The organism is uncultured Thermanaerothrix sp. (genome assembly GCF_938028735.1).
GTDB lineage: Bacteria > Chloroflexota > Anaerolineae > Anaerolineales > Anaerolineaceae > Thermanaerothrix.
Genome location: NZ_CALIMF010000014.1, coordinates 115,344 through 171,146, shown reverse-complemented (window position 1 = coordinate 171,146; position 55,803 = coordinate 115,344). Strand labels below are relative to the sequence as shown.

Annotated in this window: 60 protein-coding genes (2 of these 60 running past the window's edge); 40 read left to right on the top strand and 20 right to left on the bottom strand. The window is 51.9% G+C overall.

Translation table 11 applies throughout. From position 1 onward, the window contains the following. The 3 genes from Q0721_RS08525 to sucD all read left to right on the top strand — a co-directional run. On the top strand, positions 1-989 hold the 3' portion of the coding sequence (locus Q0721_RS08525; protein WP_299028285.1) for an SPFH domain-containing protein. 49 nt of this gene lie to the left of the window's left edge; the window shows 989 of its 1,038 coding nt (coding positions 50-1,038); the start codon falls outside the window, past its left edge; its stop codon occupies positions 987-989. A gap of 127 nt (positions 990-1,116) precedes the next feature. Beyond that, entirely contained in the window at positions 1,117-2,274 is a 1,158-nt protein-coding gene (gene sucC, locus Q0721_RS08520) for an ADP-forming succinate--CoA ligase subunit beta (protein ID WP_299028283.1), read from the top strand. Beyond that, entirely contained in the window at positions 2,258-3,136 is an 879-nt protein-coding gene (gene sucD, locus Q0721_RS08515; RefSeq protein ID WP_299028278.1) for a succinate--CoA ligase subunit alpha, read from the top strand. The genes sucC and sucD overlap by 17 nt, the downstream gene beginning before the upstream one ends. A 65-nt stretch (positions 3,137-3,201) precedes the next feature. Here sucD and acpP read toward each other — a convergent pair whose 3' ends face one another. After that, positions 3,202-3,441 carry an acyl carrier protein gene (gene acpP / locus Q0721_RS08510; RefSeq protein WP_299028275.1) on the bottom strand — a complete coding sequence of 80 codons (240 nt, stop codon included), beginning with the start codon at positions 3,439-3,441 and terminating at the stop codon, positions 3,202-3,204. A gap of 204 nt (positions 3,442-3,645) precedes the next feature. Between acpP and fni the strand changes: the two genes are divergently transcribed. Genes fni through folE form a run of 3 tightly spaced genes read left to right on the top strand, consistent with a single transcriptional unit; the run spans position 3,646 to position 6,372 of the window. Then, positions 3,646-4,686 carry a type 2 isopentenyl-diphosphate Delta-isomerase gene (fni, locus tag Q0721_RS08505; protein WP_299028273.1) on the top strand — a complete coding sequence of 347 codons (1,041 nt, stop codon included), beginning with the start codon at positions 3,646-3,648 and terminating at the stop codon, positions 4,684-4,686. Further along, on the top strand, positions 4,683-5,699 hold the full coding sequence (locus Q0721_RS08500) for a polyprenyl synthetase family protein (protein WP_299028270.1): 1,017 nt from the start codon (positions 4,683-4,685) through the stop codon (positions 5,697-5,699). Before fni ends, Q0721_RS08500 begins: the two co-directional genes overlap by 4 nt. A 34-nt stretch (positions 5,700-5,733) precedes the next feature. Further along, a complete protein-coding gene (gene folE / locus Q0721_RS08495) occupies positions 5,734-6,372 on the top strand; it encodes a GTP cyclohydrolase I FolE (protein WP_299028267.1) in 639 nt (212 codons plus the stop codon). Here folE and folK read toward each other — a convergent pair. Genes folK through Q0721_RS08475 form a run of 4 tightly spaced genes read right to left on the bottom strand, consistent with a single transcriptional unit; the run spans position 6,369 to position 9,270 of the window. After that, a complete protein-coding gene (gene folK, locus Q0721_RS08490; protein ID WP_299028264.1) occupies positions 6,369-7,220 on the bottom strand; it encodes a 2-amino-4-hydroxy-6-hydroxymethyldihydropteridine diphosphokinase in 852 nt (283 codons plus the stop codon). The genes folE and folK overlap by 4 nt on opposite strands. A gap of 24 nt (positions 7,221-7,244) precedes the next feature. After that, the gene (locus Q0721_RS08485) at positions 7,245-7,970 is read right to left on the bottom strand and encodes an SDR family oxidoreductase (protein WP_299028261.1); all 726 of its coding nucleotides are present in this window, start codon (positions 7,968-7,970) and stop codon (positions 7,245-7,247) included. Further along, positions 7,954-8,706, bottom strand: coding sequence for a prolipoprotein diacylglyceryl transferase family protein (locus tag Q0721_RS08480; protein WP_299028258.1), 753 nt, complete (start codon positions 8,704-8,706; stop codon positions 7,954-7,956). Before Q0721_RS08480 ends, Q0721_RS08485 begins: the two co-directional genes overlap by 17 nt. 6 nt (positions 8,707-8,712) lie before the next feature. Continuing rightward, entirely contained in the window at positions 8,713-9,270 is a 558-nt protein-coding gene (locus Q0721_RS08475; protein WP_299028255.1) for a TlpA disulfide reductase family protein, read from the bottom strand. 177 nt (positions 9,271-9,447) lie between these two features. On the opposite strand from Q0721_RS08475, the gene Q0721_RS08470 reads away from it, so the two are divergent. The 6 genes from Q0721_RS08470 to Q0721_RS08445 all read left to right on the top strand — a co-directional run bounded on the left by Q0721_RS08470 (position 9,448) and on the right by Q0721_RS08445 (position 17,887). Continuing rightward, positions 9,448-9,726, top strand: a complete 279-nt coding sequence (locus tag Q0721_RS08470) for a metal-sensitive transcriptional regulator (protein ID WP_299028252.1) — start codon at positions 9,448-9,450, stop codon at positions 9,724-9,726. A gap of 5 nt (positions 9,727-9,731) precedes the next feature. After that, positions 9,732-9,941 carry a heavy-metal-associated domain-containing protein gene (locus Q0721_RS08465; protein ID WP_299028248.1) on the top strand — a complete coding sequence of 70 codons (210 nt, stop codon included), beginning with the start codon at positions 9,732-9,734 and terminating at the stop codon, positions 9,939-9,941. A 59-nt stretch (positions 9,942-10,000) separates the two neighbouring features. After that, positions 10,001-12,433, top strand: a complete 2,433-nt coding sequence (locus tag Q0721_RS08460) for a heavy metal translocating P-type ATPase (protein ID WP_299028245.1) — start codon at positions 10,001-10,003, stop codon at positions 12,431-12,433. 142 nt (positions 12,434-12,575) lie between these two features. Further along, positions 12,576-14,591 carry a transketolase gene (gene tkt, locus Q0721_RS08455; protein ID WP_299028242.1) on the top strand — a complete coding sequence of 672 codons (2,016 nt, stop codon included), beginning with the start codon at positions 12,576-12,578 and terminating at the stop codon, positions 14,589-14,591. 13 nt (positions 14,592-14,604) lie between these two features. Further along, on the top strand, positions 14,605-15,060 hold the full coding sequence (rpiB, locus tag Q0721_RS08450) for a ribose 5-phosphate isomerase B (protein WP_299028237.1): 456 nt from the start codon (positions 14,605-14,607) through the stop codon (positions 15,058-15,060). Positions 15,061-15,097: 37 nt separating this feature from the next. Continuing rightward, on the top strand, positions 15,098-17,887 hold the full coding sequence (locus Q0721_RS08445; RefSeq protein WP_299028233.1) for a bifunctional transaldolase/phosoglucose isomerase: 2,790 nt from the start codon (positions 15,098-15,100) through the stop codon (positions 17,885-17,887). Positions 17,888-17,939: 52 nt separating this feature from the next. On the opposite strand, the gene Q0721_RS08440 is transcribed toward Q0721_RS08445, so the two are convergent. Both Q0721_RS08440 and Q0721_RS08435 read right to left on the bottom strand, forming a co-directional pair. Further along, positions 17,940-18,941, bottom strand: coding sequence for a hypothetical protein (locus tag Q0721_RS08440; protein WP_299028229.1), 1,002 nt, complete (start codon positions 18,939-18,941; stop codon positions 17,940-17,942). Positions 18,942-18,991: 50 nt separating this feature from the next. Then, on the bottom strand, positions 18,992-19,891 hold the full coding sequence (locus Q0721_RS08435; protein WP_299028226.1) for an ROK family protein: 900 nt from the start codon (positions 19,889-19,891) through the stop codon (positions 18,992-18,994). Positions 19,892-20,086: 195 nt separating this feature from the next. On the opposite strand from Q0721_RS08435, the gene Q0721_RS08430 reads away from it, so the two are divergent. Then, complete coding sequence (locus Q0721_RS08430; protein WP_299028223.1) at positions 20,087-21,265, top strand: aminotransferase class I/II-fold pyridoxal phosphate-dependent enzyme; 1,179 nt, start codon at positions 20,087-20,089, stop codon at positions 21,263-21,265. A gap of 49 nt (positions 21,266-21,314) precedes the next feature. Here the strand turns inward: Q0721_RS08430 and Q0721_RS08425 are convergent, their stop codons facing one another. Continuing rightward, a complete protein-coding gene (locus tag Q0721_RS08425) occupies positions 21,315-22,166 on the bottom strand; it encodes a DegV family protein (RefSeq protein WP_299028220.1) in 852 nt (283 codons plus the stop codon). A gap of 71 nt (positions 22,167-22,237) precedes the next feature. On the opposite strand from Q0721_RS08425, the gene Q0721_RS08420 reads away from it, so the two are divergent. Beyond that, on the top strand, positions 22,238-23,527 hold the full coding sequence (locus Q0721_RS08420; protein WP_299028217.1) for a hypothetical protein: 1,290 nt from the start codon (positions 22,238-22,240) through the stop codon (positions 23,525-23,527). Here Q0721_RS08420 and Q0721_RS08415 read toward each other — a convergent pair. Beyond that, the gene (locus Q0721_RS08415) at positions 23,467-24,195 is read right to left on the bottom strand and encodes a hypothetical protein (protein WP_299028214.1); all 729 of its coding nucleotides are present in this window, start codon (positions 24,193-24,195) and stop codon (positions 23,467-23,469) included. The two genes, Q0721_RS08420 and Q0721_RS08415, sit on opposite strands and share 61 nt — an antisense overlap. Positions 24,196-24,320: 125 nt before the next feature. Between Q0721_RS08415 and Q0721_RS08410 the strand changes: the two genes are divergently transcribed. Further along, complete coding sequence (locus Q0721_RS08410) at positions 24,321-24,893, top strand: class I SAM-dependent methyltransferase (protein ID WP_299028211.1); 573 nt, start codon at positions 24,321-24,323, stop codon at positions 24,891-24,893. A gap of 13 nt (positions 24,894-24,906) precedes the next feature. Beyond that, positions 24,907-25,269, top strand: a complete 363-nt coding sequence (locus tag Q0721_RS08405) for an SCP2 sterol-binding domain-containing protein (RefSeq protein WP_299028208.1) — start codon at positions 24,907-24,909, stop codon at positions 25,267-25,269. Here the strand turns inward: Q0721_RS08405 and Q0721_RS08400 are convergent. Together Q0721_RS08400 and Q0721_RS08395 are read right to left on the bottom strand one after the other, a co-directional pair. After that, entirely contained in the window at positions 25,266-25,619 is a 354-nt protein-coding gene (locus Q0721_RS08400; protein ID WP_299028205.1) for an iron-sulfur cluster assembly protein, read from the bottom strand. The genes Q0721_RS08405 and Q0721_RS08400 overlap by 4 nt on opposite strands. Continuing rightward, entirely contained in the window at positions 25,570-26,241 is a 672-nt protein-coding gene (locus tag Q0721_RS08395; protein ID WP_299028203.1) for an ArsR family transcriptional regulator, read from the bottom strand. Before Q0721_RS08395 ends, Q0721_RS08400 begins: the two co-directional genes overlap by 50 nt. A gap of 185 nt (positions 26,242-26,426) precedes the next feature. Here Q0721_RS08395 and sufC point away from each other — a divergent pair, with 185 nt between their 5' ends. From sufC to Q0721_RS08360, 7 genes are all read left to right on the top strand, one after another. Next, the gene (sufC, locus tag Q0721_RS08390) at positions 26,427-27,209 is read left to right on the top strand and encodes a Fe-S cluster assembly ATPase SufC (RefSeq protein WP_299028200.1); all 783 of its coding nucleotides are present in this window, start codon (positions 26,427-26,429) and stop codon (positions 27,207-27,209) included. Between the two features lie 31 nt (positions 27,210-27,240). Continuing rightward, positions 27,241-28,656, top strand: a complete 1,416-nt coding sequence (sufB, locus tag Q0721_RS08385) for a Fe-S cluster assembly protein SufB (protein ID WP_299028197.1) — start codon at positions 27,241-27,243, stop codon at positions 28,654-28,656. A 38-nt stretch (positions 28,657-28,694) separates the two neighbouring features. Then, positions 28,695-30,059 carry a Fe-S cluster assembly protein SufD gene (sufD, locus tag Q0721_RS08380; protein WP_299028194.1) on the top strand — a complete coding sequence of 455 codons (1,365 nt, stop codon included), beginning with the start codon at positions 28,695-28,697 and terminating at the stop codon, positions 30,057-30,059. Positions 30,060-30,238: 179 nt separating this feature from the next. Continuing rightward, on the top strand, positions 30,239-30,544 hold the full coding sequence (locus Q0721_RS08375; RefSeq protein ID WP_299028191.1) for a hypothetical protein: 306 nt from the start codon (positions 30,239-30,241) through the stop codon (positions 30,542-30,544). Positions 30,545-30,571: 27 nt separating this feature from the next. Then, positions 30,572-31,813 carry a cysteine desulfurase gene (locus Q0721_RS08370; protein WP_299028188.1) on the top strand — a complete coding sequence of 414 codons (1,242 nt, stop codon included), beginning with the start codon at positions 30,572-30,574 and terminating at the stop codon, positions 31,811-31,813. 30 nt (positions 31,814-31,843) lie between these two features. Beyond that, complete coding sequence (locus Q0721_RS08365) at positions 31,844-32,251, top strand: iron-sulfur cluster assembly scaffold protein (protein ID WP_299028185.1); 408 nt, start codon at positions 31,844-31,846, stop codon at positions 32,249-32,251. A gap of 8 nt (positions 32,252-32,259) precedes the next feature. After that, a complete protein-coding gene (locus Q0721_RS08360) occupies positions 32,260-32,586 on the top strand; it encodes a non-heme iron oxygenase ferredoxin subunit (RefSeq protein ID WP_299028182.1) in 327 nt (108 codons plus the stop codon). A gap of 286 nt (positions 32,587-32,872) precedes the next feature. Here Q0721_RS08360 and Q0721_RS08355 read toward each other — a convergent pair whose 3' ends face one another. Next, the gene (locus Q0721_RS08355) at positions 32,873-33,526 is read right to left on the bottom strand and encodes a PIG-L deacetylase family protein (RefSeq protein WP_299028179.1); all 654 of its coding nucleotides are present in this window, start codon (positions 33,524-33,526) and stop codon (positions 32,873-32,875) included. Positions 33,527-33,531: 5 nt separating this feature from the next. Continuing rightward, positions 33,532-34,332 (bottom strand): class I SAM-dependent methyltransferase, encoded by an 801-nt coding sequence (locus Q0721_RS08350; protein WP_299028176.1) that lies wholly within the window; start codon positions 34,330-34,332, stop codon positions 33,532-33,534. A 163-nt stretch (positions 34,333-34,495) separates the two neighbouring features. Between Q0721_RS08350 and Q0721_RS08345 the strand changes: the two genes are divergently transcribed. The 3 genes from Q0721_RS08345 to Q0721_RS08335 are packed head-to-tail and all read left to right on the top strand — an operon-like array spanning position 34,496 to position 38,126. After that, positions 34,496-35,200, top strand: coding sequence for an FCD domain-containing protein (locus Q0721_RS08345; protein WP_299028173.1), 705 nt, complete (start codon positions 34,496-34,498; stop codon positions 35,198-35,200). A 23-nt stretch (positions 35,201-35,223) separates the two neighbouring features. Further along, entirely contained in the window at positions 35,224-37,074 is a 1,851-nt protein-coding gene (locus tag Q0721_RS08340; RefSeq protein WP_299028170.1) for a 2-oxoacid:acceptor oxidoreductase subunit alpha, read from the top strand. Further along, a complete protein-coding gene (locus Q0721_RS08335; protein WP_299028167.1) occupies positions 37,071-38,126 on the top strand; it encodes a 2-oxoacid:ferredoxin oxidoreductase subunit beta in 1,056 nt (351 codons plus the stop codon). The genes Q0721_RS08340 and Q0721_RS08335 overlap by 4 nt, the downstream gene beginning before the upstream one ends. A gap of 49 nt (positions 38,127-38,175) precedes the next feature. Here the strand turns inward: Q0721_RS08335 and Q0721_RS08330 are convergent, their stop codons facing one another. From Q0721_RS08330 to Q0721_RS08320, 3 genes are read right to left on the bottom strand one after another with little or no spacing between them, the layout of a single operon-like run. Next, a complete protein-coding gene (locus Q0721_RS08330) occupies positions 38,176-39,030 on the bottom strand; it encodes a sulfurtransferase (protein WP_299028164.1) in 855 nt (284 codons plus the stop codon). 10 nt (positions 39,031-39,040) lie between these two features. Beyond that, a complete protein-coding gene (locus tag Q0721_RS08325) occupies positions 39,041-39,688 on the bottom strand; it encodes a nitroreductase family protein (RefSeq protein WP_299028161.1) in 648 nt (215 codons plus the stop codon). 21 nt (positions 39,689-39,709) lie between these two features. Then, on the bottom strand, positions 39,710-40,711 hold the full coding sequence (locus Q0721_RS08320; protein WP_299028158.1) for a P1 family peptidase: 1,002 nt from the start codon (positions 40,709-40,711) through the stop codon (positions 39,710-39,712). Positions 40,712-40,812: 101 nt separating this feature from the next. Between Q0721_RS08320 and zwf the strand changes: the two genes are divergently transcribed. Beyond that, a complete protein-coding gene (gene zwf / locus Q0721_RS08315; RefSeq protein ID WP_299028155.1) occupies positions 40,813-42,312 on the top strand; it encodes a glucose-6-phosphate dehydrogenase in 1,500 nt (499 codons plus the stop codon). Positions 42,313-42,527: 215 nt separating this feature from the next. Next, complete coding sequence (locus tag Q0721_RS08310; protein ID WP_299028152.1) at positions 42,528-43,157, top strand: SH3 domain-containing protein; 630 nt, start codon at positions 42,528-42,530, stop codon at positions 43,155-43,157. Between the two features lie 24 nt (positions 43,158-43,181). Here Q0721_RS08310 and Q0721_RS08305 read toward each other — a convergent pair whose 3' ends face one another. Genes Q0721_RS08305 through Q0721_RS08295 form a run of 3 tightly spaced genes read right to left on the bottom strand, consistent with a single transcriptional unit; the run spans position 43,182 to position 44,979 of the window. Continuing rightward, positions 43,182-43,844 carry an alpha/beta fold hydrolase gene (locus tag Q0721_RS08305; protein WP_299028149.1) on the bottom strand — a complete coding sequence of 221 codons (663 nt, stop codon included), beginning with the start codon at positions 43,842-43,844 and terminating at the stop codon, positions 43,182-43,184. Next, entirely contained in the window at positions 43,831-44,052 is a 222-nt protein-coding gene (locus Q0721_RS08300; protein WP_299028146.1) for a hypothetical protein, read from the bottom strand. The genes Q0721_RS08305 and Q0721_RS08300 overlap by 14 nt, the downstream gene beginning before the upstream one ends. 9 nt (positions 44,053-44,061) lie before the next feature. Then, a complete protein-coding gene (locus tag Q0721_RS08295) occupies positions 44,062-44,979 on the bottom strand; it encodes a patatin-like phospholipase family protein (RefSeq protein WP_299028143.1) in 918 nt (305 codons plus the stop codon). Between the two features lie 158 nt (positions 44,980-45,137). Between Q0721_RS08295 and Q0721_RS08290 the strand changes: the two genes are divergently transcribed. From Q0721_RS08290 to Q0721_RS08235, 12 genes are all read left to right on the top strand, one after another. Next, the gene (locus Q0721_RS08290; protein WP_299028140.1) at positions 45,138-46,403 is read left to right on the top strand and encodes an MFS transporter; all 1,266 of its coding nucleotides are present in this window, start codon (positions 45,138-45,140) and stop codon (positions 46,401-46,403) included. An 18-nt stretch (positions 46,404-46,421) separates the two neighbouring features. Beyond that, positions 46,422-46,880: an SsrA-binding protein SmpB gene (smpB, locus tag Q0721_RS08285; RefSeq protein ID WP_299028137.1), complete on the top strand. Its 459-nt coding sequence runs from the start codon at positions 46,422-46,424 to the stop codon at positions 46,878-46,880. A 3-nt stretch (positions 46,881-46,883) separates the two neighbouring features. Next, complete coding sequence (locus Q0721_RS08280; protein ID WP_299028134.1) at positions 46,884-47,612, top strand: phosphatidate cytidylyltransferase; 729 nt, start codon at positions 46,884-46,886, stop codon at positions 47,610-47,612. 8 nt (positions 47,613-47,620) lie between these two features. After that, positions 47,621-49,153 carry a histidine ammonia-lyase gene (gene hutH / locus Q0721_RS08275; RefSeq protein ID WP_299028131.1) on the top strand — a complete coding sequence of 511 codons (1,533 nt, stop codon included), beginning with the start codon at positions 47,621-47,623 and terminating at the stop codon, positions 49,151-49,153. A gap of 74 nt (positions 49,154-49,227) precedes the next feature. After that, positions 49,228-50,343 (top strand): L,D-transpeptidase, encoded by a 1,116-nt coding sequence (locus tag Q0721_RS08270; RefSeq protein ID WP_299028129.1) that lies wholly within the window; start codon positions 49,228-49,230, stop codon positions 50,341-50,343. Positions 50,344-50,381: 38 nt separating this feature from the next. Beyond that, entirely contained in the window at positions 50,382-51,101 is a 720-nt protein-coding gene (locus Q0721_RS08265) for a cytochrome c biogenesis protein CcdA (protein WP_299028126.1), read from the top strand. Further along, on the top strand, positions 51,098-51,634 hold the full coding sequence (locus tag Q0721_RS08260; RefSeq protein ID WP_299028123.1) for a TlpA disulfide reductase family protein: 537 nt from the start codon (positions 51,098-51,100) through the stop codon (positions 51,632-51,634). The genes Q0721_RS08265 and Q0721_RS08260 overlap by 4 nt, the downstream gene beginning before the upstream one ends. Then, positions 51,631-52,644 carry a DUF2085 domain-containing protein gene (locus tag Q0721_RS08255; RefSeq protein WP_299028120.1) on the top strand — a complete coding sequence of 338 codons (1,014 nt, stop codon included), beginning with the start codon at positions 51,631-51,633 and terminating at the stop codon, positions 52,642-52,644. Before Q0721_RS08260 ends, Q0721_RS08255 begins: the two co-directional genes overlap by 4 nt. A 26-nt stretch (positions 52,645-52,670) precedes the next feature. Then, positions 52,671-53,456 carry a peptidoglycan editing factor PgeF gene (gene pgeF, locus Q0721_RS08250; RefSeq protein WP_299028117.1) on the top strand — a complete coding sequence of 262 codons (786 nt, stop codon included), beginning with the start codon at positions 52,671-52,673 and terminating at the stop codon, positions 53,454-53,456. A 16-nt stretch (positions 53,457-53,472) separates the two neighbouring features. After that, the gene (locus tag Q0721_RS08245) at positions 53,473-54,195 is read left to right on the top strand and encodes a YggS family pyridoxal phosphate-dependent enzyme (RefSeq protein WP_299028111.1); all 723 of its coding nucleotides are present in this window, start codon (positions 53,473-53,475) and stop codon (positions 54,193-54,195) included. A 25-nt stretch (positions 54,196-54,220) separates the two neighbouring features. Continuing rightward, entirely contained in the window at positions 54,221-54,484 is a 264-nt protein-coding gene (locus Q0721_RS08240; protein ID WP_299028109.1) for a YggT family protein, read from the top strand. A gap of 4 nt (positions 54,485-54,488) precedes the next feature. After that, positions 54,489-54,812 carry a DUF167 family protein gene (locus Q0721_RS08235; RefSeq protein WP_299028107.1) on the top strand — a complete coding sequence of 108 codons (324 nt, stop codon included), beginning with the start codon at positions 54,489-54,491 and terminating at the stop codon, positions 54,810-54,812. Here the strand turns inward: Q0721_RS08235 and Q0721_RS08230 are convergent. Then, a protein-coding gene (locus tag Q0721_RS08230) for a HEAT repeat domain-containing protein (RefSeq protein WP_299028106.1) crosses the window boundary here: on the bottom strand, positions 54,809-55,803 show its end. It continues 1,489 nt past the right edge of the window; 995 of the gene's 2,484 nt are visible here — the last part of the coding sequence; the start codon falls outside the window, past its right edge; it ends in the stop codon at positions 54,809-54,811. The genes Q0721_RS08235 and Q0721_RS08230 overlap by 4 nt on opposite strands.

Sequence of the window (55,803 nt, the reverse complement as noted above, 5' to 3'; positions counted from 1 at the left end):
AGATTGTACATCGCTTTCCTGAAGAGGGGGTGGCCGATTTACGCATAGGGTCGCAGGTAATTGTGCGCGAATCTCAGCGGGCTGTGTTTTTCCGGGATGGTCGTGCCCTGGATTCCTTTGGCCCGGGCCGCCATACTATTACCACCGCCAATATCCCGTTGCTAATTGATCTCCTAGGAAAAGCCTTTAATAATCGCACCCCCTTCACGGCAGAGGTGTATTTTGTGTCGATGCGTGAATTCGTGGATCGAAAATGGGGCACACCGCAGCCGATCCTGGTACGTAACCCGGGAATGGGCTTGGGGGTAGCGTTGTTGCAGGGCTTTGGCACTTACTCATTCCAGGTAAGAGATGCCCAGCAATTTGTGACTCAGGTCGTCGGGGCGCAAAAAATCTATCGCATGGCAGATATTGAAGACCGATTGCGCGCTGTTCTGCTTTCTAAATTGCAAGATCTGCTGGGAGAGACCGCGGCCAAGCGCTCCGTGACGGAGTTGATCGGGCTAACCGAAGAGATTGGAGCGGGTATCCGGGCGAAGGCCCAAGATGATTTTGCCGCCCTAGGGTTGACTCTCAAGTCGTTCTATATTGCGAATCTGAAACCTTCTGAGAAATCGGTTGAGGAGCTGCGGGCAATGGGGATGTTGGACTTGCCTACCTACACCCAATTGCAGGCGGCGGATGCATTGCGAGATGCGGCCCAGAACCCAAGTGGTGGTGCGGGGTTGACGGCTGGCATTGGCGCAGGAATTGGTCTGGGCAATGTGATTTCTCAGTCTCTGCAAGGAGGCGGGAAGGGTGGTGAAGAGACAGGCAAATCTGCCGCCGGTATTCCGGAGGTCATGACCCCCGCGGAAGCTGCAGCAATCTTGCGCGTTTCAGAAGAGGATGTCCTAGCTGCCATTCAATCGGGTGAGTTAAAAGCCAAGAAAATCGGAAACGCCTACCGTATCAGTCGGGGGGCGCTTGAGGATTTTCTCAAGGGTTGATACCCGAGATTGCTTGGAAAACCAGCCCGGTGCACGCTTCGCCGGGCTGGACGGTGTTAACCTCGCCTTAAATCCCCCATGTTATAATTCGTACGCCATTTAAATTCAATGAGGGGCCAGATGTGTTATGAACCTCCATGAATATCAGTCTAAGCAGATTTTTGCTCGTTTTGGTATCCCTATTCCGCGGGGAAAAGTGGCTCTCAATTCGACGGAAGCCAAGCACATTGCCGAGGAGTTGGGGGGGAGGGTAGTTATCAAGTCCCAAGTGTTGGTGGGTGGGCGGGGTAAAGCAGGGGGAATCCGCCTTGCGCGTTCACCTGAGGAAGCAGAGGAACTGGCTACCTTAATCCTTGGTATGGAGATTAGGGGTTTGCCAGTGCGGAAGATATTGGTGGATGAGGCTGTAAATATTGAGCGTGAGCTCTATCTGGGTATCGCAAATGATCGCAATGCGCGTTGTCCGGTCATGATGGCTTCAGCCGAAGGCGGCGTAGATATTGAAGAGATTGCGCGTCGTTCTCCAGAAAAGATTATCAAGGTCTATATTGATCCTCTGATCGGTTTGCGAGACTATCAGTCTCGAGATATCGCGGTGGCGATTGACTTACCTCGGGAGTATTGGAAAACTTTTATGAATATTGCTGAGGGATTGTGGCGGGTTTATACCGCTCATGATGCAACTTTGGTGGAAATTAACCCACTGGTTATTACCGCCGATAAGCGCATGTTAGCGTTGGATGGGAAAATGAGCGTGGATGATAACGCGCTTTTTCGCCATCCCGATTTGGTTGAAATGCGCGACCTGGATGTAGAAGCGCCTGCTGAAGTAGAAGCCCGTAAATATGGACTTTCTTATATAAAGTTGGAGGGTGAGATCGGGTGCATGGTCAATGGGGCAGGGCTAGCAATGGCAACAATGGATATCATCAAGTTGCATGGGGGTGAACCGGCTAACTTTCTCGATATTGGCGGTGGCGCCGGCGCAGATAAAGTGGCGGCAGCTCTGCGCATTATCCTCTCTGATCCGAAGGTGAAAGTGGTGCTAATCAATATCTTTGGCGGTATTACCCGGTGTGATGAAGTGGCGCGCGGTATTCTTGGGGCTTTATCAGAAGTCAGACCTCGTGTCCCTATGGTGGTGCGCTTAGTGGGAACAAATGCCGAGGAAGGTCGTAGAATGCTTGCAGATGCTCACATGATAACTGCGGAAACCCTGGTTGAGGCGGCTCAAAAAGCTGTAGCCATTAGCAAAGGAGATTTGGTGTATGAGCATCTTGATTAATCGAAAATCACGCGTGTTAGTGCAAGGCATTACGGGTCACGAGGGTTCCTTTCATACCCAGCAAATGTACGCTTATGGTACGAATATTGTGGCTGGAGTAACCCCGGGTAAGGGCGGGGAGTGGGTTCTCGATGGTAAAATCCCAGTTTTTGACTCCGTCAAGATTGCGGTTGAGGCCACGGGGGCTGACGTTAGCGTTATCTTTGTCCCGGCACGCTTTGCACCTGATGCGATCTTTGAGGCGGCTGATGCGGGCATTTCATTGATCTTTTGTATTACCGAGGGCATACCCGTCCAGGATATGATGCGGGTTAAGCGCTATCTGGATCAAAAACAGGTTCGCCTGGTAGGGCCAAACTGCCCTGGTGCTCTCACGCCGGGTGAGTGCAAGGTGGGAATTATCCCTGGGAATATTGCCCTGCCAGGAAACGTGGGTGTAGTCTCACGTTCGGGTACATTGACTTATGAAGTCCTGTATGCCTTAAAACTAAAGGGCATTGGTGTTAGCACGTGTGTGGGCATTGGGGGTGACCCCATCCAGGGCATGGATTTCATTGACGTGCTCTCCCTTTTTGAGGCTGATCCCCACACTGAAGCGATTGTCCTGATCGGGGAGATTGGGGGCAATAATGAGGAACGGGCAGCGGAGTATATTACCCGCCATGTCACAAAGCCGGTGGTAGGCTTTATTGCTGGTCGCTCAGCACCTCCTGGCAAGCGCATGGGACATGCAGGGGCCATTATTGAGGGGGGCGCCGGCACAGCGGAGCACAAAATTAATGCGCTTGAAGCAGCGGGGGTACGGATTGCCGAGCATCCAGAGCAGGTGGCTGATTTAGTTGAACCTTACTTGGGAAAATAGGCCCCGTTCGAAATTAAGAGCACTGATCAAAGCGCGGAAGCGGGCTGTTCTTCCGCGCCCTTTTCTCAGGCTTTCTTGTGGGTTTCAATATAGCGCACTGCATCGGCAACCGTTTTGATCTGGCGAGCGTCCTCGTCGGAGATTGCCAGGTCAAACTTTTGGCTGAGACCATCGATCAGGAAGAATTGGTCCATCGAATCGGCTTTGAGGTCCTCGATAATACGCGTCTCGGGGGTGATTTCGCTGGGGTCAATCTTCAAAACATCCGCAATTACCGCTTTGACCTCGTCAAATGTGTTGCTCATTGTAACCTCCTGGGTCTCTAAGGTTGTTGTAATTGTAATGCGGGATTAGAGGGTGTCAAGATAATCACAAGCGGTTTGCTAGGGAGGAGGGTAAAAAGGAGGTGCCATATTGAATTTCGTTGTACAATCTTTGCCAAAGGCGAGCCCGAGGTTTTGTGATTGGTTCTGGTATACTCTAACCCATAAATGGTTGAGTAGGTGTGCATGGAAGGGCATGATCCAGATCTTCAGTTACGTAAAAATGACCACATTAGGATTAATCTCGAAAGAGACGTGCAATCGGGGCTGACCAATGGGCTGGAGGATTATACATTTGAGCATGTGGCCCTGCCCGAACTCGATTTTGAAACCATCAGCCTGCGATGTGAATTCTTTGGAAAAGCCCTTGGTGCTCCGCTCTTAATCTCCTCGATGACGGGGGGGACTTCAGAAGCAGGGGCGATTAATTGGCGTCTGGCTACAGTGGCCCAACAGTATGGATTAGCAATGGGGGTGGGTTCGCAACGGGCTGCCCTCCAGCATCCAGAGAGTATTGACACCTTCAAGGTTCGGCAATGCGCTCCAGATATTTTGCTCTTTGCCAATTTGGGGGCGGTTCAACTGAATTACGGCATTACGGTCGAAGACTGTCGGCGTGTTGTTGAGATGATTGAGGCCGATGCCTTGATCTTACACCTCAATCCCCTTCAAGAGGCGCTTCAGCCGGAGGGCAATACGCGCTTTGGTGGGCTGCTCAGAAAGATCGAGCAAGTCTGTCAGACGATCGGTGTTCCGGTTGTGGTAAAAGAGGTGGGGTGGGGGATCTCGGCCTCAGTGGCTCGGCGCCTAGCGGATGCGGGCGTGGCTGCCATTGATGTGGCAGGGGCGGGAGGAACCTCATGGTCCCAGGTGGAGATGTATCGCATGCAAGACGAACGGCGCGCCCGTGTGGCCGCCTTGTTCAGAACTTGGGGAATCCCCACGGCTCAGGCTTTAGGAGCTGTGCATAAAGCTGTCCCTGCGCTTCCCCTAATCGCCTCAGGAGGGATTCGTAACGGGTTAGAAGTTGCCAAGTGCATTGCCTTGGGGGCTTCGCTAGTGGGAATGGCGGGACCCTTTCTGAAGGCTGCTGCAAAGTCCGTTGAAGAGGTGACGAGTTTGGTCGAAGAGGTATTATTGGCGCTTCGCATTGCTATGTTCTCGGTGGGTGCGGGTTCCATCTCCGCGCTGCGCACGACTCCGTTGCAAAAGGTGGTGAGATCATGAATTCGTTGGCTTCGTTCTTATCGCGCTACCGTCCAAAGTTAGAGTCTACTTTGCAGGCAACCCTCAATCATCCGGTTTTGAACCAATATCCCAATATGGTAAGTATGTTACGCTATCACATGGGTTGGGAAGGAGAAGGGGCGGGAGAAGAGGCCCAAGGGAAGCGCTTACGCCCCATATTGTTGTTGCTGATCACTGAGGCTGTGGGAGGAGATTGGAAAAAGGCGCTACCGGCCGCGGCTGCTGTTGAACTTTTACACAACTTTTCATTGATTCATGATGATATCGAAGATCGCAGCCCTTTGCGTCGGGGGCGGCCCACGGTTTGGGCGAAGTGGGGAAAAGCCCAGGCCATCAATGCGGGTGATGCCATGTTTGCAACTGCGTTTATCGCACTTGCGGAGTTGCGCAATCGCTTAAGAACCGAAGCAGTTCTTCAGGCGCAAACGCTCTTGGCTGAGACCTGCCTGCGTCTAACAGGGGGACAACATCTGGATATCGCGTTTGAACAGGAGCGAGAAATTCCGGCTGATCTTTACTGGACAATGATCGCGGGTAAAACCGCGGCCTTGATCCAAACTTGTGCCCACCTGGGTGCGTTGATTGGCGGGGCGGATGGAACGCTCCAACAGGTTTTCTCACAATTTGGTTATGCGTTGGGGTTGTGCTTTCAGGTGGTGGATGATTGGCTGGGAATATGGGGAAGCGTTGCCTTAACAGGAAAGTCAACAGAGAGCGATTTGGTTAGCGGAAAGAAAACGCTTCCAGTGATATTGGGACTGGCTCAAAATGGGCGTTTTGCCCGACGCTGGCGAGAGGGCAATATTGAACCCCAGGAAGCGCCAATCCTGGCACAGTGGTTGATTGAAGAGGGGGTCCAGCACCAAACCCAAGCCGAGGCGGATCGTCTAACACGCGAGGCTATGGAATGGCTCGAGCGGTCGGGATTAGATAATGAGGCGATGCAGGCGCTGAGGGAATTAACCTACGCCATGTTGAGTCGCCAGAAATAGTATAAAAAGTCGGACTTAATTGGGAGGTAGATCTATGTCGTCAATAATTGATGCAAATGTGCTCGCAGCTGCTGAGCTGCTGGATGGAGACGGGATTGACGTCCAGGCCATTCAGGAAAGCGTGCGCAGGATGTTAATTGCTTTCGGAGAGAACCCGGAGCGCCAAGGGCTGGTACGTACGCCTGAGCGTGTAGCCAGTATGTATGAGGAATTGCTTGCAGGGTATCGGGTGGATCCAGTTGAGTTAATCAACGAGGCTATTTTCGATGTCAACTACGATGAAATGGTGGTGGTTCGGGATATTGAATTCTATAGTCTGTGTGAGCACCACATGCTCCCATTCATTGGTCGGGCGCATGTGGCTTACATTCCCAAAGGCAAAGTGATTGGTCTTTCCAAAATTCCACGGGTTGTGGATATGTTTGCGCGGCGATTGCAGGTTCAGGAACGCATGACCCGTCAAATTGCGGACTTCTTAAATGAGGTTCTGCATCCCTTAGGTGTTGCGGTTGTTGTTGAAGCTATTCATATGTGTGCGATGATTCGAGGGGTCAAGAAGCACAACTCGCGCATGACCACGTCTACTATGCTAGGCGCCTTTCGCACCAGCATGGCCACCCGGATGGAGTTTCTGGATAACATTTCGCGCAGTGCTGAGCCACTGCACATTTAGCGCAGTCGAGTTAAGTGGCTCAAGTCAGTACGGACAAAAGCAGAAGAGGTTGCACGCAGACGTCGGGCGATCTCGGCTAGACTTTCATCGTTGGCGGAGCGACTCAGGTCGGGTCGCAACTCGGCTAGTGGCAGCGCGATAAAATCGCGTTGCCACAGATTATCATCCAGCACTTGCTCATCGAAAACAACAACATCCAAATCAATTGTACGGGGAGCGTTCTTGTTGGTCGTTCGGACACGCCCAAGGTCCTGTTCAATACGTGAGAGCACCTCAGCTTTGAAAGCGGTCAAATCAAGCGGAGTCGAGATCCAGGCTACGGTGTTAAGAAAGCGTGGTCCGGGCGAACCGACCGCTTCAGTTTCCCAGATGTTGGAGAGGGCATTAACCGTGCAAACCTCCCTGAGACGCTGGATCGCAGCCGCAATATTGGTTTCAGGAGCGATGTTGCTTCCTAGCAACACGTAAGCCTGGTGCATGACAGGGTTGCTATCTACCCTGCGGAAACGTTCAATTTCCACGCCAACCGAGCGGGCAAAACGCACAGCGCCTGGCTTTTCAATGCGAACCCGTACGCCTACGACACCGGGTTCTTCCAGGCACAAGCGAGCGATATCGCTAGCCAAGGCTTCAACGGTAAAGCGTTCGGTGTGCTCTACGTAGGCGATGACCTTTTTAGCAATGGTTCGGTAATTGATGCAATCCTCAATACGATCGCTTTGGGCGGCTTTGGTCACATCCCCGTACAAAGCCAGATTAACCAGGATGTCCTGGGGCTGCGCACGTTCGCGCTCGCTAATTCCAATGACACCCCGAATCAGTAAATCGTGAATAAAGGTAACATCCATTGTGAGTTCCTCCAATCGCTGAAATCAGACCAAATGTCGCCCTCCGTCGAGGTGCACAATTTCGCCGGTGATGTAGGTGGGGGCGCTGAGGAAGAAAAGCAGAGTCTGTTCCACCTCTTCCAGGGTGGCCCAGCGCCGGGCCGGAACGTCTTTCAAGAGGTTAAGGGCAGTGCTGCCATCACTGGGGGGCAAGATGGCCCCTAACGCAATGCCATTCACGACAATGCGGGGTGCCAGCGCTAGGGCCAGGCTGCGGGTAAGGGCAGCTAAAGCCGCCTTACTGATGGTGTATGCAAAGTGATCACTACCTGGGCGCAAGGCTCGCCAGTCGAGAATGTTGAGGATGCGTCCTGTTTTTGATGCGGGGAGACGCATCCCATAACAACGGCTTAAGAGAAACGGAGCGGTAAGGTTAATATTCAAGTGGCGTTGCCAGGTATCTAAGTCCGTTTGCCAGAGATCGCGATCCTCAAAAATTGCTGCGTTATTGATGAGACCATCCAAGGGGGCTATCTCCCAGGCATGGTCGAACAAAGCCTCCACAGTAGCGGGCTCCGAAAGATCACCTTCGAGGATCCATGCCTTGACCCCCATACCCATAGCAAGGTTGACAACTTCTTGTGCCTCATTAGGGGAATGACCGTGATGAATGATAACGTTTCCCCCTTCTCGGGCGATGGCTAAAGCAAATACACGGCCCAAACGGCGAGCTGCACCAGTAACAAGAAATGTTTTACCCTGAAGATGCATGTTCTTGCTCCTTGGAAATTGAGTGGAGGTGTTGACCCATCTGGTGTAGGCTGATGGCGAGCAGAATCCAGGCAATAATCTGGGGCTGGCGGAAAAAGAGCCAAGCAGTGGAATCCCCTCGGAAAGGCTCGATAATCAGACGGGCTAAGGCGGTCAGGGCAAGGAAGGTCCAAAACCTCAGCCCTGTTGGCCATCTTTCTCGCGTGCTACGCAGAATGGTACTGGTTATGCCAAGGGCTAAGAGGAGAGCGTAGAGTTGGGTGGGATGACGGCAGTCACCCCACAAAGGGATGCACCAGGGGACCGCAGCAGGAGAGCCATAGGCGTTACCAGAAGCTAGATCTGCAAGATGGAGGGCCACTGCAAAGACGGAAGCGCTTAGAGTCAATTGATCCAAGGTAGGCCAGAGCTTCAAACCACGGCGGCCACCGTATATAAGGGCGGCTAAAGAAGCAAAAATGATACCAGTGGAGAGATCAAGCATCTGTGGGGTAGGGGTGATCAGGGCAAGTGGGGTCTTAAGAAACACGGTTACGTTTTTGGCGGCATAACCTAGCCGCGCCCCTAAGATGCCTGCGCCCAGGGCTACCAGTGCTAGGTCATAATAGATCCCAAACGAATGAGAACGAGATGAGTCAAATCTCTCTGTTACCCAGAGGGCTAACCACAGCCCTAGTAAGAAAATCACGCCGTGTGTTTGTAAGGAAAGTGGGCCGATTTGGATGACTGGGAACATTTCCGTTTACCTTGATGTCTTTAGAAGGCGATGGATTTCAGCCCGTAGCCAGGCTTCTGGAACGGGTCCCCCTAAGAACATAGACCGAATTGTCTTATGTTCGTCCAACAGGAAAGTAGTGGGGAAGGCCTGAATCTGATAAGCATGGCTACCCTGGCCTTCACGATCGAGCGCAATGGTAAAGGTTAGGCGATTTTCGTGAATGAACTGGGAAACAAGGGAAATGTTATCCTGATAGGTGGCGTTGATGCCGATGAAGCGCACCTCGGCAGGATTGAACTCACGGCTCAGTTTTTCAAACACTGGCATTTCAGCACGACAAGGCGGGCACCAGGAGGCCCAGAAATTTAATATAATCACCCGAGCATGAATCTGTTCAAGGTTGAGGGAGCCTTCATATAGAGTGTCCAGGGTGAGAGAGGGGGCAGGGAATCCAGGCCTCGGCGCCGGGGAAAGATCGGAGCGGGGCGGGAACCAGAGGGCGGAGAGCCCAATCCACCCTAGCCCCAGGGTCAGGAGGGTGACTTTAATCAGGCGCCAATGATAATGAAGAAACTCCAGCATAAGGGTATGCTATTCGTAAAATGAAGGCATGTCAAGGCGTGACTTTTGACATTGTTTTAGAAAGGCACACCCGATTCGGGTGATCGGGGAGAAGCGATCGAAAATCTTGCCAAATTGGAGAAAGAAGGTATAATATATCTACCCCTCCCTATGGGGAGGGGCTAGAATGGAACAGTAATGGCTAATCCAGAGGTGTTGGCGCGCTTAAGGACTACCGAGGGGCATTTGCGCGGGATCCGGCGTATGGTTGAAGAGGATGCCTATTGCATTGACGTGATTCGCCAGATCCGGGCTGTTCAGGCTGCGCTGGATAAAATCAGTGCTATGATCCTTGACGATCATCTCCACTCATGTGTTATTACAGCCCTGCGCGGAGAGGATCCTCAGGAGCGCGAGCGTGTCCTCAAAGAGATTGTTGAAGTCTTCAATGCCACAAATTTTTCCCAACGGAGGTAGGCGCCATGTCAGAAGTTGAATTCTATGTACCGGCCATCCACTGCGCCCATTGCATCCACACAATCAAAATGGAATTACAGGAACTGAACGGAGTACGCTCTGTGGAAGCCGATCTTTCCAGCAAAAAGGTCAGAGTTCAGTTTGAGGCCCCAGCGACTCTAGAAGGTATTGAGAGATTGCTGGTAGAGATCAATTACCCTCCCCAAAGGGTCTAGTGGGTGTTTGTTTGACCTCAGGGTGTTTTCCCGTCCCGAGGTCATTGCAGGAGGTAGCTATGGAAAAAACGCAGCAAGTAGTGCTGCCTATTACTGGAATGACATGTGCCAACTGTGTTGCTACCATTGAGCGCAGCATTAAGAAAGAAAAGGGAGTGGCGCATGTTGCCGTTAACCTGGCTTCAGAGCGCGCTACGGTGATTTTTGATCCCACCTTGACCCGTCTGCAAGACTTGGTTGCTCGAGTGGAACGTGCTGGGTACGGCGTTGCTACGGGTGAAGTGCGCTGGTTGGTGCAGGGGTTGAGCGATGTTAATGATGCTCGTCGCCTAGAACGAGCACTGACTCAACTGGAAGGAGTACGAGAAGTCCAGGTTGTGTATCCGACCAATCAAATCTTCGTGCGGTATATTCCTACCCTGGTTAGTCAGCAGGACCTGCGGCGGGTCGTACGTCGCGTGGGCTTTGAGGTAGTTGAGGGTCAGGTTGATTTTCAAGATGCGGAAGCTGAAGCCCGGCATCGAGAGATGGCTCAGCAAAGGCACCTGCTCATTGTAGGATTAATGTTTACCCTGCCACTTTTCTTACTGGCAATGGGGCGTGACCTAGGGTGGTTACCTATGGCTTTGGCTCACGCTCGCTGGTTTGATGTCCTTTTGTGGCTGCTAGCGACACCCGTCCAATTCTACGTGGGTTGGCAGTATTATCGGAATGGGTACAATGCGGTACGTAACGGGGCTGCTAACATGGATGTCCTAATCGCCATGGGCTCCTCAGTGGCTTATTTGTACTCCGTAGCCGTGGTTTTGGGATGGCTTAAGGGCCACGTTTATTTTGAAACCTCTGCGGTTATCATCACCTTGGTGCGGTTGGGAAAGTTTCTGGAGGCCCGCGCGCGTGGAATGACCAGCGAGGCCATTCGCAAGTTGATGGGGCTACAATCGAAAACGGCTCGCGTGGTGCGTGAGGGCCAAGAACTTGAAGTACCTGTTGAGGAAGTTCAGCGGGGTGATATGGTACTGGTGCGACCGGGTGAGCGCATTCCGGTGGATGGTGTGGTGATAGAAGGCCATTCAACGGTGGATGAATCAATGTTAACCGGTGAGTCATTACCGGTGGAAAAGAAACCTGGGGACTCTGTTATTGGGGGCACTTTGAATAAGCAGGGTTATTTGCGATTTGAGGCCACCCGTATTGGCAAGGATACCCTGTTGGCGCAAATTGTACGATTGGTGCAGGAGGCTCAGGCCAGTAAAGCCCCGATCCAGCGCCTGGCGGACCGTATTTCAGCAGTTTTTGTTCCTCTAGTCCTTTTGATTGCCCTGATAACGTTTGGGGTCTGGTATTTTCTGGTTCCCATACCCGGGGATATCAATGCGACTTTTGCTCGTGCCTTAATCCATATGGTGGCGGTACTGGTTATTGCTTGTCCATGTGCTCTGGGCTTGGCTACTCCAACGGCGGTTATGGTAGGCACTGGCAAGGGCGCAGAATTGGGGATTCTTTTTCGCAGCAGTGAGGCGCTGGAGCGGGCTGGGCAAGTGAATGTAGTGGTGCTGGACAAGACAGGTACCTTGACCCGTGGGCAGCCGCGGGTCACGCACTTTTTTGTTGCCCCAGAGTGGCGCGCTGGGCGGGATGAAAACTACTTGCTTCAGCTGGCTGCCAGCGTGGAACAGGTCAGTGGTCACCCGTTGGGAGAAGCAATTGTGGCTGAGGCAATTGCTCGTGGGCTTTCCCTAGAAACGCCATCTGGGTTTAGTGTTGAAATTGGGCAAGGAGTTGAGGCGGAGGTTCAAGGCCATCGAGTGACTGTGGGAAGCCTGGGTATGTTTCAGAGGCGAGGCTTGGCGCTTAATGGGTTAGCCCCCGTGGTGGAAAAGATCCGAACTGAAGCCCGAACTCCGGTGCTTGTGGCTGTGGATGGCGTACTTTATGGCGTGATTGGGATCGCGGATACCCTGCAGGAGGGCGCTCGTGAAGGTGTGCGCGCGTTAAAGGATCTAGGACTGCGAGTTATTATGCTCACAGGGGATCAGCGACCAACGGCCCTAGCCATCGCTGCTCAAGTTGAAATTGAAGAGGTCATTGCCGAGGTTTTGCCTCAACACAAGGCTGAGACCATAAAGGCTTTGCAGGAGGGTGGCAATGTGGTAGCAATGGTAGGGGATGGTATCAACGATGCGCCTGCGCTGGCGCAGGCCGATGTGGGCATTGCCATTGGAACGGGTACCGACATTGCCATGGCTACCGCGCCGGTTACACTCGTTGGAGGGGACTTGCGAGGCGTAGCAAAAGCCATTTTGCTTTCGCGCAAGACCTCACGTACCATCCGGCAGAACCTTTTCTGGGCTTTCTTTTACAATGTGCTTCTCATTCCCGCGGCAGCGTTGGGATATTTAAATCCAATTCTGGCAGCACTGGCTATGGCCTTTAGTAGCGTTTTCGTGGTGACCAATAGCCTGCGTCTACAGCGCGTGCGATTGGATTAATGAGGAGAATCCAACAAAAGGGCTTGCACAGCTGTGCGAGCCCTTTTGTTTTATCGGAAAGGCTGCATAGTTTGATGGTAGAATTTTGACAATTCGATTCCTGCGCTTTTATACTCTGATCTTTTCTCTAAGGAGCCTCGTCATGGTTACTGATCCTGAGTTTGAATTGCGAGCCATCAATACCTTGCGATTCCTCTCTGCGGACGCCGTGCAAAATGCCAATTCGGGTCATCCGGGGTTGCCGATGGGGGCGGCGGCAATCGCCTATACAGTATGGACCCGTCATCTCAAGCACAACCCCCACAATCCTAACTGGCCCAACCGTGATCGCTTCATCCTCTCGGGTGGGCATGGATGTGCTCTTCTTTACGCCTTATTGCATCTGACTGGCTATGATCTCTCTCTAGAAGAACTCAAACGGTTTCGTCAGTGGGGAAGTAAAACGCCGGGGCATCCAGAGTATGGACTGACGCCAGGAGTTGAAACTACCACCGGCCCGTTGGGGCAAGGGTTCGCCAACGGGGTTGGAATGGCGATTGCGGCTGCCCACCTGGCGGCAGAGTTCAACCGTCCGGGCTTTGATATCGTGGATCACCACATATATGCTCTGGTCACGGATGGGGACTTGATGGAGGGGGTAGCCTCTGAGGCCGCTTCACTAGCAGGACACTTGCGATTAGGCCGGTTAATTTACCTTTACGATGATAATCGCATTTCCATTGATGGCTCAACCGATTTGACCTTTACTGAGGATCGTGCTCGCCGTTTTGAGGCCTATGGATGGCAAGTGTTACACGTAGCGGACGGAAATAATGTGGCGGCCATTGATGCGGCCATCCGTGCGGCCAAAGCAGACCCGCGTCCCTCTTTGATCATCTGCCGTACCCAGATTGGCTATGGATTACCCACGCGCCAGGGGACGGCTAAGGCGCATGGAGAGCCGCCAGGGGAGGACGAGTTGCGTGGTGCCAAGGAGCGCTTGGGATGGCCGCTGGAGCCCATGTTTTACATTCCGGATGATGTGCTGGCTTTCTACCGCCAGGCCGTTGGGGACGGAGCGGCAGCAGAGGCGGCCTGGCAGCGGCAGTTTGAGGCTTACCGCCGGGCCTACCCGGAATTGGCTGCCGAGTTTGAGCGGCGTATACAGGGCCAGTTGCCGGAGGGATGGGATCAGGACTTGCCTGTGTTTGATCCCGACCCGAAGGGCATTGCCACGCGCGCGGCTTCGGGGAAGGTATTAAATGCTCTCGCCGTACGTCTGCCCGAACTCATGGGAGGCTCAGCAGACTTAACGCCTTCGAATAACACCTGGATGAGTTGTACGACGGCGTTCCAGGCCGAAAACCCCATTGGGCGCTATCTCCATTTCGGGGTACGCGAGCATGGCATGGGAGCAATTGTAAACGGTATGGCATTGTACAAAGGGATCATTCCCTTTGGGGCCACTTTTCTGGTCTTTTCAGACTACATGCGTCCGGCGGTGCGACTTTCGGCGCTGTCTCACATTGGGAGCATATGGATTTTCACCCACGACTCCATTGGTTTAGGAGAGGATGGCCCCACCCACCAACCCATAGAGCATTTACCTGCGCTACGGGCGATTCCCCATTTAGTGGTCATTCGTCCGGCGGATGCAAATGAAGTGCGTGAGGCATGGAAGGTGGCTATTGAGCGTCGCGATGGGCCAACGGCGCTGGTGCTGAGTCGGCAAGCAATCCCGGTGATGGATCGCTCAGTACTGGCGCCGGCCGAGGGATTGCGGCGCGGGGCCTATGTGCTGGCTGATTTGGGAGGCGGTCGTCCGCAGATCATCCTGATGGCAACCGGTTCGGAGGTGAGCCTGATTGTTGAAGCAGGCTATGCGCTGGCCGCAGAAGGTTACAATGTACGTCTGGTTTCCTTCCCAAGTTGGGAATTGTTTGAGGTGCAGGATCGTGGGTATCAAGATGAGGTCTTGCCGCCCACCATCGAACGTCGCTTAGCGATAGAAGCGGCACGCCCTCTGGGCTGGGAGCGCTGGGTTGGTAACAAAGGGCGGGTTCTGGGCATCCACCGCTTTGGTGCTTCGGCTCCGTATAAAGTTATTTATGAAAAATTCGGTCTGACCGTTGCCGATATTCTTCGTGAAGCCCGCGGATTGCTGGGCGTAGAGGCATAAAGGAGGCACAAAAATGCGTGTAGCCATTGCATGTGACCATGGGGGATTCCCCCTCAAGGCTTCAGTCGTTGAAGCCGTACGCTCATTGGGTCATGAGGTAGTGGATTTTGGTGTAGATAGCGAGGAACGGGTCGATTACCCCGATTTTGCAGAAAAGGCAGGTCGGGCGCTCCAACGCGGTGAGGTTGAGCGCGCTATTTTGATTTGTGCTTCTGGGATCGGAGTCAACATTGCTGCAAACAAGATGCAGGGCGTTTATGCGGGTGTGTGTCATGATACCTATTCGGCCCACCAGGGAGTTGAGCACGACAATATGAATACGCTTTGCTTGGGTGGGCGGATCATTGGCCCTGAACTGGCTAAAGAAATTGTGCGTGCCTTTTTGATGGCCAAGTTTCTGGGTGAGGATCGTTACCGGCGTCGTTTTGAAAAGGTGCGGGCTTTAGAAAATGAGGCTCAACGTTCATAGTCAAAGGAACTAAGCGATTCGGATGGGAGTGAAGACCATGAGCGCAGAAGCAATTCAGAAACTCCATGCATTAGGGCAGTCGCTGTGGTATGACAATATTCAACGGCGTCTCCTGGAGGATGGTGAACTGGCCCAAATGGTCACTGAGGGGATTATCCGTGGTGTTACCTCTAATCCAACAATCTTTCATCAGGCCATTGCTCATTCTAACGATTATGATGTTGCGATTCAATCCATGGCCTGGGCAGGGTGGTCAGCGCGCCAAATCTATGATCAGTTGACCATTGAAGATATTCAGAAGGCGGCAGACTTGTTTCTGTCGTTGTACGAAGCCAGTCAGGGTGAGGATGGTTATGTCAGCCTGGAAGTGGCCCCAACCTTAGCATATGATACCGAAGGGACTGTGGCGGAAGCAAAGCGCTTGTGGAACTTGGTTGCGCGGCCGAACTTAATGATTAAGATTCCCGCCACGTTACCAGGGTTGCCGGCTATTCGTCGCGCCATTTATGAAGGGATCAATGTTAATGTAACCTTGATTTTTTCACTAGAACGTTATGCTCAGGTGATTGAGGCCTATCTGAGTGGACTAGAGGACCGGCTAGCGGCAGGCCTACCGGTTGATCGGATCGCCTCAGTGGCTTCCTTTTTTATCTCCCGTGTAGATACCAAAGTGGATAAGCGTTTAGAGGAGATCCTGCGCCGCGAAGGGCCTGAGGCAGAACAGGCTCGCGCTCTCATGGGCAAAGCAGCCATTGCCAATGCTCGTCTAGCCTATGCCCAATTCTTGGAGGCATTTGGAAATGAGCGTTTTAAAGCACTTGCGCGCCACGGAGCCAAAGTGCAGCGACCCTTATGGGCTTCAACGAGCACGAAAAACCCGGCCTATCGGGACGTACTTTACGTAGAAGAGCTCATTGGCCCCCAGACTGTTAACACTGTGCCCCCTCAAACTCTGGCGGCTTTCGCCGATCATGGGATAGCGCAAGTGACCTTAAGCGCAAAGGTGGATGAAGAGAAAAAGATCATCGCTGCTCTCGAACAGCTGGGGATCTCTATGGCGCAGGTGACACAAGAACTTGAAGATGAAGGTGTGAGGGCCTTTGCGAGTGCCTTCGAAGCCCTCTTGAAAACGATTGAAGAACGCCGGCAGGCCGCCGTGGCAGAACTGGGACCTTTCAGTACCGTTTTGGCAGCCCAGGTTGCGCGCGTTGCTCATGAGCACTATATTCAGCGGCTTTTCGAGGCAGATGCGAGCCTGTGGACAGACGACCCAGAGGGTCAAGCGGAAGTGAGACGGCGCCTAGGGTGGTTGATTGCCCCACAAAAGAGTCGCACTCTTTTGCCTTCTCTGAGTGCATTGGCACTCCAGTTGGTCAAAGAGGGATATCGGGAGGCCGTATTGTTGGGGATGGGAGGCTCATCCCTGGCGCCGGAGGTATTTGCTCTGATTTTTGGGGTGGGGCAGGTCGGCAACCAACCGGGGTTGCGTTTGACAGTGCTTGATACCACAGACCCCGAACAAATTGCAGAGGTTGTGAGTCGTATTAAGTGGGGCGAAACCTTGTTCATTGTATCAAGCAAGTCGGGGACGACGGTTGAGGTCCACGCCTTGATGGAGTATTTCTGGGAGTGGGTGAAATCCCACGGCGATACAACACCCGGGCGCCACTTCATTGCCATTACTGACCCGGAAACCCCACTTGCCAAATTGGCATATGAGCGCGCGTTCCGGGAGATTATCTATGGGGATCCCCTAGTGGGTGGACGATACTCGGCCCTGACTGCATTTGGTTTGGTGCCCGGTGCATTGTTGGGGATGAATGTTGCCCAACTATTGGGGCGGGCAGAAAACATGATGGAGCAGTGTCTGCCGAACCAACCCGCAGGACGTAACCCGGGTTTAGTCTTGGGTGTTTTGCTGGGGCTGGCTGCGGTGCAAGGGCGTGACAAATTGACCTTCCTAGCCGATCCGGAGCTATTTCCTCTGGGTGCATGGCTGGAGCAACTGGTTGCCGAATCGAGTGGTAAAGATGGACGTGGTATCATCCCGGTGGATCAAGAACCCGAGGTTGCCGTAGACGGTTATGGACAGGACCGGCTGTTTATCTATTTTCGTCTTGGCGGTGCACAAGAAGCACGTGCTCAGGCCCTGCTGGCCGCCGAGCATCCTGTGTTGACGTTCAGATTTAGAGATGTGTATGATCTGGGCGCAGAAATGTACCGGTGGGAAGTGGCGGTCGCTATTGCGTGTGCGTATTTGCGGGTCAATGCCTTTGATCAACCGGATGTGGAAGACAGCAAAAGCCGCACTCGTGCATTGCTGGCAGGTTTTCAGTCTCATGGCGTCCTATCTGTAGAATCGCCCCAGTGGGAAAATGGAAAAGTGGGCGCTTTCACTTCCCTGCAAATTAGCGGAGACACGCCATCCCTAGTGGACCTACTGAGGTCATTTATCAGGCTGGCAGTGCCGGGTGACTACGTAGCGATTAATGCGTACCTCCCGCGCAATGAATGGACGATGAGAATTCTACAAGCGCTGCGCAAGAAAATTCTTGAGGTTACCGGGTGTGCCACTACTTTAGGCTTCGGGCCGCGTTTTCTGCATTCAACCGGGCAGTTGCACAAAGGTGGACCCAATCGCGGCGTGTTTCTCCAAATCACCTATGAGCCCAAAGTTGATTTTGAGATCCCAGGGCAGGGGATTCGATTTGGTATTCTCGAACGCGCCCAAGCCTTGGGAGATTTTGAGGCGTTAAGAGCACGGGGGCGCCGCATTCTTTATCTGCATCTCAAGGACATCTCCCTTGAGGAGTTGTTGGATTTCTAACCCCCACTGCCCACCTGTCTGGGGTGGGCAGTGGAAGTCGGGGATCCGTTGATCATTTCCGACGATTGCGGAAGAGCATCGTTAGTAACATAAGAAGTGCAAGCGCCGGCACCCATGGGCGTGCCAATACCCACAATCCCAACCGACCCCATCGGCGCCAGCGATCAACCTGCTTGGTGGCCTGTATAGGAATATAGGGCTTCTGCTGCCAATCCAGTTCACGGATCAGGGGTAAGAAACCCTGCTCGACGCACCCTTCCAGGCTGAAAATGTAGATGAAATCAGTGTGCTGAAAGGCTAACAGAAGATCACGTTGCAATTCTGCCCAGCTAAGTGGACGGGTGTTAGCCACGCCCTCTAAATTCACGCCACCCCCAGTGCTACCAACTCCAATGGCCTGGGCATCGAAGGCATAGCTCCATAGATACCCATCCCCTATCGGGCGTACAAAACTGGAGTAGAGCATGAGTACCTCGCGATCGACATCTAGATCAACGATGCCTAGCAAGCGTTGCAGCAACGAGGATCCTGTACGGCGCTCGTCCACGATCAGCGGAATTTGATAAGACTCGGTGAAGTAACCATCCCGGCGAATGCGATTGACGAGCAACTGGTATGCCTGGCGCCCGCTTTCACCTCGGTCACGATTGAAGGCCTGACGGGCCAGATACCAGTAACCTTGCCAATGGCTGTGGCGTAGATATTCAACAACTCGGATATCAGGTTCGATATCCAGGCCAATGGCATCCCACCGCAGGTTATGCTCGTGGCTCCAGGTTTTGAATTTCTCGTATCGCTCATATGCTTGGGTAATATTATCCAGATTGAACCAATATCCTTGTTCTTTGGGAAGTAGCAACCAGGCATGAACAGGGATCCCCTCGCTATTTAGGCGTTGTACTATGGCTGCACGTTCGGGACTGAGATCCAGAATCCCTAAGCTGACCCTAGCTCCCAGGTTTTTGATCTGAGTAAGGAGGTCGGGAGATGCAAAGAGGGTTGTCAGTGGCTCAGTTTCAAGTTCGCAAAAGAAGGTGAGTATAGGTTTATCCATTGCGGCCTCGAATAATAGAGAATTTGAGGACGTATAAAGTGCCGGAAGCGTTAAGCCGATTCGATTTGTTGGGCAAGGGCAATGGCACCCAACACACCGGCCATATCCCCAAGAGTAGGGGGTACGATGTAAGTCTCGATCTCCTCTAGGATTTCCCTGGTCTGGATGTATTCATTCAATAGACGGCGGGTCAAGGTGCGGATGCGGGGGAAGAGATGGCTTTGTTGCATGACGCCGCCCCCCAGGATGATGCGTTGAGGGGAGGCAATACAAATGATAGATTGTAGGGCCAGGGCAATGTACTCGGCTTCCAATTCCCAGATGGGGTGATCGGGCGGGAGGAATTCCGGTTTTTGCCCCGTTCGTGCCATTAAGGCTGGGCCACTGGTCAGACCCTCAAAGCAATCGCCATGGAAAGGACAGTTTCCAGGGAAGGGATCTTTTTCTGGATCGCGGGGTAGGCGAATGTGCCCCATCTCGGGGTGGAGCATACCGTGAAAAGGATGGTTCTGGACAATTAGCCCGCCGCCAACCCCTGTACCAATGGTGAGGTAAACGTAATCACGCAATCCTTGCGCTGCTCCCCATTTGCCTTCACCTAAAGCAGCGCCGTTGACATCGGTATCAATGACAACCGGACAGCCAGTGCGGGTCTGGAGCACGTCTCGAATCGGAACATTGGCCCACCCCGGTTTGGGGGTTGAGGTGATGTAACCGTAGGTGGGTGATCCTACAATCAAATCTAAGGGGCCAAAACTGGCAATACCGATCCCCGCCAGTTGAGTTTGGGTTTTCTCCATAAAACGGATAAAGAATTCAGTTGCTTGATTAAGGGTTTCTTCTGGTGTGGTGGTCGGGAAACGTATCTGGGCTACCAGTTCATTCGGCCCATTACCGATGGCGCAAATAAACTTGGTTCCGCCGGCTTCGATTCCACCAAAGAATGTCATAAGTCACCTCATTGCAGGTTGAAGCCAAGATCATCAGAATGGGTTGAGCGGTAAAAGTCCCAAAAGGCTTTTACTATTGGTTATAATAGCGGAAAGCTCTTGTCCAGCCAGGGGTAAGAGCATTGAATTGACCTTTCAGGGTAGGGCTTTCTCAGCAATCTTATCATAAACCACAACGAAAGATGTGAGGGATCCATGGATATCTTTGCCAAATGTCATGAATTTACAATTGCCAAGCAGGCTATCGAGCAGGGGATTTATCCTTATTTCATTCCCATGGCAGAAAACGAGGGGACCGAAGTTGTTTTTGAAGGCAAACGCCTAATTATGTGCGGTTCAAACAACTACCTAGGTCTCACGACGGACCCAAGGGTGAAAAAAGCCGCCTGTGAAGCCATTGAGCGTTATGGCACCAGTTGTACCGGCTCCCGTTTTCTTAACGGTACACTCGCGTTACATGAGCAACTCGAGCACGAATTAGCCGAGTGGGTTGGGAAGGAGGCTGCGCTGGTATTCTCGACTGGAATGCAAACCAACTTAGGTACGATCAGCGCGCTAGTGGGCCGGAATGACGTGGTTATTTTGGACAAGGACGATCATGCCAGTATTGTAGACGGGGCTCGATTAGGGTTTGGTAAAATTGAGCGCTTTCGGCACAATGACGTTGAGCACCTAGAACGGGTTTTGCGTTCCATTCCCGACGAGAGCGGCAAGTTAATCGTAGTTGACGGTCTCTTTAGCATGGGGGGAGACCTGGCTCCTCTTCCCGACATTGTGACCGTGGCACGGAAGTACGGTGCACGGATCATGGTGGATGATGCTCACGGCATGGGGGTGTTAGGAGGAGGCCGCGGCACAGCGGCTCATTTTGGGGTTACCGATGAGGTGGACTTAATCATGTCTACTTTTAGCAAGTCCTTTGCTTCACTAGGGGGCTTTGTGGCCGGAGACGAGCAGGTCATTCATTATGTGAAGCATCATGCCCGCGCATTGATTTTTAGCGCTAGTATTCCGGCTTCAAATGCTGTGGCTGCGTTGACAGCCTTGCGCATTATGCGCGAAGAGCCTGAGCGGATTGAACGCGTTAACAAGATCGGCGAGCATATGCGCAAGGCGTTCCAAGAGATGGGCTTCAATATTGGTAACTCTCAATCTCCCATCGTTCCGATCATCATAGGCGATGATGAGAAAACATTCCTGACTTGGCGCTTGTTGTTTGAGAATGGGGTCTTCGTCAATCCGGTGATTAGCCCTGCAGTCCCGCCTGGGATGCAATTATTGCGTACCAGTTATATGGCAACACATACCGATGAGCAATTGGAGCGCGTTTTGGATATTTTCTACAAGGTTGGGAAAATGGTAGGGCTCATCTGAAACCCGGGTGCGGGGTCTAAGCCATGCATACTGAGGCGTAGGAAGAAAACTACGCCTCAGTATTGGAATGTGCATCAGCAATAAAGAGAATACCAATTGTATCTGGGCCGCAGTGGCTGGAAATAGTAGCCCCGGCCTGAGTAACACAAATCTCTTCAACGGGGGCCATTGACTTTATGGATTCAACCAGGTAGGCTGCATCTTCGTCGCAACCCGTGTGGGTAACAAATACACGATGCAGATCCAAGTAGGGCAAGTGCAAACGAAGGTCTTCAAGCATGGCATCCAGGGCTTTAACCCGCGTGCCCCGGATTTTGGCTTTGACTCCCAGCATGCCATCGGGACGGACCTCAATAATAGGCCGAATTCTTAGCACACTTCCCACGATTGCCTGCAAGGCAGTGCAGCGTCCTCCTTTATAAAGATACTCCATCGTTTCGATGACGAACGAAGTGTGAACCCGTGGAACCATGGCCCGAATTTCACGGACGATTTCCTCGGCTGTCCATCCTTGATCGCGCAACTCAGCAGCCTTGAGGACCAGCAATCCAATACCGGTAGAAAGGTTCTTGGAGTCTATAATGTAGATTTTCTTATGGGGTAATTGTTGTGCGGCGAGTAAGCTATTTGAAAGTGTGGCTGACAGCTTCGCCGATATTCCGATGTATATGATCTCATCTGAGGGCTCAAAAAATTCGAGAAACTCCTTTATCGAAGGGGCAGATGTTTTGGGAAGTTCACCGGTTTTGGCCACTAGGCTGAATAGTTCCTTGGGGGATATAGAGCCATCAGAGATTGTTCGATTATCAATGAAAACCTGTAAGGGTAAAACACGAACATTAAATTGATGGATCAGTTCAGAGCTCAAATCTGCGCAACTGTCGGTTACAATATCCACCATGGGTTGATAACCCTCCCAAACAATATCCGGCTAAATTATAGTCCAGGATTGTCATTGGAGCAGGAAATTCTATGGGTAAAGAGTCTTGTTCAATCTATTTGTTTGATCTGGATGGTGTACTGATTCAACCGGGCGGTTACCGGCAAGCGCTCAAAGACACTCTCAATGATTGGGCGGCCAGGATGGGGTTGAACCCCACTTTTGCTCCCAACGAGGATGAGATTGCTGTTCTTGAAGCACAAGGTGTGACTAGTGAATGGGATATGATTCCTTTTTCGCTTGCCTTGATTATTGAGGCTTGGTGGAATTTACATCCGGGGATAACTCTGCCGGCGGATTTGAACCAAGCCCTCAATGTTATCCGTCAGACAACTTCTCATTCGGTTGCGCGTCCGGCTTTTGGGAAGGCGTATGATGGATTGGGGGACAAGCGTATGGCCGGATATCCGCTAGTCGAGGGTTTACTCATGCAAAGAGATTCCTCGTGGTTGCAGGAACGGTTCCCGCGCTTATCTCATCATCCATTGCTAGAGGTGATGTTCTCCTCAACTCGGGATATCTTTCACCATCTACCCAACCGGGATTTCCAAGTGCGGGTGTTGGGTAGTCATCTCTTTGAAGAAACTTACCGCGTGAAAGCTCCCTTTGATTCGGCCTCTTATCTTGAAGTGTGGGATCGTGTTTTGGTGGAAAAAAGCATTTTGGCAGAAGTGCTTCAAAATGGAGAGGGCGGAGGAGCCGTGATGACCGCACGACCTTCACGCCCCCCCCTGTCTCCACCCCACATTCGGGTAGGCTATAGTCCTGAGGCTGAAATTGCTGTTGAACTGCTTGGCGCCCCTGATCTTCCAGTGATTGGCCACGGGGCTCTCATATTTGTGGCAGAGTACTTGGGGATTCATGCCGAGTGCCTGCTTAAGCCATCACCCTTTCAGGCTTTGGCTGCCATCATGGCGGCTCTCACGGGGGATGCCCTAAAAGGTTTGTTGTGGGCTTATCAGATGTATGGAAGGCCAGAATGGGGGGATAATGCTCATCTGAACGGCCTAATAGATAAGCACTCCCTGCGTTCGTGCCTTTTACCGTCTCGTTTGAGTGTGCACATTTTTGAAGATTCTCCGGTTGGCATTCGGGCTTGTCAAAAGGCTACGGAGTATTTGCTTGGACTAGGTTGCCAAGTAAACCTTAATGCCTGGGGAATCTCGCATCAGCCCACCAAGAGGCGAGCCTTAGAGGAACTTGGCGCTCAGGTCTTTACGACTATCAACCAGGCGCTTGAGGTTGTTCTGGCACGGCGAGATCACAGAAAACGTGCCCCTGTGGTTGGGCGTGATTCGAGTTGGGAGTCTTCATCCACGTAAGTTGGCTCGCGCTGAAGGCCAGTGGATCGCGATGGGGCGGTGCGCAGTGGCATAGGGCTGGCGACAGGCGAATCGCGCTGTGGTGTTATTGCGGATCGAAGTTCACGAGGGCGCTGCATGGGTTGAGGCTGAGGGCGCGCAGGTGCTGCCGGGGCATTGGCGAACACACGCTGACCGGCCAGGGTTAATGTGCCAATGAGCAAGATACGGGTCACCCAAACCAGAATGGCAATAAACAACGGGACAACCTGGATTAGCAATTCTGGATTGATGAATGCGCTGGCGCGCGGCGTGTGCTCGACCAGAGCCAGCGAAACGCTCCACCAGGTCAGAACGGCGTTCATGGTGGCAGCCAAGAGCCAGGCGCCGAAAAGGAGCCAAATCCCCTGATTCTGGGCAATCTCCTCGTCAGGAAGGAACAGGCGAGCAATCCCAGCAAAATCAATGCTGCAAAATGCAATGGCAAGAACGGTTGCCCATTCCAGCGGGCCGAAAGCGAGGTCACCCAGTAGGTCATGAAGAGCTACATAGGTGGTGCTGTAGTTGAAGATCTCAAACCCAGCTAGCGCAAGCAACAATAAAATCCCAAAGAAAATCCCACGGTGTCGGTGAAGCGTCACCGGAAGGTTTTCGAACCAGGTATTGATCGAATGGGTTAGAAGGGTCATGATCTGTCACCTCCTTCTTATCCGGTAGAGGGAAGAGGGCGCTTTCTATGGATTGCTTATATTATAGAATATATGTTCTATTTCGTCAAGCGCCATAGCGGAGTTATTTTGAGTACAATAAACGCATGAGCATAAGCAAAGGCAATTCCCATTTTGACTGGTTGGCGCCCTGGTATGAAAGCATCTTTGGATTCCCCCCCAGTGATGAGATCAAGCGATGGCTGAAGTTACCTGTTGTGGGCTGGTTGTTGGATGTAGGGGGTGGGACGGGCAGGGTGGTAGCAGGTTTGATCAACAGTGTGGATGGGATCGTAGTGCTGGATCCTTCAATGGGAATGTTGCGCCAAGCGCGGTTAAAGCCAGGGCTTTCTCCGGTGCAGGGGACGGCTGAGTGTTTGCCCTTTCAGGACGGCATGTTTGCTCGGGTGCTAATGGTGGATGCCTTTCACCATGTGCAGGATCAAGGGGCTGTACTGGATGAGCTAATGCGCGTGCTAGCATCAGAGGGTGTCTTGGTCATTGAAGAGCCTAATTATCACCATTGGGCTGTCAAGATAGTGGCCCTACTTGAACGTAGTATTGGTATGCGAAGTCGCTTCCGATATCCTGAGGAGCTCGCGGCTTGGATTAGGGCCAGAGGATATCATCCCGAAGTGTACAAACATGGAGCTATGCTGCGCATCATTGTTGTAAAATAAATGACGAGGAAATATGAGCGACATTACTGTTCGATACGTGATGCAGAACTTAGTCCGTGCCTTTTCTCCAGAAAATGCACGGGATGTTCAAGCGGTTATTCAATTACACGTAACAGGTGAGGAACCCGGCGACTGGGTTATACGGATCCGCAATGGGCAATGCGTAGTGGTGGAGGGCGTGGCAGAAAATGCTGACCTTACCTTCACGGCTGAAGCGCGTGACCTTTTAGATATGCTGCAAGGCAAGTTGAATCCTCTAAGCGCCTATATGATGGGGCGACTTGATTTCAAGGGCAATAGTGCGTTGGCAATGAAACTCCCCACCCTCTTTGCGAAGGGAATGGACTATCTCAAACAGCAGAGCGGTCGGGATTAATACAATCCCCATCCCAGATCGATGCCCTCCTCCATCATCGAGAAGTCCCACATTTCCATACCTAGTTCGATGAAGGTAGGAAGACCTAGAGTCTGTTCGGCTTTCTGGCGAGTCATCTCGATCAGCGCTGGCCCGTAGGGGCAAAAAGGTGTGGTCAGAATCATGCGAATCATTACTTGATCGGGCTCGATCCTTACATTGCGGATTAAGCCCAGTTGGATGACATTTAACCCAATCTCGGGATCAATAATTTCACGCAGAGCTTCGCGCAATTTTGCACATGCTTCGGGGTGTGTGGCTTCAGCGTCCCATGCGGGGCGATTCGTGCCGGGTTGGGGTGGGTTTTCCATGTTCGTTCTCCATCCTGATGATATAGACGCAGCGTTGATCCTTTTGGACTACGCAGGTGACTTTATCTGCTGGATAGGCTAGCAGGGTTGAAATTAGTCGTTGGTCCACCGAGCATACTTCGGGATATTGCTGACTTAGATAATAATAAGGGCAGTTTATCTCGCGAATACGGTAAGTATCGCCCTCTTTTTCCCATTCCACCAGGAAGCCTTCTTCGGCGAGAACCTCACGTAAAAATTCCAGGCGCTCCTCAGTACTCATTTTTGCAACAACGTCGTGGTAGTTAGTAGCGATCTCCTCGCCAATTTGGGCAAAGATTTCGCTAATTGTCTCGGGAGAGAGGGTGCCTTTGAGTTGATCCAGCAAGCGCGTTGTCAAGCGCACGTAGCGGGTTGGAAAGCGCTCTAAGCCCGCCTCAGTCAAGTAATAGACCAGCCGCGGACGCCCAACCCCATGGCGTTCCTCTTCACTTGTGACCAGACCCTCAGCAAGTAAGGCGTTCAAGTGGTGGCGTACCGAGATAGGGCTGATCCCTGCGGCCTGGGCCAACTCATTAATGGTGCGGCGAGGGCTGTTGAGCAGGGTTTGCAAAATGCGTTCACGCGTGCTTTTTAAGTTCATCGTTATCCTGACAACCTAATATTCCAAACAAATAGCCTATATTTTGCTAACGCCAGTATAGCAAAGATCGGGCAAATTGTCAATATATTAGAATATTATCATAAATATTGACTTGATAACAGAAACATGCTATAATGCGCTCAACTTGATCGGCAAGCGGCAAATTTCAAGGAGGTAATAAGTTCATGACCGACGCATTGGTAATTCGTAATCTGAGGGTGCGCATAGAAGGGAAAGAAATACTAAAGGGAGTGAATCTGACTTTGCCCAAGGGTGAGGTTCATGCCATTATGGGACCGAATGGTACGGGCAAATCCACGTTAGCATACACCCTGATGGGGCATCCGAGTTATGAGGTGGTAGAAGGCGAGGTGTGGTTCAAGGGGCAAAATATTTTAGAGCTAGAACCGGATGAACGGGCACACTTGGGAATCTTTTTGGCTTTTCAGTACCCGGTGGCTATCCCAGGGGTAACCATCGCTAATTTCTTGCGCACGGCCTTGAACGCTCAACGGCGAGCGCGCGATCCCGAAGATAAAGGGATCCCGATTGCAGAGTTTCGTAAGTTGCTTAAAGAAAAGATGGCATTACTCAATATGGATCCCTCTTTTGGGGGACGGTATTTGAATGACGGCTTTTCGGGTGGCGAGAAGAAACGCGCTGAGATCTTGCAAATGGCTGTATTGCAGCCTGAGATCGCCATCTTAGATGAAACCGATTCGGGTTTGGATATTGACGCTCTGCGGATTGTTGCGCAGGGTGTAAACGCCTTACGGGGTCCCAATCTGGGGGTACTTGTTATCACCCACTACCAGCGTATTTTGAACTACATTCAACCCGATGTGGTTCATGTGATGATGGATGGACGCATTGTAGAAAGTGGCGGCCCAGATCTGGCACTGCATCTGGAGGAGAAGGGCTACTCCTGGGTGCGTGAAAAATTGGAAGGCGATTCGGTTCTGGCATAAACCTTATTGGCATGTCTCAATGGAGGATACGATGGTTGCGAAACCTCAGCAGGAAGAATTCCTGGAGCAGTTAGGGGAATATCGCTATGGCTTTGCGGCTCCAGATGTCTCGGTCTTCAAGGCCCGCAAGGGGCTGGATGAAGAGGTTGTGAAACAAATATCCTGGATGAAAGGCGAGCCACAGTGGATGCTGGAGTTTCGCCTGCGGGCGTTAGAGCATTTCCGTAAACGCCCGATGCCCACTTGGGGAGCAGATCTTTCAGGACTTAATTTGGATGATATCTATTACTACGTTAAGCCTACCGATAAGGAAGGACGCTCGTGGGATGATATTCCGGATCCTATCAAGGAAACATTTGAACGCTTAGGCGTTCCGGAAGCAGAACGCCGTTTTCTGGCCGGGTTGGGGGCGCAATATGAATCTGAGATGGTCTACCACAGTATCCAGGAACATCTTGCCAAACAGGGAGTTATCTTTGTAAGCATTGAGGATGGTCTGCGTCACTACCCGGACCTTTTTCGGGAGTATTTTGGCAAGGTTGTCCCGATTGAGGACAATAAGTTTGCGGCCCTTAATAGCGCAGTCTGGTCAGGCGGCTCATTTGTTTACGTGCCCAAGGGGGTTAAGGTGGATCTGCCTTTGCAGGCTTACTTCCGCCTGAATGTAGCTAACATTGGTCAATTTGAACGCACTCTTATCATTGCAGATGAAGAGGCTCATGTTCATTACGTGGAAGGCTGTACGGCGCCGATCTATTCGACGGATTCGTTCCATAGCGGCGTCATCGAGATCATTGTGAAAAAGGGAGCTCGGGTGCGGTATACCACCATCCAGAACTGGTCCACCAACGTCTACAACCTGGTTACCCAGCGGGCCATTGTGGAAGAAGGGGGTACGATGGAATGGGTGGACTGCAACTTGGGGTCCAAAATTACCATGAAATACCCCTCCTGCTACTTGATGGGGCCTGGGGCGCATGGAGAAATTCTTTCCATGGCATTTGCGGGCCCCGGTCAGTGGCAAGATGCCGGGGGCAAGGTGATCCACTTTGCCCCGCACACCAGCAGCAAGATCACTTCTAAATCCATTAGCAAAGGGGGGGGACGGGCTTCATACCGCGGCTTGCTGAAGGTGCACGAAGGTGCTTACGACTCGCGTTCTAACGTGGTATGTGATGCTTTGCTGTTGGATCCAAAATCTCGTTCTGATACATATCCCTACATCGAGATTGACGAGGAGGATGTGACCATTGGTCATGAAGCCTCAGTCTCGAAGGTAGGTGAAGAGCAGCTCTTCTACCTGATGAGCCGCGGTTTGAGCGAGGAAGAAGCCACTACCATGGTTGTTTCAGGGTTTATTGAGCCTTTGGTCAAAGAGTTGCCAATGGAATATGCCGTTGAGATGAATCGGTTGATCCAGTTACAGATGGAAGGCTCAATTGGTTAACTACATCGAAGACTTGAATTGATGAGGATGCGAACACGATGACGAAAGAGACTCCTGAAATTGTCGTACGTGGCCGACGGCGCGAATCTCGGGCCTTAGTGAAGACCTTTACGTTCCAGCGCGCTATGGTGCGGATGGCAGGCTTGAGCCAAGGCCTCCGGGCTTTTCGCGAGCAGGCTTGGGATCTTTTTGAAAGCCTGCCCATGCCTGACCCCAAAGACGAGGCTTGGCGACGCACCGACATTAGTGGCCTACAGGCCGAAACATTCCGGTTGCCTGAACCGGATGCTCATCTCGATTTGGCTCCCCTGGATGAGAATCTGCTCAGCCCTCTGGCAGGCGAAGCTCATGCTGGCCAGGTCATTTTGCTTCCCGGCGGGGTCCGTACTGACCTGGATGTATCTTTGCGGGCACAAGGTGTGGTTTTCACCGATCTCCGCACCGCGGAACGCGATCATGCTGGTTTGCTGGAAGCCCGTTTGGGCAAGATAGTACGCCCGAATGAAGGTAAATTTGCTGCAATGGCAGCTGCGTTGGCCCATACGGGGGTATTTCTCTATGTCCCACGCGGCGTAACTATTGAGCAACCTCTGCACAGCCTGCTGTGGGGTCCCGGGGTGGGGTTGGCTCACATCTCGCATCTGGTGATTTGGTTAGAAGAGGGGGCTTCAGTCACCTATGTGCATGAGTATGCCTCGCCTACTGAAGAGGGCGGACAGACTTTGCATGTTGGTCTGGTTGAGGTATATGTTGGCGAGGGCGCCAGTCTGCGCTTTGTTGAGCTCCAATCGTGGGGCGAACATGTTTGGAATTTCACTCACGAGCGGGTACGCGTCGCGCGTCAGGGGAGCGTGGACTGGGTCTTTGGAGCCATGGGCGGGCATGTGACCAAAAATTTTGCCGAACTAGACTTGGTGGGAGAAGGAAGCAGCGGACGTATGTCGGGCTTCTATTTCACCGATGGCGATCAGCATCTTGATTATGACTCGCAACAGAATCACCTAGCGCCTCACACTACCAGTGATTTGTTATTCAAGGGTGCACTACTTGATCGTAGTCGAGTGGTTTGGCAAGGGATGATCTACGTTGCCCCAGGAGCATTTAAGACGGATGGGTATCAGGCTAATCGCAATTTGGTGCTTAGCCGCCAGGCGCGCGCCGACTCTATCCCAGGTTTGGAGATTTTAGCCGATGATGTGCGCTGTACCCATGGCGCTACTGTGGGTAAGATTGACCCCGAGCAAATCTTTTACCTACGTGCCCGCGGTATACCCGAGGTAGAAGCCAAACGGTTGATTGTTGAGGGGTTCTTCGATCCTATCATGCAGCGAATTCCGTTTGAGGGTGTACGTGCACGCTTTCAAGAGGCAATTCAGCGTAAGATGCAGAACCTTAAAGGATAAGCCAGAGCACGAGTTTTCAGGATGGCCTATATTTTCTGGTCGTTCGGATACGAGAGGGCTAGAGCGGCCAAGTGGCTTTGCCAAAAATATACCAAGGTCAGACTAACAATGTCTGATCACATTATTTTGAATGTGCTAAAATAGTATGACGTCAAAACAAATCTTTGCAGGAGGTGGATATGGCAGGTGTACCATATATGCGTCCACCTGAGCCAGAACATGGCTTTGATGTTGGCGATGTCGTTGAAGTCTACTGCGATCATGAGAAAAACGGCCAGCGCGTGCGTGGTTGGGTGAAGGGAATTGTGGTACAGGTAGATTCGAAGATGGTTGCAGTGCAATTCCGCACCAATGTCTATCTAACAGATGGTTGGATGGTACCTGACCACATTCTGTGGTTCCCAATCCACTCGCCGCATATTCGTGTGCCTCAAAAGCGTTCTTCACGTACGGAGCCAGTGGGTTCTAAAGCATCGCAACTCTAGTGTTGGTGAGCGGAGAGTTTTATTCGGATGGCAACCGAAACCTATATACTGGACGTCGCAAGAATCCGTGCGGATTTCCCAATTTTGCAACGTGAAATCCGCCCTGGTGTGAGATTGATCTACCTGGACTCCACGGCCACGGCTCAAAAGCCACTGGCTGTGATCGAAGCCATGGATCGTTATTACCGTTGGTCCAATGCCAACATTCATCGTGGGGTGCATACTTTGGGTGAGGAAGCCACAGCGCTGTACGAGGCAGCTAGGCAGCGTGTAGCCAGATTTATCCGTGCTCGTAAGGCGCGTGAGATTGTATTCACCCGTAATACTACGGAGGCCATTAACTTGGTAGCCTACGCCTGGGGACGTAGTCAGTTGAGGACGGGTGATCTTATTGTTCTGACTGAGATGGAACATCATTCCAATTTGGTGCCTTGGCAGATCTTGGCAGCCGAGAAGAACATACGCTTAGAGTTTGTTCCAGTGACCGAAGCGGGTTACTTGGATTTGGAAACATATGAACATTTGTTAGACCAGTCCCCTCGCCTGGTTGCGTTTACTCACATGTCAAATGTACTGGGGACGATTAATCCAGTACGTGAAATGGCGGAAAAGGCCCATCGAGCTGGTGCGCTGGTGCTGGTGGATGGTGCTCAGTCGGTACCCCATTTGCGCGTGGATGTGCAGGCCCTGGGGGTGGATTTCCTAGCCTTTTCGGCCCATAAGATGCTAGGACCAACCGGGATCGGGGCACTTTATGCCCGTGAGGACCTCTTGGAGCAAATGCCACCTTTCTTAGGGGGTGGCGATATGATCAAGAAAGTTATGCTCAGGACGTTTACCCCGAATGATATTCCGTATAAGTTCGAAGCCGGTACCCCAGCGATTGCAGAAGCAGTAGGTCTGGAGGCGGCGGTGGCTTATCTGGAAGAAGTAGGAATGGAGGCCATTGAAGCCCATGAGCGCGGGCTCATCGCTTATGCCTTAGAACGCCTTGCTACGGTGCCGGGCTTGAAAATCTATGGACCCGTGGCCGATCATAGAGGTGGCGTTGTTTCGTTTTCTATGGAAGGTGTCCATCCCCATGATGTGGCTCAGCTTTTGGATCGCGAGGGGATTGCCGTCCGCGCTGGGCATCACTGCGCCATGCCGCTACATGAAAAACTGGGCTTAACAGCCACAACACGTGCTTCGTTCTATCTATATAATACCTACGAAGAAGTAGACCGTTTGGTTGAAGCCTTGCACAAGGTGCGGGCCATTTTTGAATAATATAGACCAAGGAAGATAATAACTGAAACTATGGATGACCTCTACCGTGAATTAATTATTGAACGATATAAGATGCCCCATCATAGGGGTGTTTTGGAGCCCCATGATATCTCGTATGAGGATGAAAATCCGTTGTGCGGGGACCACATCCGCGTTGATTTGCGTGTGGCCGAAGACGGCACGATCACTGAAGCAGCATTTAGTGGGCATGGGTGTGCTATCTCTCAAGCCGCTGCTGATTTGTTGATGGAGTCAATCCTCGGCAAACACCTAGATGAGGTTAAGGCGCTGGGGCGTCAAGATATTCTAGAGCTGCTGGGCTTCGAAGAACTTGGACCGGTGCGCATCAAGTGCGCGTTGCTTCCGCTCAAAGTCTTAAAGGCCGGAGTATATGGACTGGGGCATCATGAATTTGAAACGTTGGGCGAGGAGTTGTAGACAAGCCTATGGCAGGGGATTATGTGTTTTTGAAAATAGCCACCCTAGATGAGATACCCGTGGGAGAGAGGCTCTTTCTGGAAATCAACAACGAACCTATTGTAGTGCTCAATCTAGGGGGAACGCTCTTTGCGATTGGTGATGTATGTACCCACGATGAGGGACCCCTTGGTGATGGAGAAATTGAGGGTTATCAAATCGTTTGTCCACGCCATGGGGCACGTTTTGATATTCAAACCGGCAAAGCCCTGACCTTGCCGGCGGTGGTAGACATTCCGGTTTACCCTGTTCGTGTTGAGGGGAACGAAGTCTATATAGGGATAAAGCGGGCCTGAAAGAAAGCATGCGGATAAAAGAGGCGACTGCCCAAAAAGGCAGCCGCTTTTTGTTGTAGAGAGTGCAGTGGACAACAGTCCCCACTTTTGTTTATTACCAAGTGAAGGTCTCTAGGTGGGGCTCGCGGGCAAGGCATTGGCCCTTTCACCGCTTAGCGGTGGGACACGGTTGCAAGATTCCTGTTCCTGCCCATCAATTTCCCACGGGCACCGTTCTGCAAGGGGCTCCCAGGGAGATCCTTAATGGGTGACAATGGATGACTATGAGACCATAGAGCGGTTCAGTTTATCTGTTAATGCAACTAAAGGCGCCTACAATTCGCAAGATATCGAATCCTTCTGCATAGGGTCGCTCACAAATAGCCCCATTGCGGATTAGGGTAGCACGGGTGATCTTCGGATCGAAGTAATAGCGATTCTGATAGGTTTTGTACTCTGCCAGGGCGGCGATTTTCTTTTCCACATCCTCTTCGGTTACCTCTACTAAAAAACTGGGAAAGAAGCCGTAACTGGAGCGAATCACATCAAACCCAAGCACAGTAGTACCCCGAAAGGCTCGCAAGGCTTCCTCGGTGGCTGTGACGTGATCCTGATGGATGTCTGCTTTGGTGTGGACAAAGACGAGATCGGGTTGAAATGTGCGATTGATATGGATCAGATATTCTAGAATTTCCTGTCGAAAATGGGGAAAGCGCCGCGTTTCGAATTGCCCTAGAATAACACGATCCTTGGGCACACCAAGCACTGCCATGCTTCGGTAATGTTCTTCTACCAGATTCTTGAGTTCCGGGTTTTTCTGGTTGTCTGAGAGGGTAACGCACAATATCTCGGTCTGGCGCACGATGTGGGCAATTAAAGCCCCACATCCGAGTTCAATGTCGTCGGGGTGTGCGCCGATGAAACATACCCGACGTCCGTAAAAATACATGTCTTGTCCCATAGGCGCTACTTTGTGGCTAGGATTCCACCCACAACTTTGGTCATGACCAGTTTTCCCTCTTCCTTCAGGCGGCGAGTTGCAACCTGGGCAATTTGATGCATGACCCGTTCAAAATCCTCTTTGCCCTCGAACAAGCCCTTCCATAATCGGCGGTCTTCGGAGAGCGACGCCCGGGTATATTCCAGGAAAGGCTCCACCGACTCAAAGGTCAATGGGTTTTCAAAAATGTGGAGTTCCACCTTCGAGAATTGTCTTTGAATGGTGGCGTAAATTTCACTGGCATAACGCGAGCTCCCCGGCATAGGGGGTATAGGTTTCTGAGTGGCTTCATGGATAATCTCGTAGAAAATCTGTTTGTTATTGGGCATAGGACCTGTGGTGAAGAGATGCCCTCCCGACTTAAGTACACGGTGGATTTCTGAAATCGTGAAGGGGATATCCTCAGCGTAGTAGATGGCAAAACAACATGAGACTACGTCAAAGTGGTTCTTAGGGTAGGGAAAAGGGCGATTGAAATCTAAGTAGGTAAATTGTATGGGGGCTGCACGTTTCTGGCCTTCTTGACGTGCTTGGCTAAGCAGCTCCTCATTGACATCCCCGCCGATAATCTCGGCCTGGCCTTGCAGGTGATTGAAAAAGACAAAGCATTGCTTACCTGCTCCGCACCCCACATCTAGGATGCGATCCCCTTGTTTGAGAGGTAACACTTCAAGCATCCATTGATCAATATCCCGACTTCCATAGCGGGTATGGATATCAATCCGTGTGAGCAAGTCTCGAGAAGTTTCGCGGTAATCGTACTTCATAGTTGTTCTCCTCGGGTAGGATTACATTGGGGTAAGTATAAAGGTTCAGAGCGAGTTGTCAAGGAAATCACCCTATTGCCGACTTGACGCGGGGCTTTTACGCGTGCTATACTGATTATGATGAATAATCTGATTAATATGACAGATTGAGCTGCTGGGGTGTATGATGCTACTAGAGCGTTTGACCAATCATCACCTTTCAGAATTTCTGCGGTACCTGGCATCGGAAGTCTGTCAGGATGAAGAACGCTTACCTTCGCTTTCGGAGTTGAGCACGCGTTTGGGAATTAGCATCTCGGTCTTGCGAGAACAGCTAGAAGTAGCACGCGCGCTGGGCCTGGTAGAAGTCCGTCCGCGCACGGGCATCCGGCGAATGCCATACTCCTTTGGACCGACTGTTGTCCAGAGTCTAGCCTATGCGATTGCGCTCAACCCTGACTACTTCAGTGCTTTTTCCGATCTGCGCAATCACATCGAGGCGGCTTATTGGTTTGAGGCTTGCAGCCAACTGAGCGAAGAAGACTGCAAAGAGTTATCGCGGCTAATCGACCGTGCTTTTCAAAAACTACAAAGCCGACCCATCCAAATTCCTCATCCGGAGCATCGTGAACTACACCTGACCATTTATCGGCGGCTCAATAATCCCTTTGTGGAGGGGCTTTTGGAGGCTTATTGGGAACTTTATGAGGCTTCGGGTTTAGATCTGTATGCCGACCTGGCTTATCTTGAGCGTGTCTGGAACTATCATCGCAAGATGGTGGAGAGCATATGCCAGCGTAACTACCAGGCTGGCTATGAGGCGCTGATCGAACATATGGGCTTGATCCATCAACGTAGCAAGCCCATGCCATTCCAACGTTTTGAGTGAGGTTTCTCTAGAAGAGGTAACCTATGATAACTCCACAGATTTCCTCTCCCTTGAAAGAGCAAGAAGCGCGTTCGCCTATTATTAATGACTTTTGCATCACGGTGGCCACAGTGAATGGGTCGGGTAGCGCTACGTCGAATGGTATTCTGCTGCGAGCTCTTTTCACGATGGGAATTCCCGTTTCTGGGAAAAATATCTTCCCTTCCAATATTCAGGGGTTGCCAACTTGGTACTCCATCCGTCTCAGCCGTAAGGGTTACTTAGGCAGGATTGAGACGGATGACATTATAGTTGCGATGAACCCCGCCACGTTTTTACAAGATTTGAATTATCTAGTACCTGGCGGGGTTCTTTTTTACGATGACAGCATCAAGGTAAACATTCCACGTGAAGACATAGTGACCTACCCAATGCCAGTTAAGCAGATAGTTCGCCAAGCAGATGTGCCAGCGAATCTGCGAGATTATGTGGCCAACATGGTTTACGTGGGGGTAGTGGCCCAAATGCTGAACATTGATTTGCAAGCCGTTCAGCGGGCACTTGCTGTGCATTTCAAGGGTAAACAGAAAGCCATTGATTCCAACTGGGCAATCATCAAAGCCGCGGCAGACTGGGCGGCAGCCAACCTTGAGAAACGCGATCCATATCGTGTGGAGCCTATGCCAGCACCGGCTAATCGCATCTTAATTGATGGGAATACAGCTGGTGCACTGGGGGCTGTTTATGGTGGGTTTCAGCTTGCAGCGTGGTATCCGATTACTCCGGCCTCATCGTTTGCCGAGGCACTCGGGGAGTACGCTCCCGAGTTGCGCAAGGACCCCATCACTGGTAAACACACTTTTGCGATTATTCAGGCTGAGGATGAACTGGCGGCGGCAGGGATGGCCATTGGGGCGGGTTGGGCTGGTTTACGCGCCATGGCGTCAACCTCAGGGCCTGGTTTTAGTCTAATGGCAGAGTATCTCGGTCTCGCATATTTTGCTGAGGTACCAGTTGTGATCTGGGACATTCAACGCGTGGGCCCAAGCACAGGCTTGCCCACCCGGACGGCGCAGGGAGACCTGACCTTTGCATATTTCCTTGGTCACGGGGATACCCAATATGTCATTCTGCTGCCGGGTAATGTCAACGAGTGCTTTGAGATGGGGTGGCGTGCTTTTGATATTGCAGAACGATTGCAGACCCCGGTTCTAGTACTCTCGGACCTTGATCTGGGTATGAACATGCATATTGGTGAGCCTTTTGAGTATCCCGATACCCCTATGGATCGTGGCAAAGTGTTGTGGGAAGAGGATCTTGAGCGTTTCCTGGCCGAGCATCAGGGGCAATGGGGACGGTACCTTGATGTGGATGGGGATGGAATCCCCTATCGCACACTACCGGGAAACACCCACCCGCGAAGCGCTTATTTTGCGCGAGGTACCGGCCATGACGAATTTGCACGTTATAGCGAAGAACCCGAAATCTGGGAACGCAATCTGAAACGAATTGCACGTAAGATGGAAAACGCGCGCACTCTGGTCCCCAAACCGGTGCTTCAAACGCATCCCGGGGCTCAGATTGGGATTATCGCCTATGGGTCAACCGATCCTGCTATTCAGGAAGCCCGCGATCTCCTGCTGGAGAAGGGTATGGCGATAGATTTCCTGCGGTTGCGCGCATTGCCGTTTACGGAAGAGGTTGCAGAGTTTCTGCGTGGTCATGCACACGTTTACGTTGTAGAACTCAATCGCGATGGCCAAATGCACCAGTTGCTGACCATGGCTTATCCGGAATATGCCACTCGTTTGCGTTCGGTGGCACATGTGGATGGACTACCATTAACGGCACGTTGGGTTGTGGAGCGAATTGCGGCAATGGAGGGCTTAAGATGATGATTACCCAAGAGACTTCTTCGCCAAGAGTGCAGGCCAACCGCGTTGGTTTAACGCGTTCGGATTATCGGGGCTTGCCCAGTACGTTGTGTCAAGGGTGTGGACACAATGCCATTGCCAATCAAATTATCAGCGCTATGTATGAGCTAGATGTTGTACCGGAGAAGGTGGTTAAGTTTAGTGGCATTGGCTGCTCTAGTAAAAGTCCCACCTACTTCCTCAGCCGTTCTTTTGGGTTTAATGGTTTGCATGGGCGTATGCCCTCATTGGCTCTTGGGGCGCTCTTCGCCGATATGAGTCTGAAAGGGATTGGGGTTAGTGGAGATGGCGATACGGCTAGCATTGGAATGGGGCAGTTTAAGCATTTGGTGCGTCGCAATCTTCCGATGATGTATATTGTGGAGAACAATGGTGTTTATGGATTGACCAAGGGACAGTTTTCTGCCACAGCCGAAAAGGGCTTAAGCCTCAAGCGCCAGGGTATCAATCCTTATATGCCGATTGATATCTGCCTGGAAGCCCTGGTTGCTAATGCGACCTTTGTAGCTCGTTCGTTTGCTGGGGACCCCAAGCAAGTTAAGGAAATACTCAAGGCGGCTTTCAGCCATCGTGGCATTGCGGTAATTGACATTATCAGTCCCTGTGTGACCTTTCACAACCAGGAGAACTCGCTTCACTCCTACGCCTGGGGTAAGGATCATGAAATGCCTCTGCATGACATCACGTTCGTGCCGCCACGCGAAGAGATTTACATCGAAGACTTTGAAGAAGGAACGGTGCGTGAGGTTGAACTTCATGATGGCTCAGTGATTATGTTGAAGAAACTGGATCACGATTATGATCCTACCAATCTTTTTGAAGCGCTTCGGGTGCTCGAGGAGGCTAAGCAAAATAACTGGCTGATCACCGGGATCATTTACGTAAACCCGCAGGCCCCAACAATTTTCGATGCCTATGATCTCCCTGCTGAGCCGCTTAACCGGCTGACAGAAGACCGTTTGCGTCCACCGCGTGAGTCGTTAGAACATCTCAATCAAATCTTTGGTGCTTAGACTGATCCGTTAGCCCGTTTAGAAAAAAAGCCCCGGCACTTGCCGGGGCTTATTCATTTCCAGTGGCAATAGGATGCGATGAATCGCGGATCCATTCGCTCCAAGATCCCACGTATAGGCGAGCACCCCTGAGCCCCGCGATTTCCATCGCTAACAAATGATGACAGGAAGTTACTCCAGAACCACAGTATACAACCACATTCTCAGGTGGGGTGCCCTGGAGCAAGGCGATAAATTCCTCCCGAAGTTGCTCGGGGGATTTAAATGTGCCATCTGGATTGAGATTGTTTTGATGGAAGCGATTAACAGCACCTGGAATGTGACCAGCAATGGGGTCAATGGGCTCAACATCTCCCCGATAGCGTTCAGGGGCACGGGCATCAATCAAAAGAAAGCGTGGATGTTTAAGGTGCTGCTCAATTTCTGCGGTAGTGGCCACTGCATCAAAATTCGGTTGGGCGTTAAATTCTGCGACCGGAGAATTGTTGTGGATGCCGCTTTCAATAGGATAACCCAGGCGTACCCAATGATCAAAGCCACCATCTAGCACAGCCACGACTTCATGGCCGTAGAGTCGTAGCATCCACCACAAACGAGCTGCAAAGGCTCCCCCTACCGTATCGTACACCACTACTTGTTTGGTTGGATCAATGCCCCATTTTTGCAACCGTTCTAGAAATTCTGCAGGAGTAGGCAGGGGGTGACGCCCAGTTTGGGGTGTGCGAGGAGCAGAGAGATCGCAATCCAGATCTGCGTAGACTGCACCAGGGATATGGCCCTCTTGATAAGAGCGGAAACCCCAATCGGGCTGTATCAGATCAAACCGACAATCTACAATCACCCAATCGGAACGGTGGAGGTGAAGGCTCAACTCATGGGGGGAGATAAGCGTGGTATAGGCCATCTGATTACTCCTAGGGTGCGGGGGGAGTAGGAGAGTCGCGAAGTGACGAGGGAGCCATTTCTGATTGTGGGAGGGGTTGCTCCCATATTCCAAGAAAGGCGATGGACGAAAGAGGTAAACGCAGGCGTGGAGAGCGTTCTTTTTCCAAAATGTCCTCAGAAATCCCCTCTAGGTTCTTGGCAGGATAGCCAATAGCCAGCATAATCACCGGGGTATATCCAGAGGGAATGTTAAACATGCGGCACGCTTTCTCTGCGTCGAAGCCGCCCATGGGACGCACATTTAGCCCTAATGCAATGGCTTGTAGAATAAGGTTTTCATTCGCCGTGCCAAGATCATGGAATGCTTTGGGGTTGTGACGCCCGTCAGGGCGGATTTCTTCGGCCACAGCCAGGATGAGCACAGGAGCGCAATTAGCCCATTTCTGGTTGCCCGGGGTCAGGCATTCGCGAGCCTTTTGTAGGGCTTCGGGATTGCGTTCATCAAATATAAGATAGCGCCAAGGTTGCAAGTTGTTACTCGAAGGAGCGGAACGGGCGGCTTCCAGTAGGAGTTGGATTTTCCACGGCTCTACAGGGCGCTGAGGTTCCATCAATCGAGATGAGCGCCGTTGGGCGATCAAAGGATGAAGATCGGGATGAGGTTGAAGAGTTTCCATGCGCTTACCCTCGTCGTGTATTTACCAAGTGGCTGCTGTGGGTAATCCTGCTACTGGTTCAGCGTAGCGAACTGCATTCAAAATGGCTTCTGCCATGACCTGCGCAGCGAAGGCTCCGACGATGTTCACATCTGCATTTCGCTCACCTGTGGCAAGTGCAAAAACAGTATCCCCATCCAACATGGTATGAGCGGGTCGAATTGTTTGGGCCAGGCCGTCTTGAGCCATTTGGGCAACGCGAGTAATTTGCTCCTTGTTTAGCCGCGCGTTCGTGGCTACAACACCGATGACCGTATTTTGGCGGGTGGCGAAACGCAAGACTGAACGTCCGACTAGGCTGCGCATCACGTACATTGTGTTGGCAAATCTTTCGGTTTCGCCAATACGTTTAGGCCCCATTTGCAGCGGACGTACACCGGCTATAATCTGCCCGTTTTGAGGGTCCACCACATCTCCTAAGGCATTGACTGCCACGAGAGCACCAACAACCACCCCATTACCGATCTTGATGCTGGCGGTTCCCAGCCCGGACTTCATAGCCTGCTTGATCCCTAGAATCTTACCCACTGTCGCTCCCATGCCTGCGCCCACGTTACCTTGCGCGGTATTAGGAGAGGTGGCATTCAGACAGGCTTGATATCCCATGGTAGCATCCGGGCGAATTCTAGGATCCCCGATATCTAGGTCAAAAAGAATAGCAGCAGGAACTATAGGAACATGAGCAACCCCAACATAGAAGCCGATCTTACGCTCTTCGAGAAAGCGCATGACCCCACTTGCAGCATCCAGGCCAAATGCCGAACCTCCAGCCAGAACGATGGCGTGAACTTTTTCAACCAGATGAACAGGGTGCAAGAGATCTGTTTCGCGCGTGCCAGGTGCGCCTCCGCGTTGATCTATGCCCGCAACAGCTCCTTGGGGGCATAGGACAACCGTACAGCCGGTTAGGGCCTCTGCATGGTGAGCATGACCCACCAGAATGCCAGGGACATCAGTAATGGAGTGGTGAAATTTACCCGTCATTGTCGTTCTTTGCACTATAATTTGGGGTTATAACTCACAATCCATTATAACAGTCCAGAAACCATCCTGAGTAACAAAGTAACCTTGTTTGGAGGTACAACATGAGACCGGTGCGAAGCGAGGAGACAGGTAATGGAGTTATTGCCTTTGTCATCTTCGGTGTGACGGGTGACCTCACCCGGCGGAAATTGATCCCTGCACTTTACGAGTTAGCGATTAGTGGGCGTTTGCCTCAGCCCTTATACATCCTTGGGTTTGCTCGACGGGATTGGAGCGATGAGGTCTTACGCGAGACCCTGCGCCAAGCCGTTCTGGAACACGCCCGCACTAAACCCATTAGCATGCCAACTTTGGAGCGCTTGTTGGCAAATGCTTATTATATTCGCTCGGCTTTTGAGGATTTGGAGGGTTACCAGCGCCTGGCAACGATGCTCAAGTCTTTACGTGTGGAACACGTGCTGTACTATCTGGCGACCCCTCCTGAAGAGTATGTGACTATTGTGCAACGCATTGGGGAAGTGCGTCTAAATAAGCGAGGAAATGGCTGGACGCGAATCGTGATCGAAAAACCCTATGGCAACAATCTAGAGTCGGCCCAGGCTCTAGAGGCTGAAGTACATAGTGTTTTTTCGGAGAAACAGGTGTATCGTATTGATCATTATCTTGGCAAGGAAACCGTCCAGAACATTCTGGTTCTGCGTTTTGCCAATGCTATCTTTGAGCCTTTGTGGAACCACAAGTATGTGGATCACGTGCAAATCACCGTTGCTGAAACTGATGGCATCGGCACGCGAGCCGGTTACTACGACCGCGCGGGCGTCATCCGAGACATGTTTCAGAATCATCTGCTTCAGTTGCTGGCCTTAACTGCCATGGAAGCCCCCTGGGCATTCAATGCAGATGCGGTTCGCGATGAGAAAGTTAAAGTATTGAAAGCTTTGCGTCCATTGCGTGGCAGAGAAGCCTTGGCGAACACGTTTCGGGCTCAGTACGTTTCAGGTTTCATTGAGGGACAGCGCGTTCCTGGGTACAAGGATGAGCCAGGAGTTCCGGCCGATTCGGTTACTGAAACTTTTCTAGCGGTGCGTCTCTTTGTGGACAATTGGCGCTGGGCAGGCGTGCCTTTTTATCTACGTTCGGGCAAGCGCTTGCCGGTGCGCTGTACCGAAGTTGTCATCCAATTTCGCCAAATGCCCCTTTCACTTTTTAACTGGCATAATGTGGCAGGAGAAGCCCCCAATGCACTGGTTTTGCGTTTGCAGCCCAATGAGGGAATTGCGCTTGAATTCGGCGCTAAGGCACCGGGGCCAGTTAACCAGATCACACCGGTTAAACTGGAGTTTAGTTACCAGGAAACTTTCGGTGTGCAACCGCCTGAGGCGTATGAGCGGCTTCTCTTGGATGCCTTGTTAGGGGATGCCACATTGTTTACTCGATCGGATGAGGTGCTTGCACAATGGTCATTCACGTCAGAAATTCTAAAAGCGTGGCAGGAATATCCGGTGCGCAATCTGCCCGTCTATGAGTCAGGGACATGGGGACCGCCCGGGGCGGATGATTTCATCCGACAGGATGGCCGCGCTTGGCGCAATCTGGTCTAGAGATAAGGGTTCCAGATCTATAATTTTTACACGATAAGACCTTTGGGTGCGCTTTGCAAACTCATGTCTACTGAAGTTTTTTAAGTTGAATCGCGCTTTCAGTATATTGGCAAGGGCTTCTGGAATAATTGGCCTTTAGCTCGCGCGTTAACCCAGGGCGAATTGATTATAATCGGGAGCAGATCATTTCAGTCACGATTTTAGAGAGGAACATAATGGTTTTGAAACGTTTCTGGGTGTTAGTAACCCTGTTGGTAATGACAGGTCTCTTGCTGGTAGTTCAACCTCTCTTTTCGGATTCAACCGCACGGGCTCAAATCCCCACGGTGGATATTCCCACAGTGACTAGCACTCCCAGCGGTCCTATGGTCACGGTCAAGGCTGGATTGGGTGAGGACTTTGTCAATGTACGGTCGGGGCCGGGTGGTGTTTACCCGCGAATAGGCATCTTGCTTCTAGGGCAAAAAGTACCGGCTAAAGGGCGCTCTCCCGGAGGGGAATGGATTATGATTGAATATCCGGGGGTACCGGGTGGTGTGGGCTGGGTTTATGCAGCCCGTGTGGATGTGACTCCTGGAGCCGAACTGCCCATTGTGGAACCTCCCCCTACTGTAACACCCCAAACTACTCCTACCATTGATCCTACGTTCGCGGCGCAGTTTGTTTTTACTCCTCAGCCGACGCGTTTACCGACCTTTACGCCGGCTCCCTCGCTGGTAGTTCCCACTTTTGCCGATGCAGGGGCCTCCGGTGGGGCTGCCGGGGTACCAATGGGACTGGTGATCATTGTTCTGCTCTCAGTAGGAATCTTGGTTGGGGTCTTTGCCTTCCTGCAAGGGCGCTAGGGCAAAAGTGGTCAGGCTGTTGAGCTATTGGGGGCTCAGAAACTCCAGCATTGCATGCAGGCATTTGGCACTGACGCGGTGCCCCACATTATCTAGGCAAGAGTTGACGGTAGCCCCGGTTAATTTGAGCCCTTCAATGCATTCCCAGGCTCGTTCAATCGGCACAATTTCGTCATGATAACCGTGAGCCAGAAACCACGCCTTTCCCGAAAGGGAACCGGGGCGTAGCGCTTTTGTTCCTCCTCGGGGTAAAAAGCCTGAGAGCACTATCAACCGATTGACACGCTCGGGAAACAAAATGGCATAGGTTAGCGCCATAGCTGCACCTTGACTGAAGCCCATGAGGTCCACAGGAACCGTGGGCAGGGAAAAATGTGCCAACCAGTTGTCCATTTCTTCTTTTAGCCTCATTGCGGATTGGGCGAATGTTTCCCAGGGCGCGGGGCGCTCGGGAGTAGGTGGAACCCAAGCGTATCCATCTGGTTCGGCAGGATAAGGAGCCCGCGGGACTAGAATCCAGCGGTTAGAGGGCATGCGACGGATGAAGATATCCATGGAATGTTCATTACCGGTCCACCCGTGTAGGGCCACGAGGGGAGGTGCTTGTGGGTCTTCAGAGGTGGGGCGAATGACAGTTATGGGACGATTATCAAAGACAAATGTCTGGGCGTTTTCAAGAGCGACCATGTTTGACAATCCAATCCCAGAGAGCCAAAGTGAGAAGGATTAACCCAACCGGCAATAAAGCGCTTAATAAGCACAGCAAACCAAAACCCGCTGCAGGTAACCCATACTGCCAAGCAATCAGCCCTAGACCAATCACAAAGAGAATGATCAGGCTGCCAAGGATCAATCGGAAGGTGGTTTGGCGGGCGTATTGGCGCAGGTCACGCATGGGGGCGTATCACTCTTCCAAGGGGTGAATGTTCTCAGGGGGCGGCGGGCTTTGAAAGCGGCGCAGCAAACCTTGCGGCCATGAGAAGGTGTGGTGGATGCTTTCCAGAGCCTGCTCAACCGCTTGTTCGCCAGCCTCAATGAGAACTTGAGGGTTTACTTTGTCCAGAATGCCATATTGATTAACTTCAGGGCGCAGAATGACATCAGGCTTCTCAACCTGCATGCGCAGTTCTGCCAGCATACGTGAGGTGATATCAATGGCCTGAATATAAATCCGAAATGCCTGGCTGATGCGCAGGTTGGAGATCTGACTCAGAAGCGGGGGAAGAATGGGAGGTGCAGGAACAGGGTTGAAATCGGGTAATTCCTGCCATTTTTCTGGAACAGGAGAAAGGCAAACGGCAATAACAGGCAGCTTAGGAGCCAACCAGCGAGCTACCGCAACAGGTACAGGGTCAAGCACACCACCATCAACCAGTTCGGCTTGACCGATCTTTTGGGAAGGGAAAATACCCGGAATAGCAATTGTAGCTAGAACGGCATCCATTACGGATCCCCGGCTCAATACGTATTCCTGCTTGGTGTGGAGATCTACTGCGGTGCAGGCAAAGGGGATTAGTAGGCGATCGAAGGTCAGACCGGCTAAAAATTGCTCTAGAAAAGGCACAACCTGCCCGAAACCCAGAAGAGATGGGCCATCTTGGGGGCGTCGGGCAAAATAGTTGATGCGATTGAGTGCCTCGAGTGTTTCAGAAAGTTGAGACACGGAGTAGCCTGCCGCATATAAAGCACCTACGACGCCCCCCGCACTAGTGCCGGCAATTGCTTTGATCTTGATCCCTTCTTTTTCAAGACGTTGGATAACTCCTAGATGGGCGATCCCCTTTACTCCACCGCCCCCTAAAGCCAATGCGACTTCTGTCATGCTTGCTCCTCCCAGTGTTGTAGAAGGGTTTCTCCTATACTAGTCTGATTATAATCCGAGTATCAAAGGCCTTGGGAAAGAGAAATTAGAACCAATGATAAGGAAAATGCAGATAACGATTAGAATAGAGGGGTTGATTCTGATAGACAGGTAATTCAATGGCGATTCGATCACTCTTTTCTCGGTGGTTTGCACCCGGGGCACTACCTTCAGAAAACCGCCATAACTTTATCCATTTGGTGGCCGACATTGCTTGGTATGGTGCGCTAAATGGGAGTTCCCTCTCATTTCTCACCATCTACGCCGCTCGGGCTGGGGCTACGCCAGAACAGATTGGTTGGATCAATGCGGCCCCTGCCCTCATGACGTTGCTTTTTTCTTTGCCTACAGGCGCACTGCTGGAGAAACGCCCAGTGCATTCAATGCTCATTCGCACGGCAATCTTGCACCGCCTGTTTTTCCTGGCACTTGCGTTGTTGCCTTTATGGGGACCGACGTCTATCCAGGTGAAGGTGTTGATTGTAGCCATTTTTCTTTTTTACATCCCTGGCGCGGCGCTTTCGGTGAGTTTTAACGCCCTATTTGCAGAGGTGGTACCCGCGGATTGGCGTGCTTGGGTTACTGGAATGCGCAATGCAGCGTTTGCTGTAGCCACTATTCTTACCTCCCTTCTGTGCGGCTACATTTTGAACGCAATGCCATTCCCAACCGGTTACGTGGGCGTATTCCTGATCGGGTTCATTGGCGCGGCGATGAGCACCGTACACTTGTATCTGATCCGCCCTCCTCTAAGAGAATATATGCCTGAAAGAGCCTCCCAATCTTTAGCAACTGCTCTATTGGGGATCATTTCAGACTACCGTCGGGTTTTCCACTTTGAACTCTTGTCCTCACCCTTTGGATACGTACTGTTAATCATGCTAGGATTTCACTTGACTCAGTATCTTCCTGTTCCCCTCTTCCCGGTTTACACCGTCAATGTATTGGGTATTTCTGATCAATACATTAGTTGGGGAAATGCTCTCTTTTTCTTGGCGGTATTCATGGGCTCGACGCAGTTGGTACGCATCACTCGTCGGCTGGGTAATCGTAATGCCACTGGTCTGGGATTGGTTTTGCTTAGCGCCTTTCCGGCTTTGTTGAGCGTTGCGCATTCTCCAGCGATTTATTTACTGGCCAATTTGCTGGGAGGAACGGCCTGGTCTCTGGCAGGAGGGGCTTTGTTCAACTATCTACTCGAGCAGGTACCTGAGGATGCACGTGGGCCATCTTTGGCCTGGTTCAATGTGGTGGCAAACGCTGGTGTTCTTCTGGGATCGCTGATGGGCCCTTTGATTGGGCAGTGGTTAGGCTTGTCGTTAGCGCTTTTCATCCTGGCTGGGGCGCGCTTTCTGATGGGGTGGATCATTATTCGTTGGGGTTAGATGTGTTAAAATGCAGATATGAGCATCAAAGTTGTGGCAACCAACCGCAAGGCAAAGTTTGAATATTTTTTGCTAGACCGCTATGAGGCCGGTATCGCTCTGCAAGGCAGTGAAATAAAATCAGTACGGGCTGGGCAGGTCAGCTTAACAGATTCCTACGTTCAGGTGGATGGGCGCGAAGCGTGGTTGGTGAATGCCCATATTGCCCCTTATGACAAAGCCAGTCGTTTTAATCACGATCCCAAACGGCCACGGCGCTTGCTTTTACATCGTCGCGAGATTCTGGAACTTTGGAACGCAGTGCGTCAAAAGGGGGTTACGATTGTGCCGGTCCAGATGTATTTGAAAAACGGGCTGGCAAAAGTAGAGATTGCAATTGCCAAAGGCAAAAAGTTATATGACAAGCGCCACGAGATTGCCAAGCGAGATGAAGAGCGTGAGATATCCCGTGAGGAAAGCCGCCGTTACCGATTTTAACCTGTGCTTTTATCCTTAGTCATGTTGCCCAGCAATTCCCTGGCTTTCCTGGTAACATTGGGACTGGCATGGGCGTGGCTACGCCTAAATGATTGGGTGGCCGCCCGTGGATGGATTAGTGGTCAACTGAGCCGAAAAATCATTCATATCGGCACCGGACCAATCTTCGTATTGTGTTGGTTGTTGTTCCAGGATACACCTTCGGCTCGCTTTTGGGCAGCTTTGGTTCCATTGGGTATAACCTTGCAATTTTTGCTAATTGGGTTGGGAGTCATCAGGGACGAGCCTGCGGTAGCGGCTATGACACGTCATGGGCAGGCACGCGAGATATTGCGTGGTCCGCTTTTTTATGGGGTTGTGTTTGTCCTTCTCACGCTTTTGTATTGGTACGATTCGCCAATTGGTTTGGCTGCTCTGATGTTACTGTGTGGGGGAGATGGGTTGGCCGATGTGCTGGGTAGGCGTATTCCAAGTCCTGCATTGCCTTGGTCAAAGACAAAGACTGTAGTTGGCTCGCTGGCTATGCTACTGGGGGGATGGGGCATGGCTGCGCTGGTGTTGGGAATCTTTATCCTGATGGGCGTGATCAAGGCCCCGCTTTCTACATTAATGGGCCCGCTTTTTGCAGTGGCTGCTTTGGCGGCTCTGGTAGAGTCGCTACCCTTGCCCGATCTCGATAATCTTACTGTGCCTGCTGTAGCCATCTTGGCAGGCCATTTTCTACTGAGCTGAGGTTCTGCATGCTCGAAATTGATGGACATCATCTAAGCATTGCCGATATTGTCGCTGTGGCCCGCTATAAGGAACCAGTTTCTCTGTCTGCAGAAGGGGTGGAGTCGATCCGACGGTCTCGTCAATGGTTGGAACGTATTCTACAAGATGACCGACCGGTCTATGGGATCAACACGGGATTCGGAATCTTTGCAGAACGTCGCATTAAGGCTGAGGCTAGAGATCGTCTTAGCCGCAACTTGATTCTTAGTCACGCAGTGGCTACCGGCTCGCCGCTTCCGGAGGATGTTGTGCGTGCGGCAATGTTGATTCGGGCCAATACCCTCACTCGGGGACACTCTGGGGTGCGTGTTGAGGTAGTCCAGACATTGCTGGATATGCTCAACCGCGGTGTAACGCCCATTGTCCCGGAGCAGGGCTCGCTAGGTTCCTCAGGTGATTTAGCCCTGCTCTCTCATTTAGCCCTGGTTTTTTCCACTGATGCTGAAGATCGCCGCGAAGACTCGGGTTGGGCCTCTTATAAGGGGCAAATCATGCAAGGCAAAGATGCCATGCAAGCGGCGGGTATTGAGCGCCTGATTTTAGGGGCCAAAGAGGGATTGGCCATCAACAACGGAGCTACTTTTTCTGCTGCTATTGCAGCGCTGGCCATCCATGATACTGAGATTCTCTTGCGCACGGCAGAGGTTGCTTTGGCAATGACCCTGGAAGCCATTATGGGGTGCATTGAAGCGTTTGATGCTCGCATTCAGGCGGCGCGGGGACATCCTGGCCAGGCGCGAGTCGCTGAGCATGTACGCGGGCTGACTCAGGGCTCTACCCTTCTAGGGCGTGCTCAGCGCGTTCAAGATGCCTACTCGCTGCGGTGCGCCCCCCAGGTGCAAGGAGCAGCATGGGATACCCTTGCGTTTGTTATTCAAGTTATTGAGCGAGAAATTAATGCCGCAACGGATAACCCTCTCTTATTTGAGGATGGGGTGGTTTTATCGGGAGGAAATTTTCATGGCGAACCTATCGGCATGGCGATGGACTTTCTGGGCATTGCGGTGGCAGAAGTGGCTGCCATTGCGGAACGCCGCATCTTTCGTCTCACCGACGGCAAACTTAACGGTGGACTTCCACCAATGTTGGTGGACTATCCGGATGCAGCAGGGTTAAATTCGGGGTTGATGATGCCCCAATATACGGCTGCCTCATTAGTGCTCGAAAATCAAACTCTGGCGCATCCCGATAGTGTGCATTCACTTCCTACCTCTGGCGAACAAGAGGACCACAACGCTAATGCAATGACGGCGGCTCGCCATGCTCGGCAGATTGTTCTCAACACAGCACATGTGATCGCGATCGAGCTCTATACGGCCGGCCGGGCGCTTGACTTGCGACTACGTCAATATCCGGAAGCCCGTTTGGGCCGAGGCACCTATGAGGCTTACAGGCTCTTGCGCGAACGTGTGCCTTATCAAGCTGGAGATGCTTGGTGGGGTCCTGAGATTGAAACGGTGCGGGCGATGGTCCAGGAAGGACGTTTTGCGCAAATTTAGTCCAATTTCATCCCGATTTCTAATCCGTCCTTAATCCCGAGGATTTGACAAAACCCCCAGGCCAGGGTATCTTTATGGGCATGAATTTCTGGTACCGCCCAATCACACGACGGGAGTTTTTGAAACTGGGGTTTTTATCCCTAGGGGCTGTCGCCTTGCGGCCATGGGTGGAGTGGAAGCAACTGGCGGATAATTGGCCGGATGCAGAGCGTCTGGGCCGAATTTGTGTGGGCAAGGTGGATATACGTGCTCGCCCGTCGGTAGATAGCCCCTCTGTGGGGATCCTATACGAGGACGCTGTGGTGGTATGGTTGCGTGAAGTAGTGGGTGAAGTGCCAGCGGGACGGCAGAGCCGCCGATGGGTAGAGACACCGGATGGCTATATCTATGCTCCAAGTGTTCAACCAGTACGCAATCTACCGAATGAACCGGTCAAAGATTTGCCAGTTACCAGTCTTGGCAAGGGGATGTGGGTTGAGGTCACCGTACCGCATGTGCAGATATTTCTTGAGAACCGAAGCCCCATCTCCCCTTGGCTCAAGTATGTTGTGGAACATGGTTTAATCCCACGTCTATACTATAGTCAGATCTTGTGGGTGGACGGTATTACCACCAATTCGCAAGGGCAGGTACTTTATCGCATTAATGAGCGGTACGGACCGGGGGATATTTTTTGGGCAGCAGCGGAGGCCTTCCGCCCTCTGACACCTGAGGAAATAGCACCCATTAGTCCGGAGGTTGAGGATAAGCGCGTAGTCGTGGATGTTACTCCTACACGTCAAATGCTCTATTGTTATGAGGGTAAGACCGAGGTTTACGCCTGCCAGATTTCTTCGGGTGCAAAGTGGGATGCAGCGGGTAACCTGGTGGAAAAATGGGGGACGCCGATTGGACCGCATCCAATCTGGCGCAAAGCCATTTCTATTCATATGAGCGGTGGACAAACGGGCACCGGTTATGATTTACCGGGGGTTGCCTGGACGACGCTCTTTACTGGCGAAGGGGTGGCTATTCATTCGACGTTCTGGCATAACGACTTTGGTACTCCGCGTTCGCACGGATGTGTCAATTGCGCCCCAGAGGATGCAAAATTTATCTTTCGCTGGACCCGCCCCATTGTTCCCTATGACCCGGGAGATGTCACGGTAAGCATGCCGGGCGGAACGATAGTTCAGGTCGTTGAGGCATAGGGTTTATCATTCATGCGTGTTGTTTTGAGGAGGCTCATGTGGCAAATGTCAGTGCGGGCTTGGCGTTTTTAGCAGGATTGGCTTCGTTTCTCTCGCCGTGTGTGTTTGGGTTGATCCCAGCGTACGTGGGGTACTTAAGCGGTCGGTCTATTGCTCGTTTGCAGCAAGAAGGTATTCCCAATCGTCTGGAGACGTTTCTCCACGGCGTAGCATTTGTGTTGGGGTTCAGCCTGGTTTTTCTCACATTAGGTTTGGCCCTTTCAGCAGTAGGCAGTCTTTTGTATGATTTGCGGATCTGGATTGCGCGTCTTGGTGGCATTATTGTGGTGCTTCTGGGATTGCACATGACCGGGTTGCTGCGTATCCAATGGTTGGAATATGATCTGCGCCCGCGTACAGAACTGGATCGGCGGCGGAGCTTGCTTTCCTCGGCTCTTCTGGGAGTTTCTTTCTCAGCCGGGTGGTCACCCTGCATTGGGCCCGTGTTGGGCATGATCCTTACCTTGGCGATAAACCAGGGTTCAATTTCTAATGGGTTGTTTTTACTGGGAATGTATTCACTGGGTTTGGCTATTCCATTTCTTGCCGCGGCACTGGGCATTGGGTGGGTAGTTACCCTCTTGCGTCGTTATCGTAAGGTAATGCATTATGCGGAGATCGCTATGGGTGTGATTATGATAGGGGTAGGGATTCTGCTTTTCCTGGGCATTTTTAACCAGCTGGCTCAATTTGGTTTCTTCGTGGATTTAGGCCTGTGAAGCGAGTCTTGTATTACCCCTTGGTTATGATTGCAGGAGTAGCCCTTCTTCTGGGCTTGCTATTGGGAGTTCGTATTCTTTTGGGTTCTGCAGTGTCCCCTTCGGTTGGGGTCGAAGTGGGGCACCCCATTCCGGATTTTAGGTTAGTTGCATTAGACGGTCAGATAAAAAGCAAAGCCGATTTTGAAGGTCATCCATTGGTGTTGAATTTCTGGGCTTCCTGGTGCGCTCCGTGTCGTGATGAGATGCCTTTATTACAGCGCCTTTACGAGACCCACGTGGATGAGATTAACGTTGTGGGTATCAACTATGCCGAGGCGCGTTCTAGAGTGTTGGACTTTGTCCAGAGTCTTGGTATTTCCTTTCCCATTTTGTTGGACGAGGATGGAAAGGTTAATGATCTTTACCAGGTGCCGGGCTATCCACTAACCCTATTTGTCAATCAGAATGGGGTGCTTATTGCCTATCATTTAGGGCAATTGACGCCAGAAATGCTCTCGGATTATTTAAGGGTGTTAGGAGTTGTGCCGTGATCATTGTGACGGTGTATCGTTCTGCCAACTGTGCCTTGTGTGACGAGGTCATGAACTATTTGCGGGAGTTACAACCTATTTATGATCTTCAGATCGCCGTTGTCGATATTGAGGGAAATGGTCCTTCACCTATGGGGGAGGAAACCCTTCCGATTGTGGAGGTAGGACCTTACCGTTTGCACCCTCCTTTTTCACGCCAAACTCTCGAGGTTGCATTAGGCGCAGCGCGTGATCGGCAGGCGCAAATGCAGCGTGTAGACCAAACGGCATACCAGAGCCAGATTTACAAGCAAGAGCATTGGAGTGCTGCTGATGCACTTTCTTTGTGGCTGAGTCGTCATTATCTGGCTTTGTTTAATCTTTTCTTGCTTCTCTACGTTGGTCTACCCTTTCTGGCTCCATTATCCTTGCGAGCCGGCTGGACAGGCCTGGCTAACGCTATTTATAAGGTATATAGCCCATTGTGTCATCAATTGGCCTTTCGTTCCTGGTTTCTCTTCGGTTTGCAACCCTATTACCCACGCGAGGTGGCCCATCTGGATGGCGTTGCCCCTTTTGAGGCAGTGACGGGACTCAGCGGTCTGGATCTGGCGCGCGCACGCGCGCTCACCGGTGGCGAGGCTATCGGATATGGTGCGGGGGCACTAGGTTTTAAGGTTGCGCTTTGTCAGCGGGATGTAGCCATTTATGGGGCCATGCTGGCATTTGGCTTGGTTTTCGCGCTTACGGGTCGGCGTTGGAAATCTCTTCCCTGGTACCTATGGGGAGCGGTAGGCTTAGTCCCCATAGCGCTTGATGGAGTTTCTCAGTTGCCGGGTTTGATTCCTTTTCTCTCCCAGTGGGTATGGGTGCGTGAGAGTACGCCATTATTACGCACAGTCACGGGTGTGTTGTTTGGTTGGACAACAATGTGGTACCTTTATCCTATTATTGAAGAAAACATGCGAGAGACACGGATTAGCCTGCAACGTAAGTGGGCAATTGTTAGCCAAATAAGACAGCGTCGATAAGTTTCGGATTTAGGTGAGTAGTCGTAATGGGATTTGTGCAGCAGAATGGGTTGGTCTTCTATCAATTTGATCTTTTTCCAACCGAGGCCGTGGTACATGGTGTGTTTACGCGCTTGGGAGGGGTCAGTCCAGTCCCTTGGGACAGTCTTAATTTGGGGGGAAACCTGGGTGATCTACGGGAGAACGTTATCGAAAATCGCCGTCGTATCTTTGAGACGGTTAATCGCGAGGTAGAGACGATCTTCGATGTCTGGCAGGTTCATAGTGACATTGTGATCAGTACTGATCGCCCGCGTCCACTGGATGCACCTCACACGAAGGCAGATGCCATCCTGACCAATTGTCCTGAAGTGACTTTGTTCATGCGTTTTGCTGACTGTGTGCCAATCTTACTCTATGATCCTAACCGCAGGGTTGTGGGGTTGGTACATGCTGGATGGAAGGGCACGGTGCTGGCTATTGTCCGTAAAACTATTACGGCAATGCAAGAGGAATACGGTTGCCGACCGGAAGATATTCAGGCTGCCATAGGTCCCTCCATCGGCCCAGATCACTATGGGGTTGGGCCTGAAGTAGTACAATTGGTTGAGCGTGCTTTTGGAGAGCAAAGCAGCGAGGTCCTCATCCAGCGAGACGGGCGTACCCATTTCAATTTATGGGAGGCCAACCGCTTGTGGCTAAATCAGGCAGGTGTGACTCAGGTGGAGGTAGCCGGTTTATGCACGGCATGCGACTTAAAGCACTGGTATTCCCATCGGGGTGAAGCCGGGCGGACTGGGCGCTTCGGTGCCCTTATAGCATTGCGGTCCTGAAACGGAGGCGTTGTAAATGGTCTTGGACGCTCTTACTATCCGCCAGAACTACCTCAGGGTACTGGAGCAAATTCATCAAGCAGCCCAGCGGAGCGGGCGCGATCCGTCACAGATTCGCCTCGTCGTGGTGACGAAGGGCCAGCCCGTCGAGGCAATTCAGGCTGTGGTGCAGGCTGGCGCTAAGTTCCTGGGCGAAAATTATCCTGAGGAAGCGCTTCCCAAAATGGAGGTCTTGCGGGGCTATCCGGTTGAATGGCATATGATCGGGCATTTGCAAAGCCGCAAAGCCAGACTGGTAGCCCAGTTCTTTGACTGGTTTGAAGCGCTGGATAGCCTGCGTTTGGCCCAGAAATTGGAACGCGCGCTGGCCGAGCAAGAGCGGCGCCTGCCAGTGTTGCTCGAATTCAACGTGGGGGGCGAAGAAAGCAAATCGGGCTGGCGAGCAGAAACTCCTGAAATCTGGTCAGCCTTTTTGCCAGAGATTGAATTGATTCTGAGTACGTGCCCGCATCTGGATGTACGTGGAATCATGACTATGCCACCTCTCGCCGCAGATCCGCATCAGGCGCGTCAGTACTTTGTTCATTCGCGGCATTTGCGTGATTTTCTGGCGCAGGCTTTTCCGAACGCTTCCTGGGATGAACTTTCAATGGGCACTAGTGCGGATTTTCCGCTGGCCATTGAGGAAGGGGCTACCATTGTACGGGTCGGTCAGGCTATCCTGGGACCCCGTCCTTAAACTACGCTAAGAAAGGGATTGATCCATGGTCTGGTTTCTTATCCAATTGATTCAGGCCCTCTCCACCCTGCTGGTCATTGTGATCATTGTAGATGTTGTCCTCTCGTATTTCCTTTCTCCCTTCCACCCTGTGCGAGTGGCGTTAGATCGTGTGGTTGAACCTTTGTTGACCCCGATACGTCGGGTCGTTCCGCCTGTCCAGATGATAGACTTCAGCCCCCTTATTCTAATTATTCTCATACAGGCAATTGAGTGGGTACTCATTACCATTCTCAGCCAATTCAGGTGAGAGCATGGGACGAGCAACTAAACCTCGGTTTACCCAATCTAAGGGTGGTGCGGCGCTTTCCATCTTGGTTAGGTCGGGGGCACCCCAAGGCTGTATTGAATGCATTACCGAGGACGGGGTGGTGATTGTTGGTCTGCCCGCCACTGAAGACAAGCCTGAGCAGATCAATGGGGCTCTTTTGGCCTTGTTAGAGAAAGTTCTAGGAGTCAAGCGATCTCAACTCGAAATTGTGGCCGGTGAAGAATCGGCTCAAAAACTAGTCGCTGTCATTGGTCCGTCTCCCGAGATAGTGGATCAGGCGCTGAGAAAAGCATCAAAGACTGCCTAACCCAAGGATGTTTCTGCAGAGTACAGGGAGAGAACCCGAAGGGTATAGCGGGCCATATGACGTACCTCAGGATTCTCGTGGTGCAGAAGAGTCTTAAGCGCTTGTGTGTAAGCAGGGTGTGGCTGGGAACGGACCATGAGCATGGCGGCTAATTTTTCTTGGTCGTCCCCTTGAACAAGCGCTTGTTGCAAGAGTGCATCTACGGGTTGACCAGGTGAAATACCTTGCCCTCTTTTGGCTGCAAAAGCGATCAGCCAAGGTGTCTCATGGGGTGGCATGGATTTGTGGGGAAAACGGGCATCAGCATGACGGCGGCTTTCCAGTGCCTGGGCGGCAGCGTTACGCACTACCCATTGCCCATCCTCCACGGCCATACGTTCCAGTTCGCCAATCACCCAAGGTGCATCGAGGTGAGCGATGCCCAAAACCGCTGCACGTCGGGTGAGTAAGTCCTCCAGCGTCAGGGCCTCTTTGAGATGCTCTTCTCCTCCGGGTATCACGTTGGCTAAAACCTCTGCAGCGGCTAGGCGCAACATCTCATCGCCAAACATCAGGGCGCGGAGAATGGCCTCCTCGGCCATTGGGTCGCGGTATTGTGCCAGCCCAAAGCAAGCGCCCACCCGAACCTTTTCTTCAGGATCATTCAAGAGGGCGATGAGCTCCTTCAGAGCAGCGGGGTCCTGGAGGAAACCACATCCCACTGTCCCATAGAGACGAAGATCAGCCCGCGTGGCTTTAAGCCATTGGCGGAAGAGCAAGCTTAATGAGGGATCGTTGGCAGTGACACAGGCCGCAAGGCCCTCCATTGGGGACTCGGGATCTTCTGATTCGCCCTGCAAGATGGGAAGCAAACGCTTCATCAAAAATGAACGCGCTGCACTATTGCGCGGAGCCAATCGCACCCAGTAAAACGCATGAAGGAAAAACGTTTTAGATGAGGATGAAGCTGTGTCAACCCAGCTTTCTAACCAGTTTGTCCCCGTGTGGGTGG

Bases quoted from the DNA above. Each gene is read 5' to 3' on its own strand.
- sucC (WP_299028283.1), top strand. From the start codon at position 1,117: ATGAACCTCCATGAATATCAGTCTAAGCAGATTTTTGCTCGTTTTGGT.
- sucD (WP_299028278.1), top strand. From the start codon at position 2,258: ATGAGCATCTTGATTAATCGAAAATCACGCGTGTTAGTGCAAGGCATT.
- acpP (WP_299028275.1), bottom strand. From the start codon at position 3,441: ATGAGCAACACATTTGACGAGGTCAAAGCGGTAATTGCGGATGTTTTG.
- fni (WP_299028273.1), top strand. From the start codon at position 3,646: ATGGAAGGGCATGATCCAGATCTTCAGTTACGTAAAAATGACCACATT.
- Q0721_RS08500 (WP_299028270.1), top strand. From the start codon at position 4,683: ATGAATTCGTTGGCTTCGTTCTTATCGCGCTACCGTCCAAAGTTAGAG.
- folE (WP_299028267.1), top strand. From the start codon at position 5,734: ATGTCGTCAATAATTGATGCAAATGTGCTCGCAGCTGCTGAGCTGCTG.
- folK (WP_299028264.1), bottom strand. From the start codon at position 7,220: ATGGATGTTACCTTTATTCACGATTTACTGATTCGGGGTGTCATTGGA.
- Q0721_RS08485 (WP_299028261.1), bottom strand. From the start codon at position 7,970: ATGCATCTTCAGGGTAAAACATTTCTTGTTACTGGTGCAGCTCGCCGT.
- Q0721_RS08480 (WP_299028258.1), bottom strand. From the start codon at position 8,706: ATGTTCCCAGTCATCCAAATCGGCCCACTTTCCTTACAAACACACGGC.
- Q0721_RS08475 (WP_299028255.1), bottom strand. From the start codon at position 9,270: ATGCTGGAGTTTCTTCATTATCATTGGCGCCTGATTAAAGTCACCCTC.
- Q0721_RS08470 (WP_299028252.1), top strand. From the start codon at position 9,448: ATGGCTAATCCAGAGGTGTTGGCGCGCTTAAGGACTACCGAGGGGCAT.
- Q0721_RS08465 (WP_299028248.1), top strand. From the start codon at position 9,732: ATGTCAGAAGTTGAATTCTATGTACCGGCCATCCACTGCGCCCATTGC.
- Q0721_RS08460 (WP_299028245.1), top strand. From the start codon at position 10,001: ATGGAAAAAACGCAGCAAGTAGTGCTGCCTATTACTGGAATGACATGT.
- tkt (WP_299028242.1), top strand. From the start codon at position 12,576: ATGGTTACTGATCCTGAGTTTGAATTGCGAGCCATCAATACCTTGCGA.
- rpiB (WP_299028237.1), top strand. From the start codon at position 14,605: ATGCGTGTAGCCATTGCATGTGACCATGGGGGATTCCCCCTCAAGGCT.
- Q0721_RS08445 (WP_299028233.1), top strand. From the start codon at position 15,098: ATGAGCGCAGAAGCAATTCAGAAACTCCATGCATTAGGGCAGTCGCTG.
- Q0721_RS08440 (WP_299028229.1), bottom strand. From the start codon at position 18,941: ATGGATAAACCTATACTCACCTTCTTTTGCGAACTTGAAACTGAGCCA.
- Q0721_RS08435 (WP_299028226.1), bottom strand. From the start codon at position 19,891: ATGACATTCTTTGGTGGAATCGAAGCCGGCGGAACCAAGTTTATTTGC.
- Q0721_RS08430 (WP_299028223.1), top strand. From the start codon at position 20,087: ATGGATATCTTTGCCAAATGTCATGAATTTACAATTGCCAAGCAGGCT.
- Q0721_RS08425 (WP_299028220.1), bottom strand. From the start codon at position 22,166: ATGGTGGATATTGTAACCGACAGTTGCGCAGATTTGAGCTCTGAACTG.
- Q0721_RS08420 (WP_299028217.1), top strand. From the start codon at position 22,238: ATGGGTAAAGAGTCTTGTTCAATCTATTTGTTTGATCTGGATGGTGTA.
- Q0721_RS08415 (WP_299028214.1), bottom strand. From the start codon at position 24,195: ATGACCCTTCTAACCCATTCGATCAATACCTGGTTCGAAAACCTTCCG.
- Q0721_RS08410 (WP_299028211.1), top strand. From the start codon at position 24,321: ATGAGCATAAGCAAAGGCAATTCCCATTTTGACTGGTTGGCGCCCTGG.
- Q0721_RS08405 (WP_299028208.1), top strand. From the start codon at position 24,907: ATGAGCGACATTACTGTTCGATACGTGATGCAGAACTTAGTCCGTGCC.
- Q0721_RS08400 (WP_299028205.1), bottom strand. From the start codon at position 25,619: ATGGAAAACCCACCCCAACCCGGCACGAATCGCCCCGCATGGGACGCT.
- Q0721_RS08395 (WP_299028203.1), bottom strand. From the start codon at position 26,241: ATGAACTTAAAAAGCACGCGTGAACGCATTTTGCAAACCCTGCTCAAC.
- sufC (WP_299028200.1), top strand. From the start codon at position 26,427: ATGACCGACGCATTGGTAATTCGTAATCTGAGGGTGCGCATAGAAGGG.
- sufB (WP_299028197.1), top strand. From the start codon at position 27,241: ATGGTTGCGAAACCTCAGCAGGAAGAATTCCTGGAGCAGTTAGGGGAA.
- sufD (WP_299028194.1), top strand. From the start codon at position 28,695: ATGACGAAAGAGACTCCTGAAATTGTCGTACGTGGCCGACGGCGCGAA.
- Q0721_RS08375 (WP_299028191.1), top strand. From the start codon at position 30,239: ATGGCAGGTGTACCATATATGCGTCCACCTGAGCCAGAACATGGCTTT.
- Q0721_RS08370 (WP_299028188.1), top strand. From the start codon at position 30,572: ATGGCAACCGAAACCTATATACTGGACGTCGCAAGAATCCGTGCGGAT.
- Q0721_RS08365 (WP_299028185.1), top strand. From the start codon at position 31,844: ATGGATGACCTCTACCGTGAATTAATTATTGAACGATATAAGATGCCC.
- Q0721_RS08360 (WP_299028182.1), top strand. From the start codon at position 32,260: ATGGCAGGGGATTATGTGTTTTTGAAAATAGCCACCCTAGATGAGATA.
- Q0721_RS08355 (WP_299028179.1), bottom strand. From the start codon at position 33,526: ATGGGACAAGACATGTATTTTTACGGACGTCGGGTATGTTTCATCGGC.
- Q0721_RS08350 (WP_299028176.1), bottom strand. From the start codon at position 34,332: ATGAAGTACGATTACCGCGAAACTTCTCGAGACTTGCTCACACGGATT.
- Q0721_RS08345 (WP_299028173.1), top strand. From the start codon at position 34,496: ATGATGCTACTAGAGCGTTTGACCAATCATCACCTTTCAGAATTTCTG.
- Q0721_RS08340 (WP_299028170.1), top strand. From the start codon at position 35,224: ATGATAACTCCACAGATTTCCTCTCCCTTGAAAGAGCAAGAAGCGCGT.
- Q0721_RS08335 (WP_299028167.1), top strand. From the start codon at position 37,071: ATGATGATTACCCAAGAGACTTCTTCGCCAAGAGTGCAGGCCAACCGC.
- Q0721_RS08330 (WP_299028164.1), bottom strand. From the start codon at position 39,030: ATGGCCTATACCACGCTTATCTCCCCCCATGAGTTGAGCCTTCACCTC.
- Q0721_RS08325 (WP_299028161.1), bottom strand. From the start codon at position 39,688: ATGGAAACTCTTCAACCTCATCCCGATCTTCATCCTTTGATCGCCCAA.
- Q0721_RS08320 (WP_299028158.1), bottom strand. From the start codon at position 40,711: ATGACGGGTAAATTTCACCACTCCATTACTGATGTCCCTGGCATTCTG.
- zwf (WP_299028155.1), top strand. From the start codon at position 40,813: ATGAGACCGGTGCGAAGCGAGGAGACAGGTAATGGAGTTATTGCCTTT.
- Q0721_RS08310 (WP_299028152.1), top strand. From the start codon at position 42,528: ATGGTTTTGAAACGTTTCTGGGTGTTAGTAACCCTGTTGGTAATGACA.
- Q0721_RS08305 (WP_299028149.1), bottom strand. From the start codon at position 43,844: ATGGTCGCTCTTGAAAACGCCCAGACATTTGTCTTTGATAATCGTCCC.
- Q0721_RS08300 (WP_299028146.1), bottom strand. From the start codon at position 44,052: ATGCGTGACCTGCGCCAATACGCCCGCCAAACCACCTTCCGATTGATC.
- Q0721_RS08295 (WP_299028143.1), bottom strand. From the start codon at position 44,979: ATGACAGAAGTCGCATTGGCTTTAGGGGGCGGTGGAGTAAAGGGGATC.
- Q0721_RS08290 (WP_299028140.1), top strand. From the start codon at position 45,138: ATGGCGATTCGATCACTCTTTTCTCGGTGGTTTGCACCCGGGGCACTA.
- smpB (WP_299028137.1), top strand. From the start codon at position 46,422: ATGAGCATCAAAGTTGTGGCAACCAACCGCAAGGCAAAGTTTGAATAT.
- hutH (WP_299028131.1), top strand. From the start codon at position 47,621: ATGCTCGAAATTGATGGACATCATCTAAGCATTGCCGATATTGTCGCT.
- Q0721_RS08270 (WP_299028129.1), top strand. From the start codon at position 49,228: ATGGGCATGAATTTCTGGTACCGCCCAATCACACGACGGGAGTTTTTG.
- pgeF (WP_299028117.1), top strand. From the start codon at position 52,671: ATGGGATTTGTGCAGCAGAATGGGTTGGTCTTCTATCAATTTGATCTT.
- Q0721_RS08245 (WP_299028111.1), top strand. From the start codon at position 53,473: ATGGTCTTGGACGCTCTTACTATCCGCCAGAACTACCTCAGGGTACTG.
- Q0721_RS08240 (WP_299028109.1), top strand. From the start codon at position 54,221: ATGGTCTGGTTTCTTATCCAATTGATTCAGGCCCTCTCCACCCTGCTG.
- Q0721_RS08235 (WP_299028107.1), top strand. From the start codon at position 54,489: ATGGGACGAGCAACTAAACCTCGGTTTACCCAATCTAAGGGTGGTGCG.